This window comes from Rhizobium sp. 1399, from assembly GCF_031455475.1.
In the GTDB taxonomy this organism is placed as follows: Bacteria; Pseudomonadota; Alphaproteobacteria; order Rhizobiales; family Rhizobiaceae; genus Rhizobium.
In genome coordinates, this window is the sequence record NZ_JAVDSU010000001.1 from 273,600 (window position 1) to 327,230 (window position 53,631).

At 60.4% G+C, this 53,631-nt stretch carries 61 protein-coding genes (1 of these 61 cut by a window edge); 29 read left to right on the forward strand and 32 right to left on the reverse strand.

Annotated elements, in window-relative coordinates; all coding sequences use genetic code 11:
- Position 1 precedes the first annotated feature (1 nt).
- Both J2X71_RS01530 and J2X71_RS01535 read right to left on the reverse strand, forming a co-directional pair.
- Positions 2 to 700 carry a DsbA family protein gene (locus J2X71_RS01530; RefSeq protein WP_025669517.1) on the reverse strand — a complete coding sequence of 233 codons (699 nt, stop codon included), beginning with the start codon at positions 698 to 700 and terminating at the stop codon, positions 2 to 4.
- A 251-nt stretch (positions 701 to 951) separates the two neighbouring features.
- Complete coding sequence (locus tag J2X71_RS01535; protein ID WP_007818063.1) at positions 952 to 1,440, reverse strand: DUF721 domain-containing protein; 489 nt, start codon at positions 1,438 to 1,440, stop codon at positions 952 to 954.
- Positions 1,441 to 1,537: 97 nt separating this feature from the next.
- Here J2X71_RS01535 and mutY point away from each other — a divergent pair, with 97 nt between their 5' ends.
- From mutY to J2X71_RS01550, 3 genes are read left to right on the forward strand one after another with little or no spacing between them, the layout of a single operon-like run.
- Positions 1,538 to 2,629 (forward strand): A/G-specific adenine glycosylase, encoded by a 1,092-nt coding sequence (gene mutY / locus J2X71_RS01540; protein WP_310378339.1) that lies wholly within the window; start codon positions 1,538 to 1,540, stop codon positions 2,627 to 2,629.
- Between the two features lie 2 nt (positions 2,630 to 2,631).
- Positions 2,632 to 3,246, forward strand: a complete 615-nt coding sequence (locus J2X71_RS01545; RefSeq protein WP_310378341.1) for an HAD family phosphatase — start codon at positions 2,632 to 2,634, stop codon at positions 3,244 to 3,246.
- A gap of 3 nt (positions 3,247 to 3,249) precedes the next feature.
- On the forward strand, positions 3,250 to 3,615 hold the full coding sequence (locus J2X71_RS01550; RefSeq protein ID WP_007818057.1) for a nuclear transport factor 2 family protein: 366 nt from the start codon (positions 3,250 to 3,252) through the stop codon (positions 3,613 to 3,615).
- 124 nt (positions 3,616 to 3,739) lie between these two features.
- Here J2X71_RS01550 and J2X71_RS01555 read toward each other — a convergent pair whose 3' ends face one another.
- The 3 genes from J2X71_RS01555 to J2X71_RS01565 all read right to left on the reverse strand — a co-directional run bounded on the left by J2X71_RS01555 (position 3,740) and on the right by J2X71_RS01565 (position 5,705).
- The gene (locus tag J2X71_RS01555) at positions 3,740 to 4,870 is read right to left on the reverse strand and encodes a site-specific DNA-methyltransferase (RefSeq protein ID WP_310378344.1); all 1,131 of its coding nucleotides are present in this window, start codon (positions 4,868 to 4,870) and stop codon (positions 3,740 to 3,742) included.
- A gap of 149 nt (positions 4,871 to 5,019) precedes the next feature.
- A complete protein-coding gene (locus tag J2X71_RS01560) occupies positions 5,020 to 5,379 on the reverse strand; it encodes an antibiotic biosynthesis monooxygenase (RefSeq protein ID WP_113323104.1) in 360 nt (119 codons plus the stop codon).
- The gene (locus tag J2X71_RS01565; RefSeq protein ID WP_310378347.1) at positions 5,376 to 5,705 is read right to left on the reverse strand and encodes an NIPSNAP family protein; all 330 of its coding nucleotides are present in this window, start codon (positions 5,703 to 5,705) and stop codon (positions 5,376 to 5,378) included. Before J2X71_RS01565 ends, J2X71_RS01560 begins: the two co-directional genes overlap by 4 nt.
- Before the next feature lie 72 nt (positions 5,706 to 5,777).
- Between J2X71_RS01565 and J2X71_RS01570 the strand changes: the two genes are divergently transcribed.
- Positions 5,778 to 6,464 (forward strand): helix-turn-helix transcriptional regulator, encoded by a 687-nt coding sequence (locus J2X71_RS01570; RefSeq protein ID WP_310378349.1) that lies wholly within the window; start codon positions 5,778 to 5,780, stop codon positions 6,462 to 6,464.
- Here J2X71_RS01570 and J2X71_RS01575 read toward each other — a convergent pair.
- The 3 genes from J2X71_RS01575 to J2X71_RS01585 form a co-directional block, all read right to left on the reverse strand.
- A complete protein-coding gene (locus J2X71_RS01575; protein ID WP_310378351.1) occupies positions 6,461 to 6,886 on the reverse strand; it encodes a DUF1284 domain-containing protein in 426 nt (141 codons plus the stop codon). The two genes, J2X71_RS01570 and J2X71_RS01575, sit on opposite strands and share 4 nt — an antisense overlap.
- On the reverse strand, positions 6,883 to 7,473 hold the full coding sequence (locus tag J2X71_RS01580) for a biotin transporter BioY (RefSeq protein WP_310378353.1): 591 nt from the start codon (positions 7,471 to 7,473) through the stop codon (positions 6,883 to 6,885). Before J2X71_RS01580 ends, J2X71_RS01575 begins: the two co-directional genes overlap by 4 nt.
- A gap of 190 nt (positions 7,474 to 7,663) precedes the next feature.
- Entirely contained in the window at positions 7,664 to 8,332 is a 669-nt protein-coding gene (locus tag J2X71_RS01585) for a GntR family transcriptional regulator (RefSeq protein WP_310378355.1), read from the reverse strand.
- Between the two features lie 159 nt (positions 8,333 to 8,491).
- On the opposite strand from J2X71_RS01585, the gene J2X71_RS01590 reads away from it, so the two are divergent.
- Positions 8,492 to 9,181, forward strand: a complete 690-nt coding sequence (locus J2X71_RS01590) for an HAD-IA family hydrolase (RefSeq protein ID WP_113323098.1) — start codon at positions 8,492 to 8,494, stop codon at positions 9,179 to 9,181.
- 128 nt (positions 9,182 to 9,309) lie between these two features.
- On the opposite strand, the gene J2X71_RS01595 is transcribed toward J2X71_RS01590, so the two are convergent.
- A complete protein-coding gene (locus J2X71_RS01595) occupies positions 9,310 to 9,996 on the reverse strand; it encodes a hypothetical protein (RefSeq protein ID WP_310380025.1) in 687 nt (228 codons plus the stop codon).
- Between the two features lie 264 nt (positions 9,997 to 10,260).
- Here J2X71_RS01595 and thrC point away from each other — a divergent pair, with 264 nt between their 5' ends.
- From thrC to J2X71_RS01625, 6 genes are all read left to right on the forward strand, one after another.
- A complete protein-coding gene (gene thrC, locus J2X71_RS01600) occupies positions 10,261 to 11,661 on the forward strand; it encodes a threonine synthase (RefSeq protein WP_310378357.1) in 1,401 nt (466 codons plus the stop codon).
- Positions 11,662 to 11,688: 27 nt separating this feature from the next.
- Complete coding sequence (locus J2X71_RS01605) at positions 11,689 to 12,987, forward strand: pitrilysin family protein (protein WP_310378360.1); 1,299 nt, start codon at positions 11,689 to 11,691, stop codon at positions 12,985 to 12,987.
- 30 nt (positions 12,988 to 13,017) lie between these two features.
- Positions 13,018 to 13,632, forward strand: a complete 615-nt coding sequence (locus tag J2X71_RS01610; protein ID WP_310378361.1) for a GNAT family protein — start codon at positions 13,018 to 13,020, stop codon at positions 13,630 to 13,632.
- Positions 13,629 to 16,541, forward strand: coding sequence for a sensor domain-containing phosphodiesterase (locus J2X71_RS01615; RefSeq protein ID WP_113323093.1), 2,913 nt, complete (start codon positions 13,629 to 13,631; stop codon positions 16,539 to 16,541). Before J2X71_RS01610 ends, J2X71_RS01615 begins: the two co-directional genes overlap by 4 nt.
- A gap of 134 nt (positions 16,542 to 16,675) precedes the next feature.
- Positions 16,676 to 17,101: a hypothetical protein gene (locus J2X71_RS01620; RefSeq protein ID WP_310378363.1), complete on the forward strand. Its 426-nt coding sequence runs from the start codon at positions 16,676 to 16,678 to the stop codon at positions 17,099 to 17,101.
- Between the two features lie 104 nt (positions 17,102 to 17,205).
- Complete coding sequence (locus tag J2X71_RS01625) at positions 17,206 to 17,514, forward strand: Dabb family protein (RefSeq protein WP_113323091.1); 309 nt, start codon at positions 17,206 to 17,208, stop codon at positions 17,512 to 17,514.
- Between the two features lie 12 nt (positions 17,515 to 17,526).
- Here the strand turns inward: J2X71_RS01625 and J2X71_RS01630 are convergent, their stop codons facing one another.
- From J2X71_RS01630 to J2X71_RS01655, 6 genes are all read right to left on the reverse strand, one after another.
- Positions 17,527 to 18,426, reverse strand: a complete 900-nt coding sequence (locus tag J2X71_RS01630; protein ID WP_310378366.1) for a metal ABC transporter substrate-binding protein — start codon at positions 18,424 to 18,426, stop codon at positions 17,527 to 17,529.
- 15 nt (positions 18,427 to 18,441) lie between these two features.
- Positions 18,442 to 19,314 carry a metal ABC transporter permease gene (locus J2X71_RS01635; RefSeq protein ID WP_113323089.1) on the reverse strand — a complete coding sequence of 291 codons (873 nt, stop codon included), beginning with the start codon at positions 19,312 to 19,314 and terminating at the stop codon, positions 18,442 to 18,444.
- The gene (locus J2X71_RS01640) at positions 19,311 to 20,051 is read right to left on the reverse strand and encodes an ABC transporter ATP-binding protein (protein ID WP_310378369.1); all 741 of its coding nucleotides are present in this window, start codon (positions 20,049 to 20,051) and stop codon (positions 19,311 to 19,313) included. Before J2X71_RS01640 ends, J2X71_RS01635 begins: the two co-directional genes overlap by 4 nt.
- Positions 20,048 to 20,176 carry a hypothetical protein gene (locus J2X71_RS01645; RefSeq protein ID WP_310378370.1) on the reverse strand — a complete coding sequence of 43 codons (129 nt, stop codon included), beginning with the start codon at positions 20,174 to 20,176 and terminating at the stop codon, positions 20,048 to 20,050. Before J2X71_RS01645 ends, J2X71_RS01640 begins: the two co-directional genes overlap by 4 nt.
- Before the next feature lie 182 nt (positions 20,177 to 20,358).
- Positions 20,359 to 20,844, reverse strand: coding sequence for a peroxiredoxin (locus J2X71_RS01650; RefSeq protein WP_310378372.1), 486 nt, complete (start codon positions 20,842 to 20,844; stop codon positions 20,359 to 20,361).
- Positions 20,845 to 20,912: 68 nt separating this feature from the next.
- Entirely contained in the window at positions 20,913 to 21,752 is an 840-nt protein-coding gene (locus tag J2X71_RS01655; protein ID WP_405049675.1) for a protein-disulfide reductase DsbD domain-containing protein, read from the reverse strand.
- A 141-nt stretch (positions 21,753 to 21,893) separates the two neighbouring features.
- Between J2X71_RS01655 and J2X71_RS01660 the strand changes: the two genes are divergently transcribed.
- From J2X71_RS01660 to J2X71_RS01670, 3 genes are all read left to right on the forward strand, one after another.
- Positions 21,894 to 22,499: a YqgE/AlgH family protein gene (locus J2X71_RS01660; protein ID WP_007818010.1), complete on the forward strand. Its 606-nt coding sequence runs from the start codon at positions 21,894 to 21,896 to the stop codon at positions 22,497 to 22,499.
- Positions 22,500 to 22,588: 89 nt separating this feature from the next.
- Positions 22,589 to 22,780 (forward strand): CsbD family protein, encoded by a 192-nt coding sequence (locus J2X71_RS01665; protein WP_037105617.1) that lies wholly within the window; start codon positions 22,589 to 22,591, stop codon positions 22,778 to 22,780.
- An 86-nt stretch (positions 22,781 to 22,866) separates the two neighbouring features.
- On the forward strand, positions 22,867 to 23,943 hold the full coding sequence (locus J2X71_RS01670) for a putative zinc-binding metallopeptidase (RefSeq protein WP_310378378.1): 1,077 nt from the start codon (positions 22,867 to 22,869) through the stop codon (positions 23,941 to 23,943).
- Here the strand turns inward: J2X71_RS01670 and rnhA are convergent, their stop codons facing one another.
- The 5 genes from rnhA to J2X71_RS01695 all read right to left on the reverse strand — a co-directional run bounded on the left by rnhA (position 23,944) and on the right by J2X71_RS01695 (position 27,615).
- Entirely contained in the window at positions 23,944 to 24,396 is a 453-nt protein-coding gene (gene rnhA, locus J2X71_RS01675) for a ribonuclease HI (RefSeq protein ID WP_310378380.1), read from the reverse strand.
- Entirely contained in the window at positions 24,393 to 25,358 is a 966-nt protein-coding gene (locus J2X71_RS01680) for a homoserine kinase (protein WP_113323083.1), read from the reverse strand. The genes rnhA and J2X71_RS01680 overlap by 4 nt, the downstream gene beginning before the upstream one ends.
- A gap of 65 nt (positions 25,359 to 25,423) precedes the next feature.
- Entirely contained in the window at positions 25,424 to 26,428 is a 1,005-nt protein-coding gene (gene ispH / locus J2X71_RS01685) for a 4-hydroxy-3-methylbut-2-enyl diphosphate reductase (protein WP_113323082.1), read from the reverse strand.
- A 61-nt stretch (positions 26,429 to 26,489) separates the two neighbouring features.
- Complete coding sequence (locus tag J2X71_RS01690; protein ID WP_310378385.1) at positions 26,490 to 27,242, reverse strand: SURF1 family protein; 753 nt, start codon at positions 27,240 to 27,242, stop codon at positions 26,490 to 26,492.
- On the reverse strand, positions 27,235 to 27,615 hold the full coding sequence (locus J2X71_RS01695) for a DUF983 domain-containing protein (protein WP_007817996.1): 381 nt from the start codon (positions 27,613 to 27,615) through the stop codon (positions 27,235 to 27,237). The genes J2X71_RS01690 and J2X71_RS01695 overlap by 8 nt, the downstream gene beginning before the upstream one ends.
- A 126-nt stretch (positions 27,616 to 27,741) precedes the next feature.
- On the opposite strand from J2X71_RS01695, the gene J2X71_RS01700 reads away from it, so the two are divergent.
- Positions 27,742 to 28,383 carry a phosphotransferase-like protein gene (locus J2X71_RS01700; protein ID WP_310378388.1) on the forward strand — a complete coding sequence of 214 codons (642 nt, stop codon included), beginning with the start codon at positions 27,742 to 27,744 and terminating at the stop codon, positions 28,381 to 28,383.
- A 180-nt stretch (positions 28,384 to 28,563) separates the two neighbouring features.
- Here J2X71_RS01700 and J2X71_RS01705 read toward each other — a convergent pair whose 3' ends face one another.
- The 6 genes from J2X71_RS01705 to coxB are packed head-to-tail and all read right to left on the reverse strand — an operon-like array spanning position 28,564 to position 33,856.
- Positions 28,564 to 29,442 (reverse strand): cytochrome c oxidase subunit 3, encoded by an 879-nt coding sequence (locus J2X71_RS01705; protein WP_113323078.1) that lies wholly within the window; start codon positions 29,440 to 29,442, stop codon positions 28,564 to 28,566.
- 57 nt (positions 29,443 to 29,499) lie between these two features.
- Positions 29,500 to 30,105: a cytochrome c oxidase assembly protein gene (locus tag J2X71_RS01710; protein WP_113323077.1), complete on the reverse strand. Its 606-nt coding sequence runs from the start codon at positions 30,103 to 30,105 to the stop codon at positions 29,500 to 29,502.
- A gap of 4 nt (positions 30,106 to 30,109) precedes the next feature.
- Complete coding sequence (locus J2X71_RS01715; protein WP_007817987.1) at positions 30,110 to 30,247, reverse strand: hypothetical protein; 138 nt, start codon at positions 30,245 to 30,247, stop codon at positions 30,110 to 30,112.
- Positions 30,247 to 31,203 carry a heme o synthase gene (locus J2X71_RS01720; RefSeq protein WP_037105949.1) on the reverse strand — a complete coding sequence of 319 codons (957 nt, stop codon included), beginning with the start codon at positions 31,201 to 31,203 and terminating at the stop codon, positions 30,247 to 30,249. Before J2X71_RS01720 ends, J2X71_RS01715 begins: the two co-directional genes overlap by 1 nt.
- Before the next feature lie 39 nt (positions 31,204 to 31,242).
- Positions 31,243 to 32,946: a cytochrome c oxidase subunit I gene (gene ctaD / locus J2X71_RS01725; protein WP_310378391.1), complete on the reverse strand. Its 1,704-nt coding sequence runs from the start codon at positions 32,944 to 32,946 to the stop codon at positions 31,243 to 31,245.
- 16 nt (positions 32,947 to 32,962) lie between these two features.
- The gene (coxB, locus tag J2X71_RS01730; RefSeq protein ID WP_310378394.1) at positions 32,963 to 33,856 is read right to left on the reverse strand and encodes a cytochrome c oxidase subunit II; all 894 of its coding nucleotides are present in this window, start codon (positions 33,854 to 33,856) and stop codon (positions 32,963 to 32,965) included.
- A 314-nt stretch (positions 33,857 to 34,170) separates the two neighbouring features.
- On the opposite strand from coxB, the gene J2X71_RS01735 reads away from it, so the two are divergent.
- The 4 genes from J2X71_RS01735 (at position 34,171) to maiA (ending at position 37,501) form a co-directional block, all read left to right on the forward strand.
- Positions 34,171 to 34,833, forward strand: a complete 663-nt coding sequence (locus J2X71_RS01735) for an invasion associated locus B family protein (RefSeq protein WP_310378396.1) — start codon at positions 34,171 to 34,173, stop codon at positions 34,831 to 34,833.
- A gap of 81 nt (positions 34,834 to 34,914) precedes the next feature.
- Positions 34,915 to 36,330 carry a metalloprotease TldD gene (gene tldD, locus J2X71_RS01740; RefSeq protein WP_310378398.1) on the forward strand — a complete coding sequence of 472 codons (1,416 nt, stop codon included), beginning with the start codon at positions 34,915 to 34,917 and terminating at the stop codon, positions 36,328 to 36,330.
- A gap of 12 nt (positions 36,331 to 36,342) precedes the next feature.
- Positions 36,343 to 36,834, forward strand: a complete 492-nt coding sequence (locus tag J2X71_RS01745; RefSeq protein WP_310378400.1) for a GNAT family N-acetyltransferase — start codon at positions 36,343 to 36,345, stop codon at positions 36,832 to 36,834.
- Positions 36,835 to 36,856: 22 nt separating this feature from the next.
- Positions 36,857 to 37,501: a maleylacetoacetate isomerase gene (gene maiA, locus J2X71_RS01750; protein ID WP_310378403.1), complete on the forward strand. Its 645-nt coding sequence runs from the start codon at positions 36,857 to 36,859 to the stop codon at positions 37,499 to 37,501.
- Position 37,502: 1 nt separating this feature from the next.
- Here maiA and J2X71_RS01755 read toward each other — a convergent pair whose 3' ends face one another.
- From J2X71_RS01755 to J2X71_RS01765, 3 genes are all read right to left on the reverse strand, one after another.
- Positions 37,503 to 38,066, reverse strand: coding sequence for a hypothetical protein (locus tag J2X71_RS01755; RefSeq protein WP_310378405.1), 564 nt, complete (start codon positions 38,064 to 38,066; stop codon positions 37,503 to 37,505).
- Positions 38,067 to 38,095: 29 nt separating this feature from the next.
- Positions 38,096 to 38,413: a pyrophosphatase gene (locus J2X71_RS01760; protein ID WP_310378407.1), complete on the reverse strand. Its 318-nt coding sequence runs from the start codon at positions 38,411 to 38,413 to the stop codon at positions 38,096 to 38,098.
- 62 nt (positions 38,414 to 38,475) lie between these two features.
- On the reverse strand, positions 38,476 to 39,762 hold the full coding sequence (locus J2X71_RS01765) for a D-alanyl-D-alanine carboxypeptidase family protein (RefSeq protein ID WP_310378409.1): 1,287 nt from the start codon (positions 39,760 to 39,762) through the stop codon (positions 38,476 to 38,478).
- A 233-nt stretch (positions 39,763 to 39,995) separates the two neighbouring features.
- Between J2X71_RS01765 and J2X71_RS01770 the strand changes: the two genes are divergently transcribed.
- Positions 39,996 to 41,030 carry a polysaccharide deacetylase family protein gene (locus tag J2X71_RS01770; protein WP_310378411.1) on the forward strand — a complete coding sequence of 345 codons (1,035 nt, stop codon included), beginning with the start codon at positions 39,996 to 39,998 and terminating at the stop codon, positions 41,028 to 41,030.
- 5 nt (positions 41,031 to 41,035) lie between these two features.
- On the opposite strand, the gene pdxH is transcribed toward J2X71_RS01770, so the two are convergent.
- Positions 41,036 to 41,656: a pyridoxamine 5'-phosphate oxidase gene (pdxH, locus tag J2X71_RS01775; RefSeq protein ID WP_310378412.1), complete on the reverse strand. Its 621-nt coding sequence runs from the start codon at positions 41,654 to 41,656 to the stop codon at positions 41,036 to 41,038.
- Positions 41,657 to 41,720: 64 nt separating this feature from the next.
- Here pdxH and J2X71_RS01780 point away from each other — a divergent pair, with 64 nt between their 5' ends.
- The 4 genes from J2X71_RS01780 to J2X71_RS01795 all read left to right on the forward strand — a co-directional run bounded on the left by J2X71_RS01780 (position 41,721) and on the right by J2X71_RS01795 (position 45,198).
- Positions 41,721 to 42,179, forward strand: a complete 459-nt coding sequence (locus J2X71_RS01780; RefSeq protein ID WP_007817961.1) for an RT0821/Lpp0805 family surface protein — start codon at positions 41,721 to 41,723, stop codon at positions 42,177 to 42,179.
- A gap of 287 nt (positions 42,180 to 42,466) precedes the next feature.
- On the forward strand, positions 42,467 to 43,636 hold the full coding sequence (locus tag J2X71_RS01785; protein WP_310378414.1) for a DnaJ C-terminal domain-containing protein: 1,170 nt from the start codon (positions 42,467 to 42,469) through the stop codon (positions 43,634 to 43,636).
- A 122-nt stretch (positions 43,637 to 43,758) separates the two neighbouring features.
- Positions 43,759 to 44,577 (forward strand): enoyl-ACP reductase FabI, encoded by an 819-nt coding sequence (fabI, locus tag J2X71_RS01790; RefSeq protein ID WP_007817957.1) that lies wholly within the window; start codon positions 43,759 to 43,761, stop codon positions 44,575 to 44,577.
- A 30-nt stretch (positions 44,578 to 44,607) separates the two neighbouring features.
- Positions 44,608 to 45,198 (forward strand): histidine phosphatase family protein, encoded by a 591-nt coding sequence (locus J2X71_RS01795; RefSeq protein ID WP_310378418.1) that lies wholly within the window; start codon positions 44,608 to 44,610, stop codon positions 45,196 to 45,198.
- Between the two features lie 16 nt (positions 45,199 to 45,214).
- On the opposite strand, the gene J2X71_RS01800 is transcribed toward J2X71_RS01795, so the two are convergent.
- Positions 45,215 to 45,475 carry a DUF1344 domain-containing protein gene (locus J2X71_RS01800; protein WP_310378420.1) on the reverse strand — a complete coding sequence of 87 codons (261 nt, stop codon included), beginning with the start codon at positions 45,473 to 45,475 and terminating at the stop codon, positions 45,215 to 45,217.
- 246 nt (positions 45,476 to 45,721) lie between these two features.
- On the opposite strand from J2X71_RS01800, the gene J2X71_RS01805 reads away from it, so the two are divergent.
- The 3 genes from J2X71_RS01805 (at position 45,722) to ribB (ending at position 51,282) form a co-directional block, all read left to right on the forward strand.
- Entirely contained in the window at positions 45,722 to 48,895 is a 3,174-nt protein-coding gene (locus tag J2X71_RS01805; protein ID WP_310378422.1) for an EAL domain-containing protein, read from the forward strand.
- Positions 48,896 to 49,070: 175 nt separating this feature from the next.
- A complete protein-coding gene (aroC, locus tag J2X71_RS01810; protein ID WP_310378424.1) occupies positions 49,071 to 50,168 on the forward strand; it encodes a chorismate synthase in 1,098 nt (365 codons plus the stop codon).
- Between the two features lie 10 nt (positions 50,169 to 50,178).
- Positions 50,179 to 51,282: a 3,4-dihydroxy-2-butanone-4-phosphate synthase gene (gene ribB, locus J2X71_RS01815; protein WP_310378426.1), complete on the forward strand. Its 1,104-nt coding sequence runs from the start codon at positions 50,179 to 50,181 to the stop codon at positions 51,280 to 51,282.
- A gap of 33 nt (positions 51,283 to 51,315) precedes the next feature.
- Here ribB and J2X71_RS01820 read toward each other — a convergent pair whose 3' ends face one another.
- Complete coding sequence (locus J2X71_RS01820; protein ID WP_310378428.1) at positions 51,316 to 52,506, reverse strand: winged helix-turn-helix domain-containing protein; 1,191 nt, start codon at positions 52,504 to 52,506, stop codon at positions 51,316 to 51,318.
- 124 nt (positions 52,507 to 52,630) lie between these two features.
- On the opposite strand from J2X71_RS01820, the gene J2X71_RS01825 reads away from it, so the two are divergent.
- Positions 52,631 to 53,305, forward strand: a complete 675-nt coding sequence (locus J2X71_RS01825) for an ABC transporter ATP-binding protein (protein ID WP_310378430.1) — start codon at positions 52,631 to 52,633, stop codon at positions 53,303 to 53,305.
- Positions 53,305 to 53,631: the 5' portion of a CbiQ family ECF transporter T component gene (locus J2X71_RS01830; RefSeq protein WP_310378432.1), read on the forward strand. Its footprint extends 282 nt past the window's final position; only the first 327 of its 609 coding nucleotides appear in the window; its start codon is at positions 53,305 to 53,307; its stop codon lies beyond the right edge, outside the window. The genes J2X71_RS01825 and J2X71_RS01830 overlap by 1 nt, the downstream gene beginning before the upstream one ends.

The following is a 53,631-nucleotide window of genomic DNA, read 5'->3' on the forward strand; positions in this document are numbered from 1 at the left end:
ATCAGAGGAGGCTGTCGATAAGGGCCGACATGGTGTCAACCGGCATGTCTCCAGAGTAGCGCTTGCCATTGATGAGGAACGTCGGCGTGGCATTGACGCCGAAGTCCTTGGAACCGCGTTCCCGCGTGGCATTCACTTCATCCAGCAGTTTCTGGTTCGTCAAGCACTTCGTGAAGCTATCCTCAGTAAATCCGGCAAGCTTCGACATTTGCAGCAGCGCGGCGCGGCCGTCATCGGCGGCAGCCCAGACTTGCTGCTGCTTGAAGAGCATAGCGACCATCGGGAAATATTGCTCGGGCGTTGCGAGCTCTTCAGGCTTCTGCGGGTTGCAGCGGGCGAGCATGAAGGCGGCGGCAGCGCGCGGATCGAAGGGGAATTCGCGCAGGACGAATTCGACTTTGCCGGTGTCGACGTATTTCTGCTTGATCGTATCGAAGGTGGTGTTGTGGAAGTGGGCGCAGTGCGGGCAGGTCATCGACATGTATTCGACGATCTTGACCGGGGCATCTGTCTTGCCGAGCGCCATTTCCGGCAGCGCGCCAGGGGTCATGACCTTGGCCATGTCGACATCGCCATCCGGCTTCGGGATTTCGACGGCTGCCTGCGCCTGCGCCGTGCCGTATACCGCGATAGATGCGGTTGCGGCAGCGACACCGCCCAGAAGCTGGCGTTTCGTCAGTTGCATTTCAGAGATGCGCATGGGTTCCCCATAAACAAGTGTGGCAGCTAGTTGTGCGATATAACGGCCAGAAGCCGCGAACAAGGCACGCTTCGCCAACTTTCTTCAAAGAATTGTGACCTGCGCGAGACGAAACCGCAGATCAATGAACAAATCAATCATTCCCGGAATGCAGAAGCAGTGTTTCGCCCTGCATGAAAGAGACGGATTATCTGTATCTCGCCGTTCACAAGCGGTAGGCGATCAGGATGCTACCATCAGGACGGCGAAGGTTATTTCGGCTTTTTACCCAATACTGCCGTACCCAGGCGAGCGATCGCCTGGCGCAATTTGTCGTCCTCTATGCCCTGCATCATGCCTTCCAGCTTGCGAGCGGCTTCGCCCTTCAGCGGCGGGGGCGTGCGAGAGCGTTTGACCGGCTGGTAGACCGGTTTCTGGACGATGCGGAGCTGGTGGACGGCGGCGAAGCCGAAGAAGCTGTTGATGCGCTGGATGAGTTCGCCTTGCGCGTGGGTCAGAAAAAGCGCGCGCGCACCTTCGCAGGCAACGGTCAGCACGCCGGGGCGGAAACTGCCGTCATCGCCGCCGCGGGCCCAGGCGATCTTTTCCGGCCGGGTGCAATCGGCAAAGTCCTCGCCGGCGATTTCGTCCCAGGAGCCGAGAAGCGCGCTATTGATGCCGGCACGGCGAGCCAGAACGGGATCGATGATGCCGTTCGTCAGCTCGGAAATCTGCTTCCCATCTTTGCGTGGATAACTCATCGAAACCTTGGTAAGCGATAGCCATTCGAGGCCATCGGCTTGATCACGCCGCATTGCTTCGTCAAGTATAGAGCACTTCCCCCGATCGCGGCAAATAATGACGATACGCACACTGGACGCGCCGACCGCCCTCCCTCTCCTCGAATGGTACGACCGTCATCATCGCGACCTGCCCTGGCGGGTTTCGCCGCCGATGGCCAGGCGCGGCGTCAAGGCCGATCCCTATCACGTGTGGCTGTCCGAGGTGATGCTGCAGCAGACGACGGTGCAGGCGGTAAAACCCTACTTCGCCAATTTCCTGGCGAAATGGCCGTCGGTGACGGATCTCGCCGATGCGCCTGTTGAAGCGGTGATGGCCGCCTGGGCGGGGCTCGGTTATTATGCTCGGGCGCGTAATCTGAAGAAATGTGCCGAAGCCGTTGCTACCGAACATGGCGGCATCTTTCCCGACACCGAAGAGGGCCTGAAAGCCCTGCCCGGGATAGGCGACTATACGGCGGCTGCGGTTGCGGCAATTGCCTTCAACCGGCAGGCGGCCGTGATGGACGGCAATGTGGAGCGGGTGATCTCACGGCTCTATGCCATCGCCACGCCGCTTCCAGCCGGCAAGCCGCTGATGCGCCAGAAGGTAGCGCTGCTGACGCCGGCCGAGCGGCCCGGCGATTTCGCCCAGGCGATGATGGATCTCGGCGCCACCATCTGCACGCCGAAGCGACCGGCCTGTTCGCTCTGTCCCTTCAATGTATCGTGCAAGGCGCTCAGGCTGCATGATCCCGAGCAGTTTCCAGTCAAGGCCGCCAAGAAGGAAAAGCCGGTCCGGCGCGGCGCCGCTTTCGTGGCGGTCACCTCCGATGGCGATATCCTGCTTCGGCGGCGGATCGAAAGCGGCCTGCTCGGCGGCATGACGGAAATTCCGACGACAGCATGGACCGCGCGGCAGGACGGCGAGACGTCAGCCGAAGCGGCACCCTTCAAGGCTGACTGGGAGAGCGCCGGCAGCGTCACCCACGTCTTCACCCATTTCGAGCTCAGGCTTTCGATCTTCCGCGTCGCGATTGCCAATCGCCTTCAAATCGATGACGGCTGGTGGGAGCCGGTTATAAATCTTGAAGCTCAGGCGCTGCCGACTATCATGAAAAAGGCGATCGCAGCGGCTATTCCTCTCGCGTTCAAAACAGCCAAGGGATGATTATGGCAAACGACATCAAGCATATCGTTTTCGATATTGGCAAAGTTCTTATTCATTACGATCCGCAAATTCCTTTCAGCCGCCTCATTCCCGATGAGGCCGAGCGCAACTGGTTTTTCGCCAATGTCTGCACGCACGACTGGAACATCGAACAGGACCGCGGCCGCACCTGGGCCGATGCCGAGGCGTTGCTGATCGAGCAGCATCCGACCCGCGAAGAGCATATCCGCGCCTTCCGCAAGAATTGGCAGGAGATGATACCACATGCCTATGAGGACAGCGTCGCGATCATGGAAGGCTTCATCAACGAGGGCCGGGATGTGACGATGCTGACGAACTTCGCCTCCGACACGTTCCGCGAGGCACAGGAACGCTTCGCCTTCCTCAAGAAGCCGCGCGGCGTGACCGTTTCCGGCGATGTCGGCCTTATCAAGCCGGATATCGCGATCTACGAAACGCATACCAAGAGCTTCGGCCTCGATCCGGCCGCGACGATCTTCATCGACGACGCGCCTGTCAATATCGAGGGTGCGAAGGCTGCCGGCTGGAATGCCGTGCTCTTTACCGGCGCCGACAAGCTGCGCGCCGATCTCGCCACCTATGGACTGAAGGCCTGAGCCATGAGCTTCGACCCTGCAGCAGCCATCGACCGTTTCCACACCGCGATCAACGATCTCGATTTTCCTGAAATCGAGAACTGGTTTGCCGAGGATGCGACTTATGTCTCCAACGGCGTCGGCAGCCTTGCCGGCCGCGCCGAGATCATGGCCGCATTCCGCCGCTACTTCGACGACTACCCGGACCAGACGGCGGAGAATTCTGTGGTCGAGACGCTGACGCCGCTCTCCGGCCGTGCCGTGTGGTCTGTTCGCGCAACCCATAGCAAGACCGGCAAGCCGCTGATCCGCGAAGGCGAGGAAACGATCACTTTCAACGAGGACGGCAAGGTTACGCGCGTCGATGTAACCGACTACCAGGAATTCTGACGCAGATCTTAGCTTTAATAGTAAGAAGCCCGGGGCCTTTCGGTCCCGGGCTTTCTTTATGCGTCTTCCGTAACTGGAGGTACAAACCGGAAGAGGCCTGGTCCTGTCCTTGCAAGGATGTTGCTCAACCCACCTTTGCAAGGTCACTGCGGATGACGGACCGCAATTCGTCGATCGGGCGCAGGGATTGCCCGTCGTCGAAGTGCCAGAAGGTCCATCCGTTGCATGCATCAAGGCCCTGCACTTTTGCGCCAAGGCGATGAATGGAGCCGGCCTCGCCGCCCGAGGCGACCGTGCCGTCGGCGCGCACTACGGCGCTGTAGCGCCGCTTGGCATCCGTCAGCACCTGGCCAGGCCTGATAAGGCCGCTTTCGACCAGCACATTGAAGGCCACGCGCACTTCGGCCTTCTTGCCGGTCATCACAGTCAGTTCCGCCTTGCCGAGCGGCTCGACTGCGGCGATGCGGGCAGAGGCCGCATCGATATAATCCTGCTCGCGTTCGATGCCGACGAAGTGGCGGCCAAGACGCTTGGCGACGGCGCCGGTCGTTCCCGAACCGAAGAAGGGATCAAGGATGATATCGCCAGGCTTGGACGAGGCCATGATGACGCGGGCGAGCAGCGCTTCCGGCTTCTGCGTCGGATGGGCTTTCTTGCCGTCCTCGCCCTTCAGGCGTTCGTTGCCGCTGCAAATCGGGAAGAGCCAGTCGGAGCGCATCTGCACGTCGTCATTGGCGGCCTTCATGGCATCATAGTTGAAGGTATAGCCCTTGGCCTTGGCGTTCGGGCTGGCCCAGATCATTGTCTCATGGGCGTTCTGGAAACGGCGGCCCTTGAAATTCGGCATCGGATTGGTCTTGCGCCAGACGATATCGTTCAGGATCCAGAAGTTTAGATCCTGCAGCGTGGCGCCGACGCGGAAGATGTTATGATAGGAGCCGATGACCCAGATCGTGCCCGATGGTTTCAGCACGCGGCGGCAGGCAAGCAGCCAGGCACGGGTGAAGGCGTCATAGGCCTCGAAGGAGGCGAACTGGTCCCACTCGTCATCGACGGCATCGACCAGCGACTGGTCCGGCCGGTGCAGCGTGCCGCCGAGCTGGAGATTGTAGGGCGGATCCGCGAAGATGACGTCAACGGACTGGCTCGGAAGAGCCTCAAGGGCTGCAACGCAATCACCCTTGATGATCGTGTCGACCCAAGAACCCGGCTTTACGGAAGTCTTGAGGTCGGCAAGCGGAAATACAGACGCCATGTGGATACTCACTCATACGCTTTACGCTTAACTGTCCGTTATGGTTACGCAAGTTGGTTACCAAAGCCTGAAGCACCGACCCGTTTCGGGAAAATATTCCGGTTTACCTACAAGAAAAAGGCGGACACCTCGTTGCGCCCGCCCCGATTTCACTCCGCCGCCGAGGGCATGTGGACCTGCCTGCTGTCCTCAGGCGCCTCGGCGCGCTCGACCATTCCATAGTCCCTGACGACGTGGCCGATGCGCAGCCGGTAATCGGCAAAAATGCCGTTGCGGCCGGCCTTCTGGGCCGCCCGATGGACTTCGAGATTGCGCCACTCGCGCACCGCCTCCTCATCCCGGAAGAAGGAAAGCGAGAGGATCTTGCCGCGCATCGTCAGGCTCTCGAAACGCTCGATTGAAATGAAACCATCAATCTTTTCGAGCTCGGATCTGAGCTCACCGGCAAGGTCCAGATATCGATGGCGCTCGCCGACATAGGGGATAACTTCGAAGATGACGGCGATCATGGCAGCACCAGCTTCGCATGAGGCGCCGAAACATTCTTCAAGAAGATGCGGTCCTCCTTCAGGATGAAGCGTTCGCGACGCGCGAATTCGTAGTTTTCCCGGCCGAGCGGATCGGCAGCAAGCCGCGCGCGATAGGCCTCGTAGGCTGCGAGGCCTTCGATGTTGTAGACACCGTAGGCGACCGTTGCCGAGCCCTCATGCGGGCCGTAATAGCCGATAAGGTCGGCGCCGTTTCTCGGGATCGCCTGTCCCCAGTTGCGGGCATATTCGGCGAAGGCATCCTTGCGGAAGGGGTCGATCTCGTAGCGGATGAAGCAGGTGATCATCGGTTTTCTCCTTTCGTGTGAGAGGAGTTTTCGCACATTGCCGTACGAGAATGCTTCGGTTACGATCGAAGTATGAAAGAAGGACCCGACATTGCGCAGATCGGCGCACTCATCGGCGATCCGGCGCGCGCCAACATGCTGGCGGCGCTGACCGGCGGTCGTGCGCTGACGGCAACCGAACTTGCGGCAGCCGGCGGCATCACGCTGCAGACGGCCAGCACTCATCTCTCAAAGCTCGAAACCGGCGGGTTGCTGGCTCAGCGCAAGCAGGGACGGCACCGCTATTTCACGCTCGCCGACGAGGCCGTGGCCCGGCTGATCGAAAGCATGATGGGCCTTGCAGCGAGCCGAGGACATCTGCGCCACCAGCCCGGCCCTAAGGATCCGGCGCTGCGCAAGGCGCGCATCTGCTATGACCATCTCGCCGGCGATTTTGGCGTGCGCATGCTGGACAGTCTGGTGGCATCGGGATCGATCGATGCCATCGGCGACGGGCTCGCAGTGACGGCCAAGGGCGAGAGCGATCTGCAATGCATCGGCATCGATGTCGGCAGCCTCAAATCCTCGCGCCGGCCGCTCTGCCGCTCCTGTCTCGACTGGAGTGAACGTCGCGCCCATCTCGCCGGAAGCCTTGGCAAGGCGCTGCTTGCAAATTTCATGGAAAAGGGTTGGGCGCGGCGAATACCGGAAAGCCGCTCGGTGATCTTTTCACCCGAAGGCGAGCGGCAATTCCTGAAACTCTTTCCGCTGGAAGCCTAGCAAGGTGCCACCAGCGTATTCCTGAAATGACTATGGGCAACCGTGCTACAGAGTTCACTCCATTCGCAATCCGTGCAGGCATTGCGGATGAGGTCGGCAGCGAAGGCCTGGCGTAGTCTTTTTAGCAGGGCTTTGTCAGGAATGAGACGGGCGCCCTGCTCTACCCGCACGCCCAGGAGCCTGCCAACTGCTTCGGCGGCAGCTTCGTCCCTGGCCTTCGGACTCGGCAGAAGGCAATGCGCTGAAGCCTCGGACAGCAGGGGAGCGCAGATATCGTCGGGGCCGGAGACGATTTCGATCTCCTCTCCGGCCGAGAGACGCTCAGCGATGCGGCGGTAGTTGGCGGTGAAGGCCGGCGTATAGCCTTCACCGACGAATGTCAGCATGCAGAGCAGATGGTGGGCGCGAAGCCTGACGGTCAATGCAGCTCTGCCCGGCCGCCATAGATGCGGATGCCCTTGAGCACGGCCGCAGCGAGTGCGGACTTCAGCACGCCGCCGAGGATGAAGGGCGCGACGCCGAGCAGCCAGCCTTTTTCCGCTCCAATCAGCGAGGCGAGATAGACGCCGCCGAGGGCGAGGCAGAAGATGTTTGCGGCAAGGTGAGCGGTGAAGCTTCTGATAATATTATCACCGGTCCAGCCCCGCTCGGCGAGCCAGCCGACTATCAGCGCCATCAGCGGAAAGGCGACGAGATAACCAGCCGTCGGCCCGACGAAGGGCGCAAGACCGCCTGAGCCGTTTGCGAGTACCGGTGCGCCGAGCATAGCTTCGCCGAGCCAGGCAAGAACGGTGAGCGTGCCGAGGCGCCAGCCATAGAGCGCGCCGATCATGGTGACGGCGAATGTCTGCATGGTGATCGGCACCGGCACCATCGGCACCGCTATCTGCGAGGCAAGCGCCAGCACCAGCGTGCCGGCGAGAACGAAGAGATATTTGACCGCAATCGACCGTGCGGAAAGGCGCAGCGGATCGAAAGCGATATGACGGGACTGGTCAGAGAGGGACATGAAATTCTCCTTTTCAAAATTATAGATAATTTTTGATTCCCATCTATTTGATGGCGGAGATTCTTGCGTAACGCAAGAGCAGGCGCGCGGATTCAAATGAAGCCGGGCCACAAACGAACGCAGATACACGCCAGAACGCCCGAAAATCAGGACATTTCACGCATTCTGAAATTATCTATAATTTTGGAATTTAGCCGACAATGGCAAAGGCTTCCCGCTCGCCGCCCTTCTGGGCGGGCTGCGGAGCGCGTCCGATCCACTGCACATGCTTCTGCAGGATGGCGGCAGCCTCTTCCGCCTTGCCCTGGCGAAGTGCGGCAAGAATGGCGCGATGGTCGTGATCCGTGCGCTTCTCCCAGCCCGAACGCCAGGCCGAAAACAGGAAGCGGGCGCTTGCAGCGTGCAGGTCGTCGATCGAAGCCAGCAGGCGCGGCATGGCGCAAGGGGTGAGGATCAAGCGATGGAAGCTGCGGTTCGCCTCCTCCCAGGCATGCACATCCGCAGCGGCATCGCCCTCGCGCGTCGCCTCTTCCGCAGCATCGAGGATGGCGGGCGTCAGATGGCGGATGGCATGTTTCAGGGCGAGCACTTCGAGGGCTGCGCGCATTTCCGCCACTTCGCGCACTTCGGCGAGATCGAAGGAGGCGACGCGCACACCACGGCGCGGCTCGCTGATCGCCAGCCCCTGCGCTTCGAGCCGGCGAAAGGCCTCGCGCACGGGTACATGGCTGGTCTCGAATTCCTCGGCGATATGGTCCTGCCGGAGACGGGCGCCGGGCGCGAGTTCGCCATGCACGATGCGCTCTGCAAGCACGCGGGCAATACGCGCGGCGATGGTGTCTTCGGGTTCCCTAATCATTGTCGTTCAGTAGCGAGCCCTGCAGGGCTTGTCGAGGTCGTATGACAGCCGTTACTGCAAAGCCGCCCGCATGGCGCAATCCAGCCATGCCCCGTCATCGGTTGAGCTTTCGGCGGCCATCGTGTAAAGCCCCATCATCCCAAAACAAGGCATGAGTATATGGACGGCTTCGACCTCATCATCTTCGACTGCGACGGCGTTCTGGTCGATTCCGAAATCATCGCAGCGGATGTTGAATCCAAGCTGCTGACGGAAGCAGGCTATCCGATCAGCGTCGAGGAAATGAACGAGCGCTTCGCCGGCCTCACCTGGCGCGATATCCTCTTCCAGATCGAACGGGAAGCCAGCATTCCGATCTCGGCATCGCTGCTCGATCAGTCGCAGAAGCTTCTGGACATCCGACTCGAACAGGAAGTGCAGGCCATTCCCGGCGTCGAATTCGCCGTCAGCCGCCTGTCGATGAAGCGTTGCATCTGCTCGAACTCGTCGAGCCAGCGGCTTGACATGATGCTGGGCAAGGTCGGACTGAAGAAGCTCTTCGCCCCCAATATCTTCTCCGCCAAGGATCTCGGTCCCGACCGTGCCAAGCCGAAGCCCGATATCTTCCTTCACGGCGCAAGCCAGATGGGCGTTTCGCCCTCCAGGACCGTTGTCGTCGAAGATTCCACACATGGTGTTCATGCTGCACGCGCTGCCGGCATGCGGGTGATCGGCTTCACCGGCGGTTCGCACACCTATGCCTCGCATGCTGATAAACTGACGGATGCGGGCGCGGAGACGGTAATTTCCCGCATGAATGATCTGCCAGGCGTTGTCGCCGCATTGGCAGAGTGGGAAGGCGTGCTCTAAGGGCAGCAGCTTCGCTGACCTGATGCCTCCAAGAGACGGCAGCCCTTATTCACGCAACAGGTTTTTGTTTGCAGAGGCGCCCGCCTTCGCGAAGCCCTTAGGCTGAGCGACTGTCAGCAGCAGGCGCCTCAGCTGCTTTTCTTCTTGGAATTTTTGACGTTCTTGGCTGGCTGATTGTCGAAGCCGACATTGACGCGCACGAGTGCGCCGGAGCCGACCGGCATCTTGATGCCCTCGTGGCGGAAGATGACCTGCGTGGCTGGCGCGCCGGCCGGGATCTGCGTCGGGAAATTGACGACTTCGGACGACAGGACGTCCTGTCCATCCAGCACCGAGATGCGGATCGGCAGCGTGACCGGGCCTGGCGTGCCGCCTGGGCCGGCAACAAGACGAAGCTGCGCCACGACGGTCATGGAGAGCGCCGTGTCGTTGAGCATGCACTGGCGGCTATAGTCGCCGAAAGACGCCTGGAAGACGACCTGCTGCGGATCACCGGTCTTCGCACCTTTCGCATAGGTGCGGTAGATCGCGTCCTGGTCACGCATGAAGATCTGCGGGCATGCACCCTGCACAACGGGCGCGACCGTTCCTTGCGCGGTAACGCCGGTGCCGATCGGAGCCTGGTTCGACGAAGGACTGGTCGGCGCGACCGGCATGATCTGGGCATTGCCGTTCGGCTGAAGCGGAGCGGGACCGCTGCTCGCACTTGCGGCTTCAGGCTTGCTATCGCCGCCGAGGCCGAGCGAATTGCAGCCAGCAAGAGCGGCAAGAAGGGATGCGGAAACGATGAGACGAGAGACCTTGCCGAGCACGATATTCCACCCCTTGCAAACGCTTTTCTTCTAGGTGCTTGCGACTTTCGCGCAAGGCCTTTCATGACAGTTGGCGATGGTCTATATCAGCGGCGCAAAGAAAAATCGATTGGGTAAGCACCGTTTTGATGCACTTTTCGGCGCCGAATGCGGGCAAGTTCAATAGGATACCTGCGGCACTGCCCCGACAGGCCGTTAAGCCCCCTCTTTTCGGCCGAACGGCAGCGTCCCGTTTGCGCGCCGAATTTCTCCAGCCATAGATCAAGGATGACGAACGTGGACTATATCTCGACCCGCGGCGAGGCCCCTTCCCTCGGCTTTTGCGACGCCCTTCTGGCGGGGCTGGCGCGCGATGGCGGGCTCTACGTTCCCCGCAAATGGCCGAGCTTTTCCAAGAAGGAAATCCGGGCGCTGCGCGGCAAGACCTATCAGGAGATCGCCTTCACCATCCTTTCGCCCTTCACCAATGGCGAAATCCCCGATGAAACCTTCCGGGCGATGATCGACGAAGCCTACGGCACTTTCCGCCATCCGGCGATCGCGCCGCTGGTACAGACCGGCCCGAACAGTTTCGTGATGGAACTCTTCCACGGCACGACGCTCGCCTTCAAGGATGTGGCGATGCAGCTTCTTGCCCGCCTGATGGATTACGCGCTGGAAAAGCGCGGCGAGCGGGCGACCATCGTCGGCGCCACCTCGGGCGATACGGGTGGCGCTGCGATCGACGCCTTTGCCGGCCGTGAGCGCACCGACATCTTCATCCTCTTCCCACATGGCAAGGTTTCGCCGGTACAGCAGCGGCAGATGACGACGTCGACATCAGGTAATGTGCATGCGCTTGCCGTCGAAGGCAATTTCGACGATTGCCAGAACCTCGTCAAAGCCATGTTCAATGACGCGGCCTTCCGCGACAAGGTGAAGCTCTCGGGCGTCAACTCGATCAACTGGGCGCGCATCATGGCCCAGATCGTCTATTATTTCACGACAGCGATCGCACTGGGCGGACCGGACCGGAAGATCTCGTTCACGGTACCGACTGGGAATTTCGGCGATATCTTCGCCGGCTATTGTGCCAAGCGCATGGGCCTGCCGATCGACAAGCTCGTCATCGCCACCAATGAGAACGATATCCTGGCGCGGACGCTGAAGACAGGCCGTTATGACATGAAAGCGGTGAAGGCCACGAGTTCGCCTTCCATGGATATCCAGATATCCTCCAACTTCGAGCGGCTGCTGTTCGAGGCCTATGACCACGATGCCTCCAAGGTGCGCGCCGCCATGGAAAGCCTGAAGCAATCCAACGGCTTCGAGATCTCGCCCGAAGCGCTGAAATTCATCAAAAGGGATTTCCGTGCCGGCCGCGCAAGCGAGCGCCAGGTGGCGGAAACGATCCGCAAGACCTATGCGGAAACCGGCTATCTGCTCGATCCGCATTCGGCGATCGGCGTCTTCGTGGCCGCCAAGCGAGAAAAGCCGAATACGCCGATGGTGACGCTTGCCACCGCCCATCCGGCGAAATTCCCGGCTGCCGTAAAATCCGCCTCCGGTATTGACCCGGCGCTTCCGACGTGGCTTGCTGATGTGATGCACAGGGAGGAGCGCTTCCAGATCATCGAGCCCGAGCTCAAAGCGGTTGAAACCTTTATCGGCAAGCATGCCCGCAGCTAGATGACGGCAGGCGCAGAAAGATAGCACATGACAGTTGAGTGCACCCGGCTCAAATCCGGGCTGACAGTAGTCACACAGACCATGCCGCACCTTGAAAGCGCTGCGCTCGGAGTCTGGATCAAATCAGGTTCGCGCAACGAGACGGAAGACGAACACGGCATTGCCCACCTGCTCGAACACATGGCCTTCAAGGGAACGGCACGACGTACCGCCCGTGAGATCGCCGAGGAAATCGAGGATGTCGGCGGCGAAGTGAACGCCGCGACGTCCACCGAGACGACCTCTTACTATGCCCGCGTTCTGAAGGATCACGTGCCGCTCGCCGTCGATATCCTCGCCGATATTCTGACGGAATCTGCCTTCGAGGAAGAAGAGCTGGAGCGCGAGAAGCAGGTCATCCTGCAAGAGATCAACGCGGCCAACGACACGCCCGACGACGTCGTCTTCGACCGCTTCTCCGAGGTCGCCTATCGTGGCCAGACGCTCGGCCGGCCGATCCTCGGCACGCCGGAGACCGTCGTTTCCTTCACGCCGCAGCAGATCCGCACCTATCTCGGCCGCAACTACACGACCGACCGGATGTTCGTGGTCGCAACCGGCGCCGTCGAGCATGACGAATTCGTGCGCATGGTCGAGGACCGCTTCGCCAGCCTGCCGACCACGCCCAACGCGCCGCCAGTCATGGAGGCTGCGCGCTATATCGGCGGCAATGTGCGCGAGCCGCGCGACCTCATGGACGCGCAGATACTGCTTGGCTTCGAGGGCAAGGCCTATCATGCCCGCGATTTCTACTGCTCACAGATCCTCGCCAATATCCTCGGCGGCGGCATGTCCTCCCGCCTCTTCCAGGAAGTACGCGAGTTTCGCGGCCTCTGTTACTCCGTCTACGCTTTCCACTGGGGCTTTTCCGACACCGGCATCTTCGGCATCCATGCAGCAACCGGTGGCGAGAATCTGCCGGAGCTGGTGCCGGTCATCATCGACGAGTTGCACAAGTCGGCGGACAATATCGACCAGAAGGAAATCGAGCGCGCACGGGCGCAGATCCGCGCCCAGCTTCTCATGGGACAGGAAAGCCCCGCTGCCCGCGCCGGCCAGATCGCCCGGCAGATGATGCTCTATGGCCGTCCGATCTCCAATCCAGAGATGATGGAGCGGTTGGAGGGCATCACCATCGAGCGTCTCACCGATCTTGCCGGTCGCCTCTTCTACGATACCGTCCCGACGCTTTCGGCGATTGGTCCGCTCGAGCAGCTTGCCCCGATGGAAGACATCACCGCCTCGCTTTCGGTTCCGGCACCGAAGACGAAGCAGGCAAGCCGCTGACCGACACATACGTTGCGCCGGGGGTTATCGATGCCAAAATCGGTTTTTCGGTTCCTTTCGCGACAGCCCGAAGCGGTCGAACTCGAAAACGATAAATATGTCCTGCGCCTGCCGCGCTACCAGGATTTCAACCAGTGGCACCGGCTCCGTGCCGACAGCCGCCGTTTTCTGGAACCCTGGGAGCCGACATGGCGGCGCGACGAGCTGACCGAAGGCTCGTTTCGCGCCCGCGTCATCCGCGGCAAGCAGGAATATGCCTCGGGACAGGCGATCCCGCTCTTCATTTTTCTAAGGAGGGATATGACGCTCGTCGGCGGCATCACCATCGGCTATATCCGCCGGGGAGCCGCCCAAAGCTGCATGATCGGCTACTGGATGGGCGAGCGTTATGCCGGCCAGGGACATATGTTCGCCGCACTTCAATTGGTTATTCCCTATATCTTCACAGGGCTTGAGTTGCACCGTATCGAAGCAGCCTGTATTCCAGACAACGCACGGAGCATTCGCCTGCTTGAGAAAGCCGGGTTCCAGCGGGAAGGCTACCTGCGCGGATATTTGAAGATCAACGGTCAGTGGCATGATCACGTGATGTTTTCACGCCTAGCCACCGACGCGGATACAGGCAGGAAACCCAACAGCCGATGAACAAAGACCGCATGCTGCTGACGTCACCGTCCGGACGAGTGATCGCGGTGATCGCAGCCCTTCTCCTGTCGGTATTCGCCCTTGCGGCGGGAACCGTGCAGGCGGCCGAACCGGTGAAGATTTCCCGCGACGATACTGCGCTGGACCTGACTGCCACGACTGAAATCTACGCCAACCAGGGCGAGGCCTTCCAGGTTTCCACCGCGGCCGGCGCCGATGGTATCCGCCGACGTATCGAAGTGCGCGCAAGCTCGGAAAACCATCAGGGCGACTGGGCGGTCTTTGCGCTCGCCAATGTTTCGGAAGAACAGCTCGAGCGCGTTATCGTCGCGCCGCACTTCCGTCTCGTCAATTCCAAGCTGTTCTGGCCCGATCTCGGCTCGCAGCGCATTATTGCTATCACGCCGAGCGAAGGTTTTGCGCTCGACCGCCAGCCGAGCGACGAGGCCGATGTCTTTCGCATCACGCTGAACCCTGGCGCCGTCATCACCTTCGTTGCCGAGCTTGCCACACCCGACCTGCCGCAGATCTATCTGTGGGAGCCGGATGCCTACAAGGACACGATCAACGCCTTCACGCTCTATCGCGGCATCGTGCTCGGCATTGCCGGCCTGCTCGCGGTCTTCCTGACGATCCTCTTTGTCGTCAAGGGAACCTCGATGCTGCCGGCAACGGCGGCACTCGCCTGGGCGGTGCTCGGCTATATCTGCGTCGACTTTGGCTTTCTCGGAAAGCTGATCAGCGTCGCCTCGGCGGATCAACGAATATGGCGCGCCTGTGCGGAGGTGGCGCTTGCCTCCAGTTTCGTGATCTTCCTGTTCACCTATCTCAATCTCAACCGATGGCATGTGCATCTCGGCTATGCGACGCTTGCCTGGGTTCTCGGTCTTGCCCTTCTGTTCGGCGTTGCGATCTACGATCCGTCGATTGCGGCGGGCATTGCACGGCTGTCCTTCGCACTGACGGCGGCAACCGGTCTGCTGCTGATCATCTATCTCGGCTTCAATCGCTATGACCGCGCCATCCTGCTCGTGCCGGCATGGGCGCTGACGCTCGTCTGGCTGTTCGGCGCATGGATGACGATCACCGGCCGGCTCGATAATGACATCATCCAGCCGGCACTTGGCGGTGGCCTGGTCCTCATCGTACTGCTGATCGGCTTCACCGTCATGCAGCACGCCTTTGCGGGCGGCGCTTTCCAGCAGGGGCTATTCTCCGATCTCGAGCGCCAGTCGCTGGCGCTGACGGGCTCGGGCGATATGGTCTGGGACTGGGATGTGGCGCGCGATCGCGTCGTCACCATTCCCGATGTTTCCGTCAAACTCGGACTTTCACCGGGCACGATGCATGGCGCGGCGCGCAACTGGCTGCCGCGGCTGCATCCTGACGATCGCGACCGTTTCCGGGCGACGCTGGACGTGCTGCTGGAACATCGCCGCGGGCGGCTGAACCATGAGTTCCGCATCCGCGCCGAAGACGGTCACTTCCACTGGCTCTTGATCCGCGCCCGGCCGGTACTCGGCTCGAATGGCGAGATCATCCGCTGCGTGGGCACGATCGTCGACGTGACAGAGCAGAAGAATTCGGTCGAACGGCTGCTGCACGATGCGCTTCACGACAACCTGACGGGCCTGCCGAACCGGCAGGTGTTCATCGACCGCCTGCAGTCGGTGCTGACGCTGGCACCGGGCGGCGAGACGCTGCGCCCGACCGTCATGGTGATTGATATCGACCGCTACAAGCTGGTCAATGATTCCCTCGGTGTCGCCGCCGGTGACAATATCCTGATCGCGCTTACCCGCCGCCTGCGCCGCCTTCTGAAGCCGCAGGATACACTGGCGCGCCTTTCCGGCGACCAGTTCGGCCTCATTCTCGTTTCCGAGCATGATCCGGCCAAGGTTGCCGATTTCGCCGATGCGATGAGCAAGGCGATCATGGTGCCGATCAACTTCTCCAATCGCGAGATCATCCTGACGGCCTCCATCGGTCTCACCTCCTGGGTGGACCAGCAGGAGAGCGCGTCGGGTCTGCTCAGCGACGCCGAGCTTGCCATGTACCGGGCCAAACGCGCCGGCGGCAATCGTGTGGAACCGTTCCAGCCGGCTTTCCGCGATTTCGGCACCGATCGCCTGCAGCTTGAATCGGATCTGCGCCGCGCCATCGAGCGCAAGGAGCTTTCGATGGTCTACCAGCCGATTGCGCGGCTGGAGGACGTCGAGATCGCCGGCTTCGAGGCGCTGATGCGCTGGGAACATCCCAAGCGCGGCAATATCCCGCCGTCCGAATTCATCCCGATCGCCGAATCTTCCGACATTATCGGCGCGCTCGGCATCTTCGCGCTGGAGCAGGCGACCAACGACCTGATGGGGTGGCAGAACCAGACCGGCGAGCTGCCGATCTTCGTCTCCATCAATCTGTCGAGCGTGCAGCTTCTCAACAACGATCTTTACGACGACGTCCGTTCGGTACTGGCGAAGACCCATTGCGATCCTTCGCGGCTGAAGCTGGAACTGACGGAATCCATGGTGATGGAGAACCCGGAACAGGCTCGCCTCGTGCTGCAAAAGCTGAAAGAGGCCGGCCTCGGTCTGGCGCTCGACGACTTCGGCACCGGCTATTCCTCGCTCGCCTACCTGACCCGCTTCCCCTTCGACACGATCAAGCTCGACAAGGCGCTGGTGCGCGACAACAGCGACAAGAAGGCGACGATCTTGAAATCGGTGATTGCCATGGCGCGCGAGCTGGACATGAAGGTGGTGGCCGAAGGCATCGAGTCCAACGAGGATGCGATCGAACTTGCCAAGATGGGCTGCAGCTACGGCCAGAGCTATCTCTTCGGCCCGCCGATGCCGTCGGAATCGGTGCTGCGGCTGCTGAGGGAACGGTTTCCGCTGACGAAGCGGGCCTGATCCCAGAGCCTGTTTCATCGGATTTGCCGGGGAATTGGCACCTCTTGGATCGATACGGCTTTCCTTGCCTGCGGCGGCCATTGACCATTGGCCGCCGATATGCGCCTCTGCCTCAGCGCAACAAGGAAAATCCGATGCTCAAGCTTCTGCTCGCCCTCTCGATGGGCGCCTTTTGCGTCTCTCCGGTATACGCCGCCGAAATTCACCCACCCTCGCTGAGCTGCCTGGCGGCAGCAGCGCCGGCGCGCTGCGAAAAATTGAGGAAGGATTTCACGGCCGCCTATGCGCTTGCCCACAAGGGCGATCATGGCGCGCAGGTGACCGTAGCCTTCTGCCTCTCCACTGGTTGCCGAGGCGCCGTGATCATCGACAAGGTCGCCGCTTGCAGCTGGCATATCGTCATCGCCAATTCCGGGGCAGCAACCGTCATAGACGGCTCCAATCTCAAGGATACCTGCCGGCCGATGACGGAAGAGCAGAAGGCGGCTGCACGTGCCTTGTCCCATGATCTCGTCCGCAAGATCTATAACCGTCCGGTGGCGGTGGCGGACCAGATGTAGGCTGGGTTGGCCTTCGACAGGCCTGGCGGCTGCGGGCGCGAAATATCGTTGCCCTTGTCGTTTTCGTCGCTATTCTGCCCGAAAACATAATCGGGAGGTACCTTATGATCCTGCACTGCGTATTCATGCGTCTGAAGAGCGCTATGACACCTGACGATAAGCAGGCGCTGTTCGACGCCATCGTGGCGCTGAAGCAGGTGATCCCGGGAATTCTCGACATTAAATACGGGCCGAATGTTTCGCCCGAGGGGCTGCATGGCGGTTTCGTCGACGGCTTTGCCGTGACCTTCGAAAGCCCCGAGGCTCGTGACACCTATCTCGTGCATCCCGAGCATGTGACCGTCGGCGAGCGCATCGTCTCGTCGACGGATGGAGGCCTGGCGGGCCTCCTGGTCTTCGATTTCGTTCTCTAAGATCCCATCAGCTCAGCTCGATTTCGCCATGGCGGTGGAGAGCTGGTCGACATTGTAGCGGAACATCTTCTCGTAGGTCGGGGCCGGGCCTTTCGAGTCCGAGAGAGATTCAACATAGAGCTCACCGCCCGGCTCGGCGCCTGTCGCAGTGGCAACCTGCTTGACGAGGCGCGGATCGTTGGAGTTCTCGAAGAAATAGGTTTTCACGTGTTCCTGCTTGATCTGCTCGATCAGCTCGGCAACGTCGGCGGCCGACGCTTCGCTTTCGGTGGAGAGGCCGAGGGGTGCGAGGAAGCTGACACTATATTCCCGGCCGAAATAACCGAAGGCATCGTGGCTGGTCAGCACCTTGCGGCGATCACCTGCGATCTTGTCGAACTTGGAATGTGCATAGGCGTCCAGCTCGTCGAGCGTCTTCGTATATTTCTCGGCATTGGCCTTGAAGGCACCGGCATCAGCCGGATCAGCTGCGGAAAGCGCCTTCTCGATATTGGCGACCCAGACCTTCACATTGACAGGGCTGTTCCACACATGCGGATCGGTGACGGTTTTACCATCCTCTTCCATCGTGCGGGTGTTGATGCCTTCGGACACTGTGACCGGATTTCCCTTGTAGCCGGAGGCGGTGATGAGGCGGTCCATCCAGCCTTCCAGCCCCTCACCGCTGACGAAGGTAACTTTTGCAGCATTCAGCGCCTTGGCATCGGCCGGCGACGGCTCGAATTCATGGGGGTCTCCGTTCGGACCGACGAGGCTCGTGACCTTGACGTGATCGCCGCCGACCTGTCGGACGACATCAGCAAGCACAGTGAAGGACGCAACGACCTTCAGCGTTTCGGCCGAAGCCGGCACGGCCGAAAGCGTCATCAGCACGGGCAAGGCGGCAGAGAGAAGCAGTCTGCTAGGTAACATCGATGTCTCCTGTAATCAGCCCTTCAGATGCGGGCGGGGGAAGAAGCGCCGGGCAAGGCCCGACGGCGCGAAGAAGATGGAGAGGCCGTAGAGCAGCGCCGCCGTCATGATGATCGTCGGGCCAGAGGCAAGTTCGAGATGATAGGAGGCGATAAGGCCGAGATAGCCGGATGCCGCAGCACTTGCCGCCGCTGTCATCATCATGGCCGGCAGATTGCGGGACCAGAGCTGGGCGATCGCCGCCGGCAGCATCATCAGGCCGACGGCCATCAGCGTGCCAAGCGCCTGGAAGCTCGCGACAAGGTTCAGCACTACAAGCAACAGAAAGAGGAAATGATAGACCGGCCCGCGCCCGCCGACGGCGCGCAGGAAGCCCGGATCAAAACATTCCGCGACCAGCGGGCGGTAGACGATCGCGAGCGCCAGCAATGTAACCGACGTGATGGCGCCGATCTGCGTCAGCGCCGGCGCGTCGATGGCAAGGATCGTGCCGAAAAGCACATGCAGCAGATCTATGTTCGAACCGCGCAAAGAGACGATGAGGACACCCAGGGCCAGTGACGCCAGATAGAAGCTTGCGAAACTCGCATCCTCCTGCAGCACGGTCATACGGCTGACGACACCTGACAACAGCGCAACGGAAAGACCTGCTACGAGACCACCAATACCCATTGCCGTCAGAGACAGCGAGCCGGCGACGAGATAGCCGACCGCAGCACCAGGCAGCACGGCGTGGCTCATTGCGTCTCCCATGAGGCTCATGCGGCGAAGCATCAGGAAAACACCGATGGGGCCGGAGCCGAGACCCAGGCATAGGCAGGCGACGAGCGCGCGGCGCATGAAGCCATAATCGGCGAAGGGGGCGAAGAAGATATCGTAGGCCGTCATGCCGCCGGCTCGCAGGCTTCGGCATCCTCATCCCAGCGTTCGGCCATGGCGCGGGCCTGCAGAAGATTGGCAGATGACATGACCTCCTGCGTCGGCCCCCAGCCGATCAGCCGGCGGGCGAGCAGCAGGGTTTCCGGGAAATGTGCCCTCACCTGCTCGAAATCATGAAGCACCGCAATCACCGTCCGCCCGTCGCCATGCCAACGGACGACTATGTCGAGCAGATCCCTCGTCGTGCGGGCATCGATGGCGGTGAAGGGTTCGTCAAGCAGGATGATACGCGCATCCTGCAGCAGCAGGCGGGCGAAAAGCACGCGCTGGAACTGGCCGGCCGAAAGCGAGCCGATATGGCGCTTTTCAAACCCTTCCAGACCGACGGTGGCGAGTGCGTCGCGGGCACATGCGGCTTCTCGCTTTGCGATGCGGCCAAAGGCACCGGCCGAACGCCAGCTTCCGAGCAGCACTGTATCCAGCACCGAGATCGGGAAACGCCTGTTGATCTCTGCCGCCTGCGGAAGATAGCCGAAATCGGTGCGCTGCAGCCGGTGCTCCACCCCCCCCTCGGCAGGACGCAGCTCCCCCATGATCGCCTTCAGCAATGTGGATTTCCCCGCTCCATTCGGCCCGGCGATTGCCGTCAGGCTGCCGGGCTGGAACGTGCCGGAGAGATGATGGACTGCAGGATGACGATCATAGGAGACCGTCAGATTGTCGAGGCGGATAACTGGCGCGCTCATGGCAGAAGGATCGCCCAATGGATCGCGAGCCAGAGAAGCCCGACGATGGCGACCGCACCGCAGGCGCGCAGAAGTGCCGATTGCCCGAGGAGACTGACGGCGAAACGTTCCTGATCGGGCGGCATTCTCAATCCTCATATGTAATAACATTACGTGTTATGTTATAACAATTATGGCAAGAATGAGGCGGGGCCGCTCTTGATGCAATACGGTGGATGCCCAGCGCGACATTGATGCTTGCTTGGGCGATCAAAATTAAAAGGGGCGCCAGAAGGCGCCCTTGCGAAACAACGGGAGCTTTTCCGGCTCAGAGCTGTTCGAGCATCGCCGCAGCACCGGAAACCGTTGCCTGACCAGGCGTTTCCTCGACGTTGAGCGACTTCACCACGCCATCTTCGACCAGCATGGAATAGCGCTTGGAGCGGACACCAAGGCCACCGCCGGAGAGATCGGCATCGAGACCGACTGCCTTGGTGAACCCGGCATCCCAGTCGGCGAGGAAATGAATCTTGCCGAGGCCGCCCGAAGACTGCGCCCAGGCGCCCATGACATGCCAGTCGTTGACGGCGAGAACGGCGATGTCGTCAACGCCCTTGGCGAGGATGGCATCACGGTTTTCCAGATAGCCCGGCAGATGGTTCAGCGAACAGGTGGGCGTGAAAGCGCCGGGTACGGCGAAGAGCACGACGCGCTTGCCGGCAAAGAGCTGTTCGGTGGTGGTTTCGACCGGGCCGTCGGCGGTCTTTTCCTTGAAGGTGGCGGCAGGAAGCTTGTCGCCGATCGCGATGGTCATGGATTTTCTCCTCGGTTCTGGCTGGTTGCGGCAAGACCGCATAGGGATTGAGGGACTATAAGATGCGGTCAATCAAAGGCAAGCGTGGTTTCTATGGCGCGGGCGCCGTTAACGATGAGCACCCCCCACTGCTTGCCCTTGATATCGTAGTTTTTCGGTAGCTTTCCGATGGCTATATCGGCGGAATAGGCCTTGCCGCTGCGCCCCACATTCATCTGCTTGGTGAAGGCATAGCCGCTCGGGCCGGTGACGATGATTTCGGGCGTTCCATTCCCTGCTTCCGGCAGAGTAACTTTCAGCGAGAGTTGCTTCAGGTCGGGTGACATCCCGTGTGCCACGACCTCGAAATCGGCAGACGGCGCTTCGGGAAGGCGGCCAGCGGCGCTCTGAAGGATCATTTCCTCCTGCGGGCGCGACTGGGCGACAGTACCAAATTTCAATGAGAGCTGCGCCTGGAACGGAATGCAGATATCCTTGCAGATGCCGATGAAAGCGGTGGCGTCGAGAACGACCGGTCCCACTTTCGAAGCCGTTAGCGATAATGGCAGGGTCACCGGCGTCTCATAGCCGATATCCTCGACCTTGCCGCTGGAGATATGTTTCGGAACGGGATAGGAAATGGCGTCCAGCGTTACACCGCTTTGCGGTGCGATGGTGATCTGCGGCGGGATGCCATTATTGCCCGGTTCACGCCAATAGGTGATCCAGCCAGGCTTCGGCTCAATCTGCAGGCCTGCCCTTATATGGCCATCAGCGTCCGGCGGCAGCGCCACGAGACGCATGCGGCCACCCTCGTTCTCCGCCCAGTCGCTCATTTCCGCATGCGCCTGGCGCAGCAATCCGAGCATGGACGCAGCCGAAATGACTGCAATTAATGGCGCGCGCGCGAGCAATGAAATAACTCTCATGGAACAAGGGTTTACCGAAACTTGCCAATTGCCGCCAGAAGTCCCGCCCATATAAATCTTCATTTTCAGTTGATTGATTTGTGACATTGCCCCATGTTTCTCTTGTCGGAGCCTTTGTGCGGTCTGGCGGCAGGAGGAACCATGTCCCTAGCAACGCTGAAGAACAGACGGGAACGCGGATTTTTCGACGGTCAGTTCCTGATCGCCATGCCCGGCATGGAGGATCGCAACTTCGCACGCACAGTGATTTATATCTGCGCCCATTCGGATGCAGGCGCCATGGGCTTTGTCATCAATCGCCCGCAGAGCCTGACCTTCACCGATGTCCTGCTTCATCTCGACATGATCAAGCAGGAAGATTCCATCGTGCTGCCGAAAGATGCGCGGGAGTTTCCGATCCAGACTGGTGGGCCGGTCGAGAGCGGTCGTGGTTTCGTGTTGCATTCCGACGATTATGTCAGCGATTCCTCCATCCCCGTCAGCGACGATATCTGCCTGACGGCAACGCTCGATATCGTGCGCGCCATCTCCAAGGGCGGCGGTCCCAAGCGGGCCACCATGCTGCTCGGCTATTCCTCCTGGGGTGCGGGCCAGCTCGAAAACGAGGTGGCCTCCAATGGCTGGCTCAATTGCGCGGCCAATGAGGAGTTGATCTTCGATCGCTGCCTCGATGACAAGTATGAGCGGGCGCTTGCCAGCATGGGTATCACGCCTGCCATGCTTTCGGCCGAAGCCGGCCACGCCTGACTGCATCATTCCGGAACGAAACTCGTTCACTGGCGTTTCCTGTCGGCAAACACGGATACTCCGTCCGTGATCCGAGAGGAGACATACACATGGGTAGCACTGGCGACAAGATTTCCGGCAAGGTCAACGAGATGGCCGGCAAGGCGAAGAAGACGGCCGGCAAGGCCACCGGCAACCGCGAAATGCAGGCCAAAGGCGGCATGCAGGAAGCCAAGGGCAAGGCCCAGGTCGCGAGCGGCAAGGTCAAGGACAAGCTGAAGGGCGCTGTCGACCGGCTCTGACGCCCCATCTTATTCATAGGTGCAATGCCTGTCGCATCAGTGTGCGGCGGGCATTTTCCATCATATCCTGCCTGTAGGGGGCTGCCATGAGGCTGTTTGCCTGCGACAATTGCGATCAGGTCATCCATTTCGACAACAGGCAGTGCGTGCGCTGCAATCATCGCCTCGGCTTCTTTGCGCGCGATCTTTCCATGCATGCGTTGGAATCGCGCCACGAGACGAACTGGCAGGTCGTCTCCGATCCGAACCGGCTTGTGCAGTTCTGCGCCAATGCGGGCCTCGACATCTGCAACTGGCTGGTCGATGACAACAATGATTTTTGCATCGCCTGCCGGCATAACCGGCTGGTGCCGAATACCGACACGCAAGATGGTATCGACCGCTGGCGCCGCATCAGCCAGGCGCAGCGCCACCTCTTCTATTCGCTACTGCGTTGGAACTTGCCGCATCCCAACCGGCAGGAAGACCCGCAAGGCGGCCTCGTTTTCGATTTTCTTGAAGACACCGTGCAAAATGACGGCAATCTCGTACCGGCCATCACCGGCCATGAAGACGGGCTGATCGCGATCCGCGCAGCGGAAGCAGACGACGTGACCCGCGAGCAGGCGCGCATGGCGATGGATGAACCCTATCGCACGCTGCTCGGCCATTTCCGCCACGAGACCGGGCACTTCGTCTGGAACAAGCTGGTCCGCGATCGCAATGGATTCGATGAATTCCGCGCAGTCTTCGGCGATGAGCGGCAGGACTATGGCGCCGCATTACAGGATCGCTATGCCAACGGTCCAGTTGCGGGCTGGCAGGCGACCTTCATCAGCGCCTATGCCTCCGTTCACCCTTGGGAAGATTTCGCAGAATGCTTCGCGCACTACCTGCACATCGTCGATACGCTGGAAACGGCGCGTGGCTTCGGCATCGCGATTGATCCGCGCGGGCATGAAGAGATCGCTGGTGAAGTGGATTTCAATCCCTATCGGGCGCAGAGCGCCGAACAGCTTGTCGGCGCCTGGGTGCCGCTCAGCCTTGCGATCAACGCGATCCAGCGCAGCATGGGACAGCCGGATTCCTATCCCTTCGTGCTGTCTCCCCCTGTCGTGACAAAGCTCGAATATATGCACCGGTTGATACGGAATGCTGCGGCAGAGCAGCGGCAGGCGGCCTGATCAGCCTGCCTTCTTGCTCTTCTTGAAAGGCTCCATACCCTTGCGGGCGAGTTCATCAGCGCGCTCGTTTTCGGGATGGCCGGCATGGCCCTTGACCCAATGGAGCGTCACCTTGTGCCGGCTGCGGGCCTCTTCCAGCGCCTGCCAGAGTTCCGCATTCTTCACCGGCTTGTTGTCCGATGTCCTCCATCCGTTCTTTTTCCAGCCGAAGATCCATTTGGAAATGCCGTCTTTGACATAGGCGCTGTCGGTGTAGAGATCGACCTCGCAGGGCTCCTTCAGGGCAGTCAGTGCGGAGATGGCAGCGAGGAGCTCCATGCGATTGTTGGTGGTTTCAGCCTCGCCGCCGGAGAGTTCCCTCTCGACCTCGCCGTAGCGCAGCACAGCGCCCCACCCACCGGGGCCGGGGTTGCCGGAGCATGCCCCGTCGGTGAAGATATCGATGTGCTTCATAGGCTCAGTCCATATTCGGCGGGCGAGGAAATCTGGCGGTGGAAGCGCAGCTTGCGCAGATATTCCAGCGGATCCTTCTTGGTGACCATCGCGCCCTCGGGCGTCGTCAGCCAGTCGTAGAGACGGGTCAGGAAGAAGCGCAGCGCCGAGCCACGGGAGAGAACCGGCAGAGCTTTAATCTCCGCCTCGCTCAGCGGCCGTACGCTCTGGTACCCTTCCAGCATCTGCATGCCCTTGGTGATGTTGTAGGCGCCATCCTTCTCGAAGCACCAGGCATTGAGGCAGATCGAAACGTCATAGGCGAGCAGATCGTTGCAGGCGAAATAGAAATCGATGAGGCCCGAGAGCTCGTCGCCGAGGAAGAAGACGTTGTCAGGGAAAAGATCGGCGTGGATGACGCCAGCCGGCAAATCCTTCGGCCAATAGGCCCGCAGGAAATTGAGATCACTGCGGATCTCGTTCTGCAATCCGGGCTCGACCTCGTCGGCGCGCGCCTCGGATTTGTCCCAGAGCGTCTGCCAGCCTTCCAGCGACAAGGCATTCGGCCGCGTCAGTGCAAAACCTTCACCAGCAACATGCATCTGCGCCAGCGCCTTGCCGACTTCGCGGCAGTGTTTGGCTTCCGGCTTTCTGAGCCACATGCCTTCAAGGAAGGAGATGAGTGCGGCGGGACGGCCCGACAGAGTGCCGAGCAGCGCGCCGTCCTTGCGCGGCAGCGGCAGCGGGCAGGACAGGCCGCCGGCAGACAGATGCTGCATCAGGCCGAGGAAGAAGGGCAGATCGCTCTTTTCCACCCGCTTTTCGTAAAGCGTCAGGATGAGCGGCGCCTTGGATGTGTGCAGCAGGAAATTGGAATTCTCCACGCCTTCCGCGATGCCCTTGTAAGAGAGCAGCGTACCGGCATCATATTCGGTGAGAAACCATTTCAGATCGTCTTCGGCGATATCGGTATAAACTGCCAAGGTGGGTATCTCACTGTAGAAGCGGTGTCATCAGATAGGCAGGGCAGAGGGGTAGCCCCCTCACCTCATTCCCCGTTCACGAATGCCATGTCAGCCGTCGTCAATTCAAGGCTGCGCAGTTCGCGATTGACGAGGAAGTGCTCGTTTTCCTGCACGGTTTCGGCAAGCTCGACGCGGGCATCGAAGCGTGTGCGGAAGGCCTCGATGATCTCGTTGACGATCACTTCCGGGGCAGAAGCACCGGCGGACAGGCCGAGCGTGGCAATCGGGCCGATCTCATCCCAGTCGAGCTCTGAAGCACGCTGCACGAGGATCGACTTCTTCGCGCCTGCCCGGAGTGCCACTTCGACGAGCCGCTTGGAATTGGACGAATTCGGCGCGCCGACAATGATGAACAGATCGCAGCCGGGGGCTGCTTCCTTCACCACTTCCTGGCGGTTGGTCGTGGCATAGCAGATGGAATCAGCGGCCGGAGCCTGTAGCTTGGGGAAGCGCTCTTCCAGCCGTTTGATGACGCCGGCGGTATCGTCGACCGAAAGCGTCGTCTGCGTGACATAGCCGAGATTATCGGGATCGACCGGCTGATAAACGTCCGCATCCTCGACAGTTTCGATGAGCGAAACAGTGCCTTCGGGCAACTGACCCATGGTGCCGATCACTTCGGGATGACCGGCGTGGCCGATCAGGACGACATGGCGGCCGAGGCGATTATGGCGCATCGCCTGCTTGTGGACCTTGGAGACCAGCGGACAGGTTGCGTCGAGATAGAAGAGGTTGCGGGCATTCGCATCCTCGGGCACGGATTTCGGCACGCCATGGGCGGAAAAGACGACCGGCTGGGCACGATGTTCCGCCGGGATCTCGTCAAGCTCCTCGACGAAGACCGCTCCCTTGGCTTCCAACCCTTCCACGACATAGCGGTTATGGACGATCTCGTGGCGGACATATACAGGCGCGCCGTAAGCCTTCAGCGCCAGCACGACGATCTGGATCGCCCGATCGACGCCGGCGCAGAAGCCGCGCGGACCGCAGAGCCTGATCGTCAACGGAGGTTTTGCCGCAATGTTCATAACATACCCAGGTTAAGCTTCAGGGACCTCTAACCCAATATGGGTCGGAATTGAAGCGATACTATTGCGCTGCACCCTTGCGGGGACGGAACCAGGAGATGGCGACGACAACGAGCAGCACCGCAGCCAGCCCGTACCAGGTGAAAGCATATTGCAGATGGTCGTTCGGCAGATCGACCTGCGTGACGCCGCCGATCGGAAAGCCCGCCGGGTTGGGCGTGGAATCGGCATCGAGGAAGAAGGGTAAGACATCAGCCTTGTCGAGGTCGACGCTCGACGCCATCACATCAAGATCTTTCCAGTAGAAGATATTCTTCGCTACGTCGTTGTCAGGCACGAGCGAGGAGGGTTTGCCGGGGAGTTTGGCACGCGCGAGGCCGGTTACCGTCTGCTGGTCCGTCAACTGGCCCTGCATCCGCATTTCCGGCTCCTTGTTCTCATAGGGAACGAAGCCTCTGTTGACGAAGAGGTAGCGCCCATCCGCGAGCTGCAGCGGCGTATAGATGTAATAGCCGGTCTGGCCACGCCAGGTGGCGAAGAAATGGCGCTCCTTGTTGTTGATGTAGCGGCCGGTGGCCGTGACCGTGCGATACTCGATGTCGCCGCCCTGAGCGGCCATGGCCTCGATATCGGCAAGCGGAACCGGGGCTGCGGCTCGGCGCTCGGCTATATCGGCGAGCAGGCCTTCCTTCCAGTGAAGACGCTCCACCTGCCAGGTGCCGAGCGAGATCAGGATGGCGAGCGCAATGAGAACGGTTATGCCGGTAAACACCGGCAGCTTGCGGCACGGGGCCGGACTCTCGATGTCAGTCACTTAGGCGTCCCTCGCGGGCATTATGGCGATATTGCATGGCGATGAGGATGCCCTTGCACCAGCGCAACGCCAGCAGGGAGAGTATGATTGTGAGCGGAGCAAAGAGCAGAATGTGAACCCAGATCGGTGGCGCATAATTGACCTGCAGCCAGAGCACCGAACCGATGATGATGAAGCCGACGATGAGGATAACGAAGACGGCGGGACCATCGCCTGCATCGGCGAAGGAATAATCCAGCCCGCAGGCGGCGCAGTTCGGTTTCAGGCCGAGCACGCCATCGAAGAGCTGCCCATGACCGCAGCGCGGGCAGCATCCCTTGATGCCGGTCTTGACCGGATCGACCGGTGGAAATTGTGCGCTATCTTCGTTCATGCCGATCTCCATGCAGGCGGCTTTTCGTCGTCTGCCTTAACTCTCCCATAAAGTATTCGCATCCCGAATGGAAATACCTGCGCGATTTCGCCTCAGCGATTCGCGCCAAACAGAAGAAGAAGACTGATGACCAACGACAGCCATGCCGGACAGATCATTATCCTGAACGGCGCACCGCGAAGCGGCAAATCCAGCATTGCACGCGCAATCCAGGAAGAATTCGAGGGGCCGTGGATCAACCTCGGCGTCGATACCTATAATTCCATGACGCCGAAGCGCTACCTGCCCGGTATCGGATTGAGGCCCGGCGGCGAGCGGCCGGATCTCGAAGAACTCGTGCCGTTCCTCTATGCAGCGCTTTATGAATCGATCGCCATCCATGCCGGATTGGGGCTCAACGTCGTCGCCGACCTCGGCCACCACGACAGCTACTCGCAGCCACTCGGCATCCTCGGCGACTGCGCCAGACGACTGGACGGTTTTCCCGTGCTGTTCGTCGGCGTCAGATGTCCGATCGAGACGATCATGCAGCGGCGGGAAATCGCGGAGGACGGGCGTGAGACCCTCTACCTGCGCGCCACCGGGGAGGCACCCGTGCCGGAACCAGTACAGCGTTGGCAGGACGAGGTGCATCGCCCCGGCCTCTACGACATGGAGGTTGATACATCCGTGCTGACGGCGCTCGAATGCGCCGAGGCGATCCGCCATCAGCTGGACCTCGGCATTCCCGAGCCTTCGGCCTTCGAGAAGCTGGCTGGTCAACGGTAAGACAAAGAGCCAGAGCAATTCCAGCGAAAGTGCGCGACGGTTTTGCATCCGGAATTGCGCGGAAACAAAGAGATAGAGCATTTTCGCGTTTCGAAGAAAGACGGAAATGCTCTGTCGCCGAGACAAAGAAAAAGGCGGGGCCAGTGGCACCCGCCTTTTTTGATTTCTATCCGGCCTCGATCAGCCTGCCGCAACCGGTGCGCCCCAGCCGCCCCAAACGTAGATGCAGAAGAACAGGAACAGCCAGACGACGTCGACGAAGTGCCAGTACCAGGCAGCCGCCTCGAAGCCGAAGTGCTGCTTCGGCGTAAAGTCACCGCGCAGCGCACGAAGGAGGCAGACCAGCAGGAAGATGGTGCCGACCAGAACATGGAAGCCGTGGAAACCGGTGGCCATGAAGAAGGTCGCGCCGTAGATCGAGTTGCGGAACTCGAACGGAGCATGGGCATATTCATAGGCCTGGACGGAGGAGAAGAGCACGCCGAGCAGGACCGTCAGCGTCAGGCCCTGGATAAGGCCCTTGCGGTCGTTGTGCAGCAGAGCGTGGTGAGCCCAGGTGACCGTCGTGCCCGAGAGCAGCAGGATGACGGTGTTGTAGATCGGCAGGTGCCAGGGATCGAGAACCTCGATGCCCTTCGGCGGCCAGACACCGCCGGTATAGGCAAGGCGCGAAGCCTGGATGGCCTCGTGCGGAAAGAGGCTGGCGTCGAAATAGGCCCAGAACCAGGCGACGAAGAACATCACTTCCGAAGCGATGAACATGATCATGCCATAGCGCAGGTGCAGCGACACGACGCGTGTATGGGCGCCCTCGTGGGCTTCCTTCACGGTGTCGGACCACCAGCCGTACATGACGTAGAAAACAACAGCCAGCCCGATGAAGAAGAGCCACGGATGCGCCCATTCGATACCGAAAACATGCAGCGAGCCGCCGTTCAGGTAGCGCATGTAGCCGACGCCGCCAAAGGCCATCAGGAATGCGCCGAGCGAGGCCAGTATCGGCCACGGGCTCGGAGCTATGATGTGATAGTCGTGATTCTTCTGATGAGCATCGGCCATGTCAGATCCCCGGTGTCTTCCTTCTCCGCTTCCGGCACGGCCGGAAACACTCCTCAATCAAAGTTTCTTTTCAGCCTGTCCCGTCCCATCCTCATTCGAAGCCACCGGCTTCGGACCCTCTTTAGGATAGAACGTGTATGACAGCGTGACCGTGTGAATGCTTTTCGATTCAGCGGCCTTGGTAATTTCCGGATCGATGTAGAACACGACCGGCATTTCAAGCTTCTCGCCCGGCTTCAGGTCCGTTTCATTAAAGCAGAAACATTGCACCTTGTTGAAATAGGCGCCCGCTTCGCCCGGCGTCACGTTGAAGATCGCCTGGCCACGCTGGGTTTCGTTGGAACGGTTTTCGGCGATGAAATTGACCTGGATGGTCTCGCCGATCTTCGGATTGACCTCGCGCTCGACCGGCTTGAATTCCCATTGCAGGCCGGGAGCGACGTTGGCGTCGAAGGTGACACGCATCGTACGGTCGAGAATGACGCTGGAAACCTGATCAACACGCTGTGTCGTGCCGTTATAGCCGGTCACCTGGCAGAAGAGCCGATAGAGCGGCACGGCGGCATAGCTTGCCGCGCCCATACCGACGACGAAGCTCAGGCACATGAAGACGACGGCAGCGTTGTTGCGCGGCTTCTTCGGTGTGTTGACGGCGTCGCTCATCTCATCAGCCTCCATGTCCGAGGAACTTGACGATGGTGATGACGTAAAAAAGGATTACCAGACCGGCGAGCACGACGCCGAGCGCAATGTTGCGATTGCGGCGCGACTTGCGTTGCGCTTCAGTAAGCTTGACCAATTCCATCAGAACGAGCCTCCTGCATACGAGGCCAGCATGGCGACCAGCCGGTCGAGCATCAGCGCGGAGAACACGGCGAAGAGATAGAAGATCGAGAAGCCGAACAGCTTCTTCGCCGGGATCATCTTGAGATCGCCGTCGGGCATGCGCCAGACGGCGATGGAACAGTATATGAAGACCGCACCGAGTGCCGCGGCCACCACGCCATAACCGACACTGGCAAAGCCGAGGAAGGTCGGCAGCACCGCGCATATGGCCGTCAGCACGGCATAGGCAACGATCTGGTGCTTGGTGGTGCGCTCACCGGACACGTTCGGCAGCATCGGCACGCCAACCGCTTCGTAATCTCGCATCTTGAAGAGGGCAAGCGCCCAGAAATGCGCCGGTGTCCACAGGAAGATGATGAGGAAGAGGACGGTGCTTTCGATCGTGACGGAATTCGTCACGCAGGCCCAGCCGATCATCGGCGGAAAGGCGCCGGCCGCGCCACCGATGACGATGTTCTGCGGCGTCGAGCGCTTCAGCCACATCGTGTAGATGACGGCATAGAAGAAGATGGTGAAGGCAAGGATCGAGGCCGACAGCCAATTGACCGCGAGGCCCAGGATCGTCACCGAGAAGCAGGAGAGCACGAGGCCGAAGGCCAGGGCTTCCTTGGGCTTGATGCGGCCGGCCGGGATCGGGCGCTTGGCGGTGCGGCTCATGACGGCGTCGATGTCGGCGTCATACCACATGTTCAGTGCACCCGATGCGCCTGCACCGACGGCAATGCAGAGAATGGCGATCAGGCCGAGAACGGGGTTGATGTGGTCCGGCGCCAGCACCAGGCCGGCAAAGGCCGTGAAGACCACGAGTGACATGACCCGCGGCTTCAGAAGCTCGAAATAATCGCGTGCACTGGCTTCCGACAGGCGAAAATCGCCGTCTTCAGCAAGAGCCTCGTGATTGTCGATTACCGTCATCATTCCGTCCTGAATTCCTCAATCGCCAGATCCGGCATCTTACTTGATGCGCGGAAGCTGTTCCCACTGATGGTAGGGCGGCGGCGAAGGCAGCTGCCACTCGAGGGTCGTTGCGCCCTCACCCCACGGATTGTCACCGGCAACGCGCTTCTTGGCGAAGGCTTCCCAGACACCGACGAGGAAGATGATCACGCCGACGAAGGAGATGTAGGAGCCGATCGACGAGACATAATTCCAGCCGGCAAATGCATCCGGATAGTCGATGTAGCGGCGCGGCATGCCGGCGAGGCCGAGGAAATGCTGCGGGAAGAACACCAGGTTCACGCCGATGAACATGACCCAGAAGTGCAGCTTGCCAAGGAACTCGCTATACATGTAGCCGGTCATCTTCGGGAACCAGTAATACCAGGCAGCGAAGATGGCGAAGACGGCGCCGAGCGACAGAACGTAGTGGAAGTGAGCCACGACGTAATAGGTGTCATGCAGCGAGCGGTCCAGGCCGGCGTTTGCGAGCTGGACACCCGTGACACCACCGACGGTGAAGAGGAAGATGAAGCCGATCGCCCAGATCATCGGCGTGCGGAAGCTGATAGAGCCACCCCACATCGTCGCGATCCAGGAGAAGATCTTCACGCCGGTCGGAACGGCGATGACCATCGTCGCGAAGACGAAGTAGCGCTGCGCGTCGAGCGACAGGCCGACCGTGTACATGTGGTGAGCCCAGACGACGAAGCCGACGGCGCCGATGGCGACCATGGCATAGGCCATGCCGAGGTAACCAAAGACCGGCTTCTTCGAGAAGGTCGATACGATGTGGCTGACTATGCCGAAGCCCGGCAGGATCAGGATGTAGACTTCCGGATGACCGAAGAACCAGAACAGGTGCTGGTAGAGGATCGGGTCACCGCCGCCTTCCGGCGCGAAGAAGGCTGTGCCGAAGTTACGGTCGGTGAGCACCATGGTGATGGCGCCAGCCAGAACCGGCAGCGAGAGCAGCAGCAGGAAGGCGGTGATCAGCACGGCCCAGGCAAAGAGCGGCATCTTGTGCAGCGTCATGCCGGGAGCGCGCATGTTGAGGATAGTGGTGATGAAGTTGATCGCACCGAGGATCGACGAGGCACCGGCAATGTGCAGCGAGAAGATCGCAAGGTCGACTGCCGGACCCGGCTGACCGCCGACTGCGAGCGGCGGATACATGGTCCAGCCACCGCCTGCGCCGTATGCACCGGCCGGGCCTTCGACGAACATCGAGATGACCAGCAGCAGGAAGGCCGGAACGATCAGCCAGAAGGAGATATTGTTCAGACGCGGGAAGGCCATATCAGGTGCGCCGATCATGATCGGCACCATCCAGTTGGCGAAACCGCCGATCATCGCCGGCATGACCATGAAGAAGATCATGATCAGCGCGTGAGCGGTGGTGAAGACGTTGAACATGTGCTTGGCGCCATCGATGGCAGCATCGCCTTCGAAGCCGTAGACCATGGAGGCCAGGCCGTGGAAGATCTGGATGCCCGGCTCCTGCAGCTCCATGCGCATGGCAACGGAGAGAAGGCCGCCGACGATACCGGCGAAGATCGCGAAGATCAGGTAGAGCGTGCCGATATCCTTGTGGTTCGTGGAGAAGAACCAGCGATCGGCAAAGCTCGGCGTATGAGAGTGATCGTGATGGTCGTCATGCGCGTGAGCGTCATGAGCGTGGTGATCATGAGAATGATCGTCGTGAGCGGAAGGTCCAGCCATTGTCCCGATCCCTATCTTACTTTGCGACGTTTTCAGCGACATCAACGGTCTTTGCGAGACCATCGGCGGCGGCGATCAGTGTCTTGTAGGCGCCGGGCAAGTCACTGGCGGCCGAAGCCAGCCACTGCTTGTACTTGTCCTCGGAGACGACGCGGATGGCGATCGGCATGAACGCATGGTCCTTGCCGCAAAGCTCGGAACACTGGCCGTAGAAGAGGCCTTCGCGCTCGGCGCGGAACCAGGTTTCGTTCAGGCGGCCCGGAACGGCGTCGATCTTGACACCGAAGGACGGCATGGCGAAAGCGTGGATGACGTCGGTCGGCGCGGCGGTGACGAGAACGCGAACGGTCTTGTTGACTGGCAGCACGAGTTCGTTGTCGACGGCGAGCAGGCGCGGATAGACGGAAAGATCGGTCTTGCCCGCAGCGGCACGATCCGGCTCCTTCAGAAGATAGGAGTCGAAGGCGACAGGCGTTTCGCCCGAACCTTCATATTCATAGTTCCACTGCCACTGGGTCGCGGTCGCCTTGATGGTCACATCAGGGTTTTCCGGCAGGGTGAGCTGCGCGGTCAACAGGGTAAAGGAGGGAATGGCAAGGAAGAGAAGTACCAAGACCGGCCCCACGGTCCAGATGACTTCGATCACCGTATTGTGGCTCGTCTTGGAGGGAACCGGGTTTGCCGAAGCACGGAACTTGAAACAGACGACCAGAAGGAGAACGAGAACAAACAGCGTGATCGGAACGATGAACCACAGCGTGTATTGTTCGAACCAGTGGATCTCCCGCATGATCGGCGTCGCTGCCGGCTGCAGGGTAGCCTGCCACGGCATCGGCTGATCGGCATATGTGCCGGAAGCAAAAAGCAGACAGACCAGCGCGGTCAGAGCTGCAAAAGCCTTCTTAATCACCTTGTAATCTCCCTCGAGCGCTGATCTGCATCAAATCGGACGCAGAATCCTTGCCATCTTCTGCGCTTCAAACCACAGTTTGGCATCCGCCGCAACAGGCAGAAGCAATTGTCTATGCGGCATATTTGCTCAAAGACTGCCTCCTCAGCCACGGCAAAACATTGCAAGCTTTTCATCAGCATACGAAAAACGCGCTTCAGGGCCAATCCGCCGGCTGCACATTCTTTTGGCGAGGTCCTATTTCTGCCGCAGTCCCCCGGTTTTCACGGGGTGGGGCTTTTCATTTTCTGTGGGCAGCTTCACAAATAGCGGCAATGATTCGATATCCAGAGGTTTTCATGGGTTTCCGTTCCCTCGCGCGGTCTTTTGTACTGACCGCGGGCATCGCGACCGCCGCGACGAGCCCCGTTTTCGCTCAGCAGACGCCGACGCCCGCGCAGTCGCGTCCCGCCGCGCCTGCTCCGAAGCCCGCCCCGACACAGCAGCCCGCGCCGTCAACGACGCCGAACGTCGAGCAGGTGACGCCTAGCCAGGCGCAGCCACCGGCACCCGGCACGGTCCGTTCCAACCATGGCGCATGGTCCGTCGTCTGCGACAAGCCGGCAGGCGCTTCGACCGAGCAGTGCGCGCTGATGCAGAATGTCATCGCCGAAGACCGTCCGGAAGTAGGCCTGTCCGTCGTCGTCCTGAAGACGGCTGACCGCAAGTCGAAGATCCTGCGCGTGCTGGCACCGCTCGGCGTGCTGTTGCCGAACGGCCTCGGCCTCAATGTCGACGGCAAGGATATCGGCCGCGCCTATTTCGTGCGCTGCTTCGCCGACGGCTGCTATGCCGAAGTCGTTCTTGAAGACGAGTTACTCAAGACCTTCCGCAGCGGCGCGCAGGCGACCTTCATCGTCTTCCAGACGCCGGAAGAAGGCATCGGCATTCCCGTCGACCTCAAGGGGTTCGCGGAAGGCTATGACGCCCTGCCCTGATTTGGCGGGGCTTGCTCGCGCAGCACAACAGACCTACATCGGCTATTGAGCATTACCGCTCTTCTTGCGGAGCATAAAACCATGACCACCGATCTCCTGACGCTTTTCGATGCCGATGAAGCGACGATGCGCAAGCTTGTTGCCGAGGCGCTTTCCGGCGCCGATGACGGCGAGCTCTTCATCGAGCATGCGCAGGCGGAATCGCTGACCTTCGACAACGGTCGCCTCAAGGGCGGCAGCTTCAACACCGAACAGGGTTTTGGCCTGCGCGCAGTGGCGGGCGAAGCTGTCGGCTACGCGCATGCGGGCGATCTCTCCGTCACAGCGCTGAAGCGGGCGGCCGACGCGGTCGGCGCCGTCACGCGCGGCTATTCCGGCAGCTATGCTGCTGCGCCCCAGGGCACGAACCGCAAGCTCTATACAGACGAGAACCCGATCGGTTCACCAACCTTCGAGGAGAAGGTGAAGGTGCTGACCGATATCGATGCCTATCTGCGCGGCAAGAACGACAAGGTGCGGCAGGTCACGGCTTCGGTGGCGGCAAGCTGGCAGGTGGTCGATATCCTGCGCGCCGATGGCCATCGCGTACACGACATCCGTCCCATGACGCGTATCAACATCTCCGTCATGGTTGGCGAAGGCGACCGGCAGGAAAGCGGCTCTTATGGCCAGGGCGGACGCATCGGTTTCGGCGATTTCATCGCGACCGGAAGCTGGCAGCACGGCGCCGACGAAGCGCTGCGGCAGGCACTCGTCAATCTCGAAGCGATCGATGCGCCGGCAGGCACGATGGATGTCGTGCTCGGCTCCGGCTGGCCGGGCGTCATGCTGCACGAGGCCGTGGGCCATGGCCTCGAAGGCGACTTCAACCGCAAGAAAACATCTGCCTTTGCGGGCCTCCTCGGCCAGATGGTAGCGGCACCGGGCGTGACCGTCGTCGACGACGGCACGATCGACAGCCGCCGCGGCTCTATCACCATCGACGATGAAGGCACGCCGTCCGCCTACAACGTGCTGATCGAAAACGGCAAGCTCGTCGGCTACATGCAGGACCGGCAGAACGCCCGGCTGATGGGCATGGCGCCGACCGGCAACGGCCGCCGCCAAGGCTATGCGCATGTGCCAATGCCGCGTATGACCAACACCTATATGCTCGGCGGCGACAAGCCGCCGGAAGAGATCATCTCTTCGGTCAAGAAGGGCGTCTATGCCGTCTCCTTCGGTGGCGGCCAGGTGGATATCACATCGGGCAAATTCGTCTTCGGCTGCACCGAGGCCTATCTTATCGAGAACGGCAAGATTGGCGCACCGATCAAGGGCGCCATGCTGATCGGCAACGGCCCGGATGCGATGAAGCGTGTGTCCATGATCGGCAACGACATGAAGCTCGATACCGGCATCGGCAATTGCGGCAAGGCAGGCCAGTGGGTGCCTGTCGGCGTCGGCCAGCCGCATCTGCGCATGGATCAGGTGACCGTCGGCGGCACTCAGGCCTGAGGCGGTACTTTCATGGTCGAAATCGAGATCAGAACCTTCGCTCCTGACGATGCCGACGGCGTGATCTCGGTCATCCTGCCGATCCAGCGCGAGGAATTCGACATCGACATCACCGCCGACGCGCAGCCGGACCTGCGCGTCATTCCCGACTTCTACCAGTCGGGCAAGGGTCAATTTTGGGTCGCAGTGAAGGATGGCGCCATTGTCGGCACGGTCGGCCTCAAGGATATCGGCAACAACCAGGCGGCTCTTCGGAAGATGTTCGTGGCCGCCGAGGTGCGAGGCCGCGAACATGGTGTGGCCAACCGGCTGCTCGCGGCGCTCTTTGCTCATGCCGGTGAAGTCGGCGTAACCGACATCTTCCTCGGCACGACGGACAAGTTCGTTGCAGCGCACCGGTTCTATGAGAAGAACGGGTTTGCTGAGATTACCGAGAGCGCCCTGCCGCGCTCGTTCCCGCTGATGGCGGTGGACAGCAAGTTCTACCAATATAAGCTCGGCTGACTCGAGCTTTCAGAAGGTTTTGATGCGGCTGATCTCGCGATGGCAGAATTCGGCAGGGGAGAGGGTGCGGATCGCGCTCAATCTCAAAGGTATTTCCTATCGCTACATTCCCGTCGGATCGCTTGAAGCCGGCGAATATCACCGACTCAATCCGCAGGGGCTTCTGCCTGCGCTGGATATCGGCGGCCACGTCGTGCCACAGTCGTCGGCCATCCTCGCCTACATAGAGGAGAGCTATCCCGACCCGAGCCTCCTACCGGAGGATCCGGTGCTGCGTGCGCAGGCAAGAGGTTTTGCGGCCCATATTGCTTCAGAGATGCACTCCCTGACGGTCCAGCGCGTCCGGCGTTTCCTGATGGACGAGCGCGGCGGCGGCGAGGCAGAGGTAAAGCGATGGGCGCAGCACTGGCTCGGTCTTGGCTTCACCGCACTCGAAGAAACGCTCGCGAAGCGCGAAATCCAGTCGCCCTTCTGTTTCGGCAACCGTCCCGGCTGGGCTGACCTGCATCTCGTTCCGCAGATGAGCAATGCCCGTCGTCTTGGCCACGATCTTTCGCCCTATCCCCTATTGCTTTCGGTCGAGCAGCGCTGCGTGGTGCTTGAGGCATTCCGGTCGGCAAGGCCGGAGGCGCAACCAGATTTCCCGAAGCCGGATGACCTCGCTTAAATTATGCCACTAAGCCGAATGAGTGGATTCTTTGAAATACCGATCGATAATTGATGCCGCATCGTTTGGCCGAATAGCTCTTGATCTGATCCAACGGAACGAAAATCGTCCTCGGCAGTATCCCCCAGTTCCAGATGAAAAGATCACTCAAAAGTTTTGGATCGGCGTCATCTCGAACGACCAGTCGCAGTGTTCTCTCCCGCGTGCGTGCCCGATTCACCTTGCTGATTTGGCTGATCGACCGCCAGCCAAGGCTGACCGACAGCCCCTGATGCTGGATGCCTTCGGATGATAAGACGACGATCGGCCTGCAGAAGGTGATCTTCGAGCCTCGGTAGATCGAGCGGGTGAGTTGAACCGGCATGAAGACGAGAGCAAGACCGGCCATGAGTGCAGGGAAAGCCTGGACGTCTATTGCACTGCTGGTGATCAGGACAAGGACGGCGCAAATCACGGCATTTAACGCAACGATCGTCCAATATTTCCAGACATTTTTCCAAACTTCCAGCCGCGCCGGGTCACCGACGAGATCCACGGAAGCGCTCGCCTGCCCTATCCAGCGCATGTATGTGTCCCATCCCCAAACGACACGGGTTAGCTCTCCCACGTTCGCGCCGGCTTAAATTTCCATTTCCGCTCGATCGCAGCGGAGAGATCGATGTCATGGCGACGGGCGAAAAGCAGCAGGTGGCCGAGGATATCGGCCGTCTCGTCCGCAAGGTCGAGTTCCATCTCCTCGGGCGAGCGGCCTTTGGCACGGCCGCGGCCAGTCAGGCGGTTCCAAGCCTGGGTCAACTCGCCCATCTCCTCCTGCAGTTTCAGCAGAAACCAGTCGGCATCACGCTCAATGTCGTTGGCGGCGGCGTAAGCCGAGGATGATGTTTCGAACTGGTCGGCGAGGCGCTGCAGCATGACGTTCTCCTTTTGTTTATGAGGAGAGCGCCGATTCCCGGAAATTGTCCAGAGTAGCCAGCTCAGCCCTGGTTCGGCAGAAGCATGCAGTCGTATGAGCGCTTCTTCAGGGCATCGCAGGCGGAGGTCGCATCTTCCTTGCTCTGGAAGCCGACGAAACGGGCGCGGTAAATCGTGCCAGGCCCCTTCCCCACAGCTTCGGTGTACGGCGAGGCGGAAACGAGCGGCGCACCTGCCTCGGACTGGGCCTGCGCAAGAAGCGCGCGGGCAGCATCGGCGCTCGGAGCAGCCGAGATCTGGATTTGCCAGCCACCTGCCTTGCCGACTGGCGCTTTAGGCGCCTTGCCGGCATTCATGATCTCGTCCATTGCCGCCGGGCGCTCCAACGGGATAACGCCGTTATCGGCATAACCGAGCGCCTTCGGTGCGGGTGCTGCTGCCTCGCCCGCAACGCGCGGCGCGATCGCCGGCGCGGGAACATCGGCCTCATCCGCGGCCGAGGCGACCTCGACCTGCTGTTTTGCATTGATGCTGGCGGTCAGCTTGGCGCCGCCGGAGGAGGCACGTCCCATATAGCGGTCGAACAACCCGGCCATCTTGGCGTCGCGGCTGCGGGCCGTGCGGCCGCCAAGTACCACGCCGACCACGCGGCGATTGCCGTCCTTCACGGCGCTGACGATGTTGAAGCCGGAGGCATTTGTATAACCGGTTTTGATGCCGTCCATGCCCTGGTAGCGATACATGAGATTATTGTGGCCACGGATGGTCTGGCCACGGAAATTGAAGCTTGCAATGGAGAAGAGACGATATTCGCTGGGATAATTCTTCAGCAGCGCCACAGCGAGCGTGGACATGTCGCGCGCAGTCGTGATCTGACGCGCGTCCGGCAGGCCAGATGCATTGACAAAGACCGTGCGGCTCATGCCGAGCTGGCGGGCCTTCTGGGTCATAAGCCGGGCGAAATTGCTTTCCGAACCGCCGAGCTTTTCACCGATGGCGGCAGCAGCATCGTTGGCCGACTTGACGATCATGCCATAGACCGCCTCACGCACGGTAATCGTGCCGCCCGCTTTCACGCCGAGCTTCGTCGGCGGACGGGAGGCCGCATATTTCGACATGATGATCGGTGTATCCCAAGTGATCTTGCCGCGATTGAGCGCCTCGAAGGTGAGATAGAGCGTCATCATCTTCGTCAGCGAGGCCGGATGGTTCAGCGTGTCACCGTTTTCGGACGCAAGGACCTTGCCGGTGCGGGCATCGAGCACGAGGGAGGCGCTTCCGGCAAAGGCCGCAACAGGTGCAGTAATTGCCAGCGTCGCGGTCAAAATGGCTGCCAAAAGCCTTCTCATGCACTTCCCCTCATTATATCCGGCGAGTCGCTACAACCGGAATTATGTCCCGTATTGTGACAGATGCCCACAATCTGGCGCGACTTTGAGGCAACGCCCAAGTTTTTTCCAAGCTTTTGTTTCGCTTGGTTAAAGGCCGGTAAATAAACCGCTTTCCAACCGGGATTCAGCAAGGTTTAACGGCGGCATTGATAGTCTGTGTGACACGATTACAAAGCGGGGTCACGGAAAAAATGGGGCAGTGGAAGCGGCGTCTGAAGCGCATCGCGATCGGCGGCGGGCTGGAAGCGGCCTGGCTGGCAAATGCCGCCGGGCTCATGAAAGAGGCCTGCGGACGCGTCGTCATCTTCACACTCCATCATGTACGCCCGCATATCGCACAACCGTTCGAGCCAAACCAACATCTTGAAATCACGCCGGAATTTCTAGACGCGGCGCTTCGGCGGCTGAAGCGGAGCGGCTATCGTTTCGTGCCGCTCGATGCGGTGCCCTCCCTATTGTCGGACCCGCAGGACGATCGCCTGTTCGCCGCCTTCACGCTGGATGATGGGTATCGCAACAATTTCGTCCATGCCCTGCCCGTTTTCGAACGGCATGGCGCACCCTTTACGGTTTTCATTGCGCAAGGCTTTGCCGAAGGCTCGCACAGCATCTGGTGGGAGACGCTGGCGCTGCTGCTCGGCAGGGAGAACAGCATCGAGTTCAATTTCGGCCGGGGCAGAGAGAGGCTGGCGCTCGATACGCCCGTCCGGAAATGGGACGCCTTCGACCGGCTTGCCGAGTTTATCCACAGGCAGGACGAAAGCCGCGCCATCTCGGAGGTGGATGCACTGGCGCGGCGCCACGGTATAGAGCCGGTCGATATCACGCGGGAACTGGTCATGGAGCCGCCGGAATTGCGCGAGCTCGCGGCAAGCCCGCTCGCCAGTCTCGGCGCCCATACGATCAGCCATCGGGCGCTTGCCCGCCTGCCGCATGCGGAAGCTCGGATCGAGATGGAAATCTCGGCCGATTATGTCGAGTCGATCACCGGCACCCGCCCCCGGACGATCGCTTTTCCCTACGGCACGCCCGAGGCAGCAACGGGCCGCGAAGCGGACCTTGCGGCAAAGCTCGGATTTGCCGTCGCGGTAACAACGCAGCCAGGCTTTCCGACCGCAAGCTTGCCCACCTATATGCCGCGCATCTCACTCAACGGCTTTTACCAAAAGCCACGCTATGTTTCGGCGCTCGCTTCCGGCATTCCATTGAAACTGCTCGGGAAATAAGCCCTTTACGGATACATTCGCACCTTGTCCCAGGCCCCCTCAGGCGTCGGTCGGCGAAACTCGATACGGTCGTGCAGTCGGAACTTCTGGTCTTTCCAGAACTCGATCGAGGTCGGGCGGATCCGGAAGCCGGACCAGTAAGACGGGCGCGGGATGTCGCCGATGGCGTAACGCGCCGTATATTCGGCAACGGCCTTTTCCAGCGCGAAGCGGCTTTCGAGCGGGCGCGACTGCTTGGAAGCCCAGGCGCCGATACGGCTGCCGCGGGCGCGGGTCGCAAAATAAGCGTCGGCCTCGGCATCGGTGACCAATTCGACAGGGCCGCGAATGCGCACCTGGCGGCGCAGCGTTTTCCAGTGGAAACACATGGCGGCTTTCTTCTGCCCCAAGATTTCGCGACCTTTCCGGCTCTCGAAATTCGTGTAGAAGACGAATCCGTCGGTATCGAAACCCTTCAGGAGAACCATGCGGACATTGGGCAGCCCATCTTCATCGACCGTCGCGAGCGCGACAGCATTGGGGTCGTTGACTTCGGAAGCCTCCGCCTCCTTCAGCCATTCCCCAAAGAGCTTGAAGGGCTCTTCACTTTCGGTAAAGTCACCACCTGTTAACCCGTTTTCCGACATATTAATTCAAATCCCGCGGTTTATGAAAACTGACCCAGCTTTCGATGCTGGGGAAGGATACAGGGTGGAAGTCATAGCAAAGACACATCGCCATACAAAGGGTTCGCTGCGCCGCAGCTTCAGGCTCTCCATCGTCGGTATCGCGATTCTGTCACTTTCCGGCTGCGTGGCCGGAGGGTTCGATTTCCTGAGTTCGTCAAAGGTGGATCGTTCGGTTGCGACCGGCACGGTGCCGCAGCCAGCGCCCAGCACCGATACGCTTTCCGACGAGATGACGGTACGCAACGCCGTGACGTCTGCCGATATCCAGAAGCTCGAAGGACAGCCGCTTCCATGGGCCAATGCGTCCACCGGCAGCGCCGGCATCATCGACACGATCGTCGAGAATAATGACGCCGGCCAGGTTTGCCGCCAGTTCCGCACGACGCGGCATTCCTATGTCGGCATCGCCAAATTCTACGGCAAGACCTGCCTTGTCGGTGGCGGCAACTGGCAGCTTCTGAGCTTCCAGCCGGAAAGCTGATCCCACTGTCCACCTGTTCCGGCACGATGCGCCCCTGACACGTCAGGGTTAATGCGCCGTGCCGATTCGCCTCAATGTTTAGTGAAAGGCTAACCATTCGCGGCAAAACACCCCATATCCAACTTCGGAAATAAGAAGTGATTAGCAACTCTACCGCACGATCGCCCAACGAGCGGGTTTTCCTGTCGCGAGAGCGAACCGGACGGCGCGTCATGAGTTGAGATTCGGTTTCCGGGAACGGCCACGAGGAACATGCCTCCCGGATTGCGACAGCGGTGGTGCGAACAATGCGTGATCCATACAAGGTGCTGGGCGTCAAGCGTGACGCAGGAGCAGACGAAATCAAGACTGCCTGGCGCAACATGGCCAAGGCCGTGCATCCTGATCACAATCAGGGCGACCCGACGGCGACCGCACGTTTCGCCGAGATCGGCCGCGCCTATGAAACGTTGAAAGATCCGAGAAAGCGTAATCTCTTCGACAGCGCCGTGCGCATGGCAGAAGCCAAGAAGCAGGAGCAGACGATCATGCAGCAGCGCCAGACTGCCCGTGAGGCCGCCGTCCGCGCCAAGGCCGCGCAGGCCAATGCCGAGCGCGTGATGGAAGAGCTTGCGCGCGCCAATGCCAATGCGCAGAAGGCCGCAGCAGCAGGTGCCAAACAGCAGCAGGCAGGCACAACCGAAGCCGCAGAAGAGATGGTCGAACGCATTTTTGGCGCCCAGGCGCAATCGCACGCCCAGCAGGCACATTCTCAGCAAGCACAAGCCAGGCCGCATGCAGCCGAGGCGGCCAAGCAGCCGGAACAGGAAACAGCGGAATCCGAAACCGCCAGGGCGGAGGACGAGCAGACCGAGTCCACCACCGGCACTGGCGCCAACATGTCCCTGCCGCTCAGCCTGCTGACCTCGCTCGTGCGCCGCTTCACCGGCGCCGGCCAGCCAGGCCTTGAGAAGGCGCCGGATGAAGTGGCGACCGCAACCGTGACGATCGAAGACATCATGAAGGGAAGCTGGACGACAGTTTCCCTTCCGGAGGGCCGCGAAGTCGGCTTCGCCCTTCCGGCCGGCACGACTGAAGGCCATCAGGTCCGGCTCAAGGGGCAAGGATTCAAGCTGCCGGGCATGCAGCGCGGTGACGCCGTCATCAATATCCACATCGCGCCCGATCCGCGCTTCACCGTCGATGGTTTCGACGTGCATGCCGTGCTGCCGCTCAACATCGAAAACGCGGTGCTCGGCACCGAGGCACGCGTTGACGGTCCGCAGGGACCGCTCAATGTGACGATCCCTGCCTGGTCCGGCTCCGACAAGACGATCCGTATTCCCGACCAAGGCCTGCCCAACGACAGCGGCGGAAAAGGCGATCTCGTCGTCGAATTGCGTATTATGTTGTGGGAAAAACCCGACGCTAAAGTCACGGATCTCATGCGGAGCATGCGTGAAGGGCTGTTTTTATGAAATTTCGGTGACAATCGCACCCTTTGTTACGATCCCTAACAGTTGATGATCTTGGGCCTGCTTGAACCGATTAACGGCCTATGCCATAGGCAGGACCATCAGAATTCCTAGGGAAGCGAAATATGGCTCAAGCATCCGGCCTCATGGCAGGCAAACGCGGCGTCATCATGGGTGTCGCCAACAATCGTTCGATTGCGTGGGGTATTGCCAAGGCCATTCATGCGCAGGGCGGAGAAGTTGCCTTCACTTACCAGGGCGATGCCTTGAAGAAGCGCGTGGAGCCGCTGGCTGCCGAAATCGGCGCCGTCATGGTCGGCCATTGCGATGTCAGCGATGAATCCACGATCGATGCCGTTTTCGAAAACGTCGAGAAGCTGTGGGGCAAGATCGATTTTATCGTGCACGCGATCGGCTTTTCCGACAAGGACGAGCTAACGGGCCGTTACGTCGATACGTCGGCCGACAACTTCGCAAAGACCATGCAGATCTCCGTCTACTCCTTCACCTCGGTCGCTCGCCGCGCGGAGAAGCTGATGACGGAAGGCGGCTCGATGCTCACCCTCACCTATTACGGTGCTGAGAAGGTGATGCCGAACTACAATGTCATGGGCGTCGCCAAGGCGGCTCTTGAAGCCAGCGTGAAGTATCTCGCCGTCGACCTCGGACCGAAAAACATCCGTGTTAACGCCGTTTCGGCAGGCCCGATCAAGACGCTTGCTGCCTCCGGCATCGGCGATTTCCGCTACATCCTCAAGTGGAACGAGTATAATGCGCCGTTGCGCCGTACCGTGACCATCGAGGAAGTGGGCGATGTCGGCCTCTACCTTCTCTCGGACCTGTCCCGTTCGGTGACGGGTGAAGTACATCATGCCGACAGCGGCTATCATGTCATCGGCATGAAGGCTGTGGACGCGCCTGATATTTCTGTCATCAAGGACTGAGGCGTCCTCCCCCAAGCGGAGCCGATCCCCGTGCTTATCTATGTGATCAGACACGGCCAGACCGACTGGAATGCGGAACGCCGTCTGCAGGGGCAGAAGGATATTCCGATCAATGCGATCGGTCGCGAACAGGCAAAACAGAACGGGATCGCCCTTGCGGCGGTCCTGAAGGGCGAAGATACGGAATTCGATTTCGTCGCAAGCCCGCTCGGGCGTACGCGCGAAACCATGGAGATCATGCGATCGGCCATGGGGCTCCCGTCCGAGGACTACCGAACCGACGAACGTCTGGTCGAAGTCTCCTTTGGCGACTGGGAAGGCTACACGCTCAAGCAGCTCAGGGCCTCGCAGGCAGAGAGAGTGACAGAACGCAACATCAACAAGTGGGATTTCATTCCGCCGGGCGAAGATGCGGAAAGCTACGAGATCATGTCGTGGCGGACCGGCGCATGGCTGAATTCAGTCGACCGGCCGACCGTCTGCGTCACCCATGGCGGCGTCATCAGAAGCTTGTTCAAGATAATCTCCAACCTGCCGAAGGACGTCGCCTCTGAGGGCGAAATCCCGCAGGACCGGATTTTGAAAATCGAGACGTCGCAGAGCCTGATCGGCTGGATCTAGCCCAAATGCGGCTTGCTTACTTGACGATGTCGAGATCGTTGATGACGCGCTTGCCGTCGACTTCCGTATAGAAAATCACCACCTTGACGCCGGCCCTCAGGCCTTCGAAATCGAATTCCTCGGGCGCCTGATAGGTCTTGCCATCATCGAGCGTCAGGACAAGATTGGCCGTATCGACCTTCTTGATCGTCGCCTCGACATCGGCGCTCTCGGCAAAACTGCTCATGGGCGAAAGAAAATTTGCCGTGGCCAGAAGCGTAGCAATAACGAAACGCATGTCGGCAATCCCTTTGAAACGCTGCCATTGATATCGAGTGGCCACAGATAAACTCCTGAATATGGCGAAAATTGCCCGGAAGAATGGCTTTCGGCGCCCAATTGATGAATAGGATTTTACGGATAATCAAGAGGCTCGATTAACCGTCATTTTCTCTCTGTTTACGCGATTTAGCGGCCGCGAATGCGCGCAATCGTAAATTAACTCCTGCCCCCTAAAGTCGGCCCGAATGTAGGGGTATGTGATTTGCAATTCCGGCTGAGCAACGGCAACCAGCTGCGGCGTGTTCTGAAGAATACGCGTGTCTCGCTGCTGGTTTCAGCCCTCGTGGCCATTGTCGTAATTGCCGTCGGCTTTGCACTCGACAGAGCAAATACTGCCGCCCATCTGCGCGAGCTGCAAATCCGTACTGAAAACGAGACCAACCTGATCCGTGCCCGCATGATGGCGCAGATCAATATGGATATTACCGCTGTCCGCGACCTTTCCAACCTGATCTCGCTCGGCACGCAGGCGAACGAGGTGGAGATGGAGCGGCAGATCAACTGGCTGCTGATCCAGAACCCACATTTCATCCATATTGCGGTCGCGCCCGATTTCATCGTCAAGTCGGTCTATCCGGCGCAATCCGGTAGAGACAGGATTGGCAAGGATGTGCGCGAGCGGCTTATGGAGCGCATGTCGATCAGCCGCAATACCGGCGACCAGTCGGCGCGCTTCTACGGTCCCTTCAAGACGGCGGATGCAGAAAACGCCTTCGCAATCTTCTTCCCGGTTTTCGTCAAGCAGAATGGCCAGCGCCGCATCTGGGGCGCGGTCGAGGTAGTCATCGACCAGAACATGTTCTACGAGGCGACCGGCCTGAAGCCCGCGCGCAACAGCGAAAACCAGGAGCGCTATCCGCATCTCGACCATCTGTCGATCGCGGTGCGCGATATCGGCATCCCGGACGAAACGGCGGCGCCCTTCTTCGGCCCTTCCAATATCTATGAGAAGGAGCCGCTCCGCCGCAAAATCAACTTCGCCGGCGGGCGATGGGAACTGGCGGCGGTGCCGAACTCCGGCTGGCATGCAGTTCCCAATAATCAGCGTGAACTGCGATTGATCATCGTCGCCGCAGGCTGTGTGATCATCATCCCGATCTTCTTTGCCACGTTGCTGCTCGGCGAACGCAACCGTAACATCACGCAGCTCGAGGCCCGGGAAGCCAAACTTATGGAACTGTCGCAGCGCCTCAACCTGGCGCTGGAATCCTCCCGGATCGGCATATGGGAGTTGCAGGAAAATGCCACCAACCTTGCCTGGGATGCACGCGCATCCACCCTTCACGGCCTCAAGGCGATCGAAGGCAGCCGGCCACTGGAAGTGTGGCTTTCGACGATCGTGCCGGAAGACCGCGAAATCGCCGAGGTTCATTTCTTCGGTTGCAGCATCGCTGGAGAAGCCTGCACCGCGCAATACAGGGTGATGCGGGAAGATGGCCGCATCCGCCATCTGCGTTCCATCGGCGCCTTCTATACGGATGCCGGCGGCACAGGAAAGACGATCGGCATCGTCTGGGACGTGACAGCCGATGCGGAAGTCACCAACACGCTTCGCCTTGCCAAGGAAACGAGCGAGCTCAAGAATGCGGAGCTGGAACTCGCGCTTGAAGAACTTTCAAGCCGCGAGGCGGAGCTTTCCGAACTCTCCGGCAAGCTCGATCTGGCCCTCGATTCATATCAATGCGGCATCTGGGAGGCAATTCTTGGCAAGAGCGGCTCGATCTGGGACGAGCGCATGCACGAGCTCTACGGATTGAAGCAGAGCAATGCCTTCGTGACCGAGGACGCCTGGCTTTCCTGCATGCACCCCGATGACCGCGGGCTGGCGCTTGAAAGCGCTCGGCATTTCAGGCAGCTCGGAGACACGCATACGCTCGTCTGCCGCGTGCCGGACGAAAATGGCGGCGTGCGCTACGTGCGTTCCGTCGGCAAGGTGCACCGCACGCCGACCGGCGAGATGAAGATCATCGGCATCGCCTTCGATTCGACCGAGGATGCATTGATGACGCTGCGCCTCAAGGCCGCGAAGGATGAGGCAATCACCAAGAACATCGAGCTGGAACTCGCAAAGAACAGGATCGAGCACAATTCCCTGCACGACCCGCTGACCTCGCTTGCCAACCGTCGCAAGCTCGATATCGCGCTGGAAAACCTGACGGATGCCGGCCATAGCGACCGGCAGAAATTTGCGATCCTGCATATCGACCTCGACCGCTTCAAGGAAATCAACGACACGCTGGGACATGCAGCCGGCGATGCGATGCTGGTGCATGCTTCACGCGTGCTTTCCAGAAATCTGCGTGACAGCGATGTCGTTGCGCGTATCGGCGGCGACGAGTTCGTCATTCTCTCCTTCGACGTGGGCGACAAGGAGATGGCGGAGCTTGCAGGCCGCGTCATCGAGGAAATGCGCCAGCCCGTCGATTTCCAGGGGTTTCCCTGCCGTTGCGGCGTGTCGATCGGCATTGCACTGGCGAACGGCATTCATGTCGATGCCCGCAAAGTGTTGATCAATGCCGACATCGCGCTCTATCGGGCCAAGAGCCTCGGCCGCAACCGCTTCGAATTCTTCAACCACAATCTGCAGGCCGACATCATCAACAATAAACGCACGGCCGATGAAATCCTTGCCGGCATCGACAATGGCGAGTTCACGGCCTGGTACCAGCCGCAATTCTGTGCGCGGACGATGAAGCTGACGGGCGTCGAGGCGCTGGTGCGCTGGCGCCATCCCTCCAAGGGCTTGCTCACCCCGGACAAATTCCTGCGCATTGCCGATGAGATCAACGTCGTGCAGACGCTCGACCGCATCGTCCTGGAAACCGCGCTGCGTGACAAGATGCGCTGGGCTGCGCAGGGCATCTATATACCGAAAGTCTCCGTCAACGTTTCGGCGCGGCGCCTGCATGATGGCAGCCTTTTGGAATCGCTTGGTGACCTGCAGATCCGCCCTGGCGAAATTTCCTTCGAACTGGTGGAATCCATCTTTCTCGACGAAAGCGAGGACGTGGTTTCGCAAAACCTCGAACGGATCAAGGCACTCGGCATCGATATCGAGATCGACGATTTCGGCACCGGCCACACCTCGATCGTCTCGCTGCTGAAGCTCAAGCCGAAGCGGCTGAAGATCGACCGGCAACTCGTCCAGCCGATCGTCGCCTCTTCACAGGAGCGCGCGCTCGTCAGTTCCATCATCGAAATCGCCCGTTCGCTCGGTGTGGAGACCGTGGCGGAGGGTGTCGAGACGCTGGCACATGCCGAACTGCTGCGCGATCTCGGCTGCGATCTCCTGCAGGGTTACGCCTTCGCACGTCCCCTTTCCTTCGATGACTTCGCCATTGAGGCGCGCGGCACGGCCTGGCTGCTGGCATCCTAGCGCTGAAGCCGCGGCGGCTATCGGTCGCAAATACGGGAAATACCATTTCCCTGATCGCACCATCAGGCGCAAAGAAAGGCTTTTGCCTGAACGGTTTTTTGGCCTATGAGTGTCGCGCCTTTTCGAGTAATGGCGCGGCCGGTGACGACTGGTTCCGCGCATCCGGCGGGAACACATGTCGCACAATACATTCGGTCATCTCTTCCGTGTAACTACCTGGGGCGAAAGCCATGGGCCGGCGCTCGGCGCCGTCGTCGACGGCTGCCCTCCGGGGCTGCGCTTCAAGCTCGAGGACCTGCAGGTGTGGCTCGACAAGCGTAAGCCCGGCCAGAGCCGTTTCGTCACCCAGCGGCGCGAAGACGACCTGGTGAAAGTTCTCTCGGGCGTGATGATGGACGCCGACGGCGAGACGATGATTTCGACCGGCACACCGATTTCCATGCTGATCGAGAATACCGACCAGCGTTCCAAGGACTATGGCGAGATCGCCCGGCAGTACCGCCCCGGCCATGCCGACTATACCTATGATACCAAATACGGCATCCGCGACTATCGCGGCGGTGGCCGTTCGTCTGCCCGCGAGACTGCTGCCCGCGTGGCGGCCGGCGGCATCGCCCGGCTCGTCGTGCCCGGTGCCACCATCCGCGGGGCGCTAGTGCAGATCGGCAAGCACAAGATCAACCGTGCCAACTGGGACTGGGATCAGGTCGGGCAGAACCCGTTCTTCTCGCCGGATGCCGAGATCGTGCCCGTCTGGGAAGAGTATCTCGACGGCATCCGCAAGGCCGGCTCCTCTATCGGCGCCGTCATCGAAGTGATCGCCGAAGGTGTACCCGCCGGTCTCGGCGCCCCGATCTACGGCAAGCTCGACCAGGATATCACCTCGCTGCTGATGTCGATCAACGCCGTCAAGGGCGTCGAGATCGGCAACGGTTTTGCCGCCGCCGAGACGAGCGGCGAGGACAATGCCGACGAGATGCGCATGGGCAATGACGGCAAGCCGATCTTCCTGTCCAACAATGCCGGCGGCATCCTCGGCGGCATTTCGACCGGCCAGCCGGTCGTCGCCCGCTTCGCCGTCAAGCCGACCTCTTCCATTCTCACCGAACGGCAGTCGATCGATGCCGACGGCAAGAATGTCGATATCCGCACCAAGGGTCGTCATGACCCCTGCGTCGGCATCCGCGCCGTGCCGATCGGCGAGGCGATGATCGCCTGCGCCATTGCCGACCATTATCTTCGCGACCGCGGCCAAACCGGCCGGCTGAAATAGGAATTACGCCATGCCTTATGATCAGAAGCGCGTTGTTGATGCTATCAGGGCTTTCGAAGCCGGCGAGATCGTCGTCGTCATGGACGACAATGATCGTGAAAACGAGGGTGACCTGATCGTTGCCGCCGTGCATGCGACGCCCGAAAAGATGGCCTTCATCGTGCGCCACACGTCAGGCATCGTCTGCGCGCCCATGCCGAAGGAAGAGGCCAAGCGGCTGAACCTCAATGCCATGGTGGCGGAAAACGATTCCGCCCATACGACGGCCTTCACCGTTTCCGTCGACTTCAAGCACGGTACGACGACGGGCATTTCCGCCGACGACCGCACGCTGACGGTACGCAACCTTGCCAACCCGAATGTGGGCGCGTCTGATTTCGTCCGTCCCGGCCACATCTTTCCGCTGGTCTCCCGCGAAGGCGGTGTGCTGATGCGTTCCGGCCATACGGAAGCTGCCGTCGATCTCTGCAAGCTGGCCGGCCTGCCGCCGATCGGCGTCATCTCCGAACTCGTCAATGACGACGGCACGGTGACGCGCGGCCCACAGGTCGTGGATTTCGCCGAACAGCACGGGCTGAAGCTTCTGTCGGTTGCCGACCTCATCGCTTATCGCCAGCGCAAGGAAACGCTGATTGAGCTCGGCTCGAGCTTCGATATCGAGACACCGTTCGGCAAGGCCAGGGCGCATACCTACTCCCTGCCGTGGGATCCGATGCAGCATCTCGCCGTCGTCTTCGGCGATATCAGGGACGGTGTGGATATTCCGGTGCGCCTACATCCGGAAAACGTAGCGGACGACCTGTTCGGCAAGCGCAAGCCGGTCGACTTCTATATGCAGAAGATCGCCGAAGAGGGCCGCGGCATCATCGTCTACCTGCGTGAAGGCTCCGTCGGAGTCGGCCATTACGACAATGGCCGCAAGGCACGCAATCAAGGCCGTGAGGCGCATACCGAAGCACAGACGCGCGACAGCGAATGGCTGGAAATCGGCCTCGGTGCGCAGATCCTCAAGGATCTCGGCATCAGCTCAATCAAGCTTTTGACAAGCCGCGAACGCCATTATGTCGGCCTGGAAGGCTTCGGGATCAAGATTTCGACGACGGAGATCTGCTGACTAGCTATCCCTTCTCCGGTTAGGGAGAAGGGATTACCCTTTCCAGCCGTCCAGATAGACGACGTTCTCCACGCCGGCGAAGCGCGCTAAGCGATCCAACTCGGCTTCCAGCTTTTCGAGCCGCCCTGCGGATGCCTTCACGCGCGGCTCAAGCCATAGGCGCTTGACATCCAGCGTACCCTTCTTCCTGTCCGCCTTCATATCGATGCGGCCGATGAGCCTGTCGCCCTCCAGGAGCGGGAAAACGTAATAGCCATATTCGCGCTTCGGCTCCGGCACGAAGATTTCGATACGGTAGAAGAAGCCGAAAAGACGCTCTGTCCGGTTTCTGTCCCGGATCATCGGATCAAACGGGCTAAGCACCCGGATTCGTTGCGGCGCTTCCGGATAGCTATCGAGTGTGTCAAGGAAATCCGCGAAGGCCCATGAGGAGCGTGGCTTGCCGCCAAGCGCCGGCTCGATCAGTACTTCAATCAGCTCATCCCGGTGCTCCGTCACCCACGCCTTCGCCTCATCCGGCGAGAGCAGATCCCAGAAGGCGGCGATTTCGCCGTGTGTGGCAAAGCCCAGACGGGTAAGCGCGCTGCGGCAGGCCCAGTCCACGAAATCTCCACGGCTGACCTCAGGCTTATGGAATTCGGCGGGAATGACCCGCTCGACGAGATCATAGATCTTCTGGAAGTTGGAGCGGCCGGCGATGGCGAATTTGCCGGTGCGCCAGAAATATTCGAGCGCCGTCTTGTTGGGGTGCCAGTTCCACCAGCCGCCGGAGACGTGGCCGTCCGCCTTCATGTCGCGCGCCAGGATCGCCCCGTCCTTGACCACCCGATCATAGGTCTCCTCGAAGGAAGCTTCGAAGCCCTCGCCGCGCCATCTACGCCAGCGCTCGACGAGCGCCAGTTCCTCGTCGCGGAATTTGTGTTTCCAGTATTTGAAGAAGGCGCTCGGCAGGATGGAGGCATCATGCGTCCAGTGCTCGAAGAGCGCACCATCCTTCTCCAGGAGCGCGGTCAGGTGTTCGCGCCGGTACGTCTGGTTGCGGGAAAAGAGGATCTGATGATGGGCGCGTTCCACCGTCTGAATGCTATCCACCTGCACAAAGCCGAGGTCGTGAATGAGGTCCAGCAGGCCGGCCTTGGTCAATGCACGGTTCGGAGGCGCGCTCAGCCCCTGCTTGGCGAGAAAGACACGGCGGGCATCGGAATTGGAGAGCAGATTCGTCATACCGCCATCATAGCGCGGAAAATCTTCCTAGCTACCCGATACCATTTCGTGCCGATTTGATTTTGATCCTTTATCGCGTCGTCACCGCCTTATAGAAGCAGGAGTTCAAACAAGGGGACCAGAGTTGGATATTCGTTTCGAGAGCGCGGGCGCCAGTTTCGGAGCAAGGATCGCGGTCGAGCCGCTGACACTGTCTCTCACCGAAAACCGTCTCGGCGTCATCGGGCTCAACGGTTCGGGCAAGACGACCTTCGCGCGGATGATCAACGGGCTCATGAAACCCACCACGGGCAAAGTCACGGTCAACGGGCGCGATACACTTGAGAAGAAGACGGCGCTTGCCGATGTTGGCTTCATCTTCCAGTCGCCGCAGAACCAGATCATCCTGCCGATCGTAAAGGACGACATCGCATTCGGACTGAAGGGCCGCGGCTTTAGCAAGGCTGAGATCGATCGAAAGGTCGAGATGGTACTTGCCCGCTTCAACGCCGAGGAACTGGCCACCCGCCGTGCGCATGAGCTTTCCGGCGGCGAGCTGCAGATCGCGGCGCTCTGCTCGGTGCTGGCGACCGGTCCCAATATTCTGATCCTCGACGAGCCGACCAATCAGCTTGACCTGCGCAACCGCGCGCTGGTGCAGAAGACCATCGATGGGCTCGAAGAAAATGTCGTCGTCATCACCCATGATCTCGAGTTGATATCAGGCTTTGAGCGGGTGCTGCTGTTCCACGAAGGCAGACTGGAGGCCGATGCGCCGGCAGCCGAAGCGATTGCCCGCTACAGGGAGCTTGCCGTCTGATGCAGTCGCTTTATGTCGAAGGCAACAGCGCGCTGCACCGGCTTTCGCCGCGGGCAAAGATCTTTTCCCTCTTCCTGCTCGGCGTCGTGTTGTTCCTCGGCGACAATCTTCCGCTGCTTGCCATTGTCACACTGCTGACGGCGCTGATCTATCGCAGCATCGGCTTGTCGCTGACGGAATCGGCCGTCCGGGTGCGGCCGATCGTGCTGACGATCGTGATCGTGGCACTCTTCACCCTCGTCGTCAGTCCGTGGCAGGTGGCGCTTGCGACGCTGCTTCGGCTGACGGCACTGATGCTGTTTGCTGCTGCCGTGACTGCGACGACG

Excerpts from the sequence above, each read along its gene's own strand:
- J2X71_RS01530 (WP_025669517.1), bottom strand. The coding sequence starts at position 700 with ATGCGCATCTCTGAAATGCAACTGACGAAACGCCAGCTTCTGGGCGGT.
- J2X71_RS01535 (WP_007818063.1), bottom strand. The coding sequence starts at position 1,440 with ATGAGTTATCCACGCAAAGATGGGAAGCAGATTTCCGAGCTGACGAAC.
- mutY (WP_310378339.1), top strand. The coding sequence starts at position 1,538 with ATGACGATACGCACACTGGACGCGCCGACCGCCCTCCCTCTCCTCGAA.
- J2X71_RS01545 (WP_310378341.1), top strand. The coding sequence starts at position 2,632 with ATGGCAAACGACATCAAGCATATCGTTTTCGATATTGGCAAAGTTCTT.
- J2X71_RS01550 (WP_007818057.1), top strand. The coding sequence starts at position 3,250 with ATGAGCTTCGACCCTGCAGCAGCCATCGACCGTTTCCACACCGCGATC.
- J2X71_RS01555 (WP_310378344.1), bottom strand. The coding sequence starts at position 4,870 with ATGGCGTCTGTATTTCCGCTTGCCGACCTCAAGACTTCCGTAAAGCCG.
- J2X71_RS01560 (WP_113323104.1), bottom strand. The coding sequence starts at position 5,379 with ATGATCGCCGTCATCTTCGAAGTTATCCCCTATGTCGGCGAGCGCCAT.
- J2X71_RS01565 (WP_310378347.1), bottom strand. The coding sequence starts at position 5,705 with ATGATCACCTGCTTCATCCGCTACGAGATCGACCCCTTCCGCAAGGAT.
- J2X71_RS01570 (WP_310378349.1), top strand. The coding sequence starts at position 5,778 with ATGAAAGAAGGACCCGACATTGCGCAGATCGGCGCACTCATCGGCGAT.
- J2X71_RS01580 (WP_310378353.1), bottom strand. The coding sequence starts at position 7,473 with ATGTCCCTCTCTGACCAGTCCCGTCATATCGCTTTCGATCCGCTGCGC.
- J2X71_RS01585 (WP_310378355.1), bottom strand. The coding sequence starts at position 8,332 with ATGATTAGGGAACCCGAAGACACCATCGCCGCGCGTATTGCCCGCGTG.
- J2X71_RS01590 (WP_113323098.1), top strand. The coding sequence starts at position 8,492 with ATGGACGGCTTCGACCTCATCATCTTCGACTGCGACGGCGTTCTGGTC.
- thrC (WP_310378357.1), top strand. The coding sequence starts at position 10,261 with ATGACGAACGTGGACTATATCTCGACCCGCGGCGAGGCCCCTTCCCTC.
- J2X71_RS01605 (WP_310378360.1), top strand. The coding sequence starts at position 11,689 with ATGACAGTTGAGTGCACCCGGCTCAAATCCGGGCTGACAGTAGTCACA.
- J2X71_RS01610 (WP_310378361.1), top strand. The coding sequence starts at position 13,018 with ATGCCAAAATCGGTTTTTCGGTTCCTTTCGCGACAGCCCGAAGCGGTC.
- J2X71_RS01615 (WP_113323093.1), top strand. The coding sequence starts at position 13,629 with ATGAACAAAGACCGCATGCTGCTGACGTCACCGTCCGGACGAGTGATC.
- J2X71_RS01620 (WP_310378363.1), top strand. The coding sequence starts at position 16,676 with ATGCTCAAGCTTCTGCTCGCCCTCTCGATGGGCGCCTTTTGCGTCTCT.
- J2X71_RS01625 (WP_113323091.1), top strand. The coding sequence starts at position 17,206 with ATGATCCTGCACTGCGTATTCATGCGTCTGAAGAGCGCTATGACACCT.
- J2X71_RS01630 (WP_310378366.1), bottom strand. The coding sequence starts at position 18,426 with ATGTTACCTAGCAGACTGCTTCTCTCTGCCGCCTTGCCCGTGCTGATG.
- J2X71_RS01635 (WP_113323089.1), bottom strand. The coding sequence starts at position 19,314 with ATGACGGCCTACGATATCTTCTTCGCCCCCTTCGCCGATTATGGCTTC.
- J2X71_RS01640 (WP_310378369.1), bottom strand. The coding sequence starts at position 20,051 with ATGAGCGCGCCAGTTATCCGCCTCGACAATCTGACGGTCTCCTATGAT.
- J2X71_RS01645 (WP_310378370.1), bottom strand. The coding sequence starts at position 20,176 with ATGCCGCCCGATCAGGAACGTTTCGCCGTCAGTCTCCTCGGGCAATCG.
- J2X71_RS01650 (WP_310378372.1), bottom strand. The coding sequence starts at position 20,844 with ATGACCATCGCGATCGGCGACAAGCTTCCTGCCGCCACCTTCAAGGAA.
- J2X71_RS01655 (WP_405049675.1), bottom strand. The coding sequence starts at position 21,752 with ATGAGAGTTATTTCATTGCTCGCGCGCGCGCCATTAATTGCAGTCATT.
- J2X71_RS01660 (WP_007818010.1), top strand. The coding sequence starts at position 21,894 with ATGTCCCTAGCAACGCTGAAGAACAGACGGGAACGCGGATTTTTCGAC.
- J2X71_RS01665 (WP_037105617.1), top strand. The coding sequence starts at position 22,589 with ATGGGTAGCACTGGCGACAAGATTTCCGGCAAGGTCAACGAGATGGCC.
- J2X71_RS01670 (WP_310378378.1), top strand. The coding sequence starts at position 22,867 with ATGAGGCTGTTTGCCTGCGACAATTGCGATCAGGTCATCCATTTCGAC.
- rnhA (WP_310378380.1), bottom strand. The coding sequence starts at position 24,396 with ATGAAGCACATCGATATCTTCACCGACGGGGCATGCTCCGGCAACCCC.
- ispH (WP_113323082.1), bottom strand. The coding sequence starts at position 26,428 with ATGAACATTGCGGCAAAACCTCCGTTGACGATCAGGCTCTGCGGTCCG.
- J2X71_RS01695 (WP_007817996.1), bottom strand. The coding sequence starts at position 27,615 with ATGAACGAAGATAGCGCACAATTTCCACCGGTCGATCCGGTCAAGACC.
- J2X71_RS01700 (WP_310378388.1), top strand. The coding sequence starts at position 27,742 with ATGACCAACGACAGCCATGCCGGACAGATCATTATCCTGAACGGCGCA.
- J2X71_RS01705 (WP_113323078.1), bottom strand. The coding sequence starts at position 29,442 with ATGGCCGATGCTCATCAGAAGAATCACGACTATCACATCATAGCTCCG.
- J2X71_RS01710 (WP_113323077.1), bottom strand. The coding sequence starts at position 30,105 with ATGAGCGACGCCGTCAACACACCGAAGAAGCCGCGCAACAACGCTGCC.
- J2X71_RS01715 (WP_007817987.1), bottom strand. The coding sequence starts at position 30,247 with ATGGAATTGGTCAAGCTTACTGAAGCGCAACGCAAGTCGCGCCGCAAT.
- J2X71_RS01720 (WP_037105949.1), bottom strand. The coding sequence starts at position 31,203 with ATGACGGTAATCGACAATCACGAGGCTCTTGCTGAAGACGGCGATTTT.
- ctaD (WP_310378391.1), bottom strand. The coding sequence starts at position 32,946 with ATGGCTGGACCTTCCGCTCACGACGATCATTCTCATGATCACCACGCT.
- J2X71_RS01735 (WP_310378396.1), top strand. The coding sequence starts at position 34,171 with ATGATTCGATATCCAGAGGTTTTCATGGGTTTCCGTTCCCTCGCGCGG.
- tldD (WP_310378398.1), top strand. The coding sequence starts at position 34,915 with ATGACCACCGATCTCCTGACGCTTTTCGATGCCGATGAAGCGACGATG.
- J2X71_RS01745 (WP_310378400.1), top strand. The coding sequence starts at position 36,343 with ATGGTCGAAATCGAGATCAGAACCTTCGCTCCTGACGATGCCGACGGC.
- maiA (WP_310378403.1), top strand. The coding sequence starts at position 36,857 with ATGCGGCTGATCTCGCGATGGCAGAATTCGGCAGGGGAGAGGGTGCGG.
- J2X71_RS01755 (WP_310378405.1), bottom strand. The coding sequence starts at position 38,066 with ATGCGCTGGATAGGGCAGGCGAGCGCTTCCGTGGATCTCGTCGGTGAC.
- J2X71_RS01760 (WP_310378407.1), bottom strand. The coding sequence starts at position 38,413 with ATGCTGCAGCGCCTCGCCGACCAGTTCGAAACATCATCCTCGGCTTAC.
- J2X71_RS01765 (WP_310378409.1), bottom strand. The coding sequence starts at position 39,762 with ATGAGAAGGCTTTTGGCAGCCATTTTGACCGCGACGCTGGCAATTACT.
- J2X71_RS01770 (WP_310378411.1), top strand. The coding sequence starts at position 39,996 with ATGGGGCAGTGGAAGCGGCGTCTGAAGCGCATCGCGATCGGCGGCGGG.
- pdxH (WP_310378412.1), bottom strand. The coding sequence starts at position 41,656 with ATGTCGGAAAACGGGTTAACAGGTGGTGACTTTACCGAAAGTGAAGAG.
- J2X71_RS01785 (WP_310378414.1), top strand. The coding sequence starts at position 42,467 with ATGCGTGATCCATACAAGGTGCTGGGCGTCAAGCGTGACGCAGGAGCA.
- fabI (WP_007817957.1), top strand. The coding sequence starts at position 43,759 with ATGGCTCAAGCATCCGGCCTCATGGCAGGCAAACGCGGCGTCATCATG.
- J2X71_RS01800 (WP_310378420.1), bottom strand. The coding sequence starts at position 45,475 with ATGCGTTTCGTTATTGCTACGCTTCTGGCCACGGCAAATTTTCTTTCG.
- aroC (WP_310378424.1), top strand. The coding sequence starts at position 49,071 with ATGTCGCACAATACATTCGGTCATCTCTTCCGTGTAACTACCTGGGGC.
- ribB (WP_310378426.1), top strand. The coding sequence starts at position 50,179 with ATGCCTTATGATCAGAAGCGCGTTGTTGATGCTATCAGGGCTTTCGAA.
- J2X71_RS01820 (WP_310378428.1), bottom strand. The coding sequence starts at position 52,506 with ATGACGAATCTGCTCTCCAATTCCGATGCCCGCCGTGTCTTTCTCGCC.